The organism is Pseudomonas sp. SJZ078, assembly GCF_007828255.1.
Taxonomy (GTDB): Bacteria; Pseudomonadota; Gammaproteobacteria; order Pseudomonadales; family Pseudomonadaceae; genus Aquipseudomonas.
Genome location: NZ_VIUG01000001.1, coordinates 1 through 57,671, shown reverse-complemented (window position 1 = coordinate 57,671; position 57,671 = coordinate 1). Strand labels below are relative to the sequence as shown.

At 60.6% G+C, this 57,671-nt stretch carries 48 protein-coding genes, 2 tRNA genes and 1 pseudogene; 27 read left to right on the top strand and 24 right to left on the bottom strand.

The annotated features are described in order from the left end of the window. The first annotated feature begins 25 nt into the window (after positions 1-25). The 3 genes from FBY02_RS00255 to FBY02_RS00245 all read left to right on the top strand — a co-directional run bounded on the left by FBY02_RS00255 (position 26) and on the right by FBY02_RS00245 (position 1,210). A complete protein-coding gene (locus FBY02_RS00255) occupies positions 26-280 on the top strand; it encodes a DUF6555 family protein (protein WP_144921631.1) in 255 nt (84 codons plus the stop codon). A 156-nt stretch (positions 281-436) separates the two neighbouring features. After that, positions 437-667: a hypothetical protein gene (locus FBY02_RS00250; protein ID WP_144921627.1), complete on the top strand. Its 231-nt coding sequence runs from the start codon at positions 437-439 to the stop codon at positions 665-667. A 117-nt stretch (positions 668-784) separates the two neighbouring features. Beyond that, positions 785-1,210, top strand: a complete 426-nt coding sequence (locus FBY02_RS00245; RefSeq protein ID WP_144921624.1) for a hypothetical protein — start codon at positions 785-787, stop codon at positions 1,208-1,210. On the opposite strand, the gene FBY02_RS00240 is transcribed toward FBY02_RS00245, so the two are convergent. After that, positions 1,207-1,434, bottom strand: a complete 228-nt coding sequence (locus tag FBY02_RS00240; protein ID WP_144921621.1) for a PLD nuclease N-terminal domain-containing protein — start codon at positions 1,432-1,434, stop codon at positions 1,207-1,209. The two genes, FBY02_RS00245 and FBY02_RS00240, sit on opposite strands and share 4 nt — an antisense overlap. 104 nt (positions 1,435-1,538) lie before the next feature. Next, positions 1,539-1,724: a hypothetical protein gene (locus FBY02_RS00235; protein ID WP_144921618.1), complete on the bottom strand. Its 186-nt coding sequence runs from the start codon at positions 1,722-1,724 to the stop codon at positions 1,539-1,541. A 281-nt stretch (positions 1,725-2,005) separates the two neighbouring features. Here FBY02_RS00235 and FBY02_RS00230 point away from each other — a divergent pair, with 281 nt between their 5' ends. Next, positions 2,006-2,368: an NUDIX hydrolase gene (locus FBY02_RS00230; RefSeq protein WP_144921615.1), complete on the top strand. Its 363-nt coding sequence runs from the start codon at positions 2,006-2,008 to the stop codon at positions 2,366-2,368. An 81-nt stretch (positions 2,369-2,449) separates the two neighbouring features. Here the strand turns inward: FBY02_RS00230 and FBY02_RS00225 are convergent. Together FBY02_RS00225 and FBY02_RS00220 are read right to left on the bottom strand one after the other, a co-directional pair. Then, positions 2,450-2,536: transfer RNA gene (locus FBY02_RS00225), tRNA-Leu, on the bottom strand. Between the two features lie 195 nt (positions 2,537-2,731). Beyond that, a tRNA-Cys gene (locus FBY02_RS00220) sits at positions 2,732-2,805 on the bottom strand. Positions 2,806-3,134: 329 nt separating this feature from the next. Between FBY02_RS00220 and FBY02_RS00215 the strand changes: the two genes are divergently transcribed. The 3 genes from FBY02_RS00215 (at position 3,135) to FBY02_RS00205 (ending at position 6,079) form a co-directional block, all read left to right on the top strand. Further along, positions 3,135-3,965 carry an SRPBCC family protein gene (locus FBY02_RS00215; protein WP_178115344.1) on the top strand — a complete coding sequence of 277 codons (831 nt, stop codon included), beginning with the start codon at positions 3,135-3,137 and terminating at the stop codon, positions 3,963-3,965. Then, positions 3,965-5,137 (top strand): zinc-dependent alcohol dehydrogenase, encoded by a 1,173-nt coding sequence (locus FBY02_RS00210; protein ID WP_144921608.1) that lies wholly within the window; start codon positions 3,965-3,967, stop codon positions 5,135-5,137. The genes FBY02_RS00215 and FBY02_RS00210 overlap by 1 nt, the downstream gene beginning before the upstream one ends. Positions 5,138-5,299: 162 nt before the next feature. Continuing rightward, positions 5,300-6,079, top strand: a complete 780-nt coding sequence (locus FBY02_RS00205; protein WP_047698766.1) for a TSUP family transporter — start codon at positions 5,300-5,302, stop codon at positions 6,077-6,079. On the opposite strand, the gene nudC is transcribed toward FBY02_RS00205, so the two are convergent. The 8 genes from nudC to FBY02_RS00165 all read right to left on the bottom strand — a co-directional run bounded on the left by nudC (position 6,047) and on the right by FBY02_RS00165 (position 18,454). Then, positions 6,047-6,877: an NAD(+) diphosphatase gene (gene nudC, locus FBY02_RS00200; RefSeq protein WP_144921605.1), complete on the bottom strand. Its 831-nt coding sequence runs from the start codon at positions 6,875-6,877 to the stop codon at positions 6,047-6,049. The two genes, FBY02_RS00205 and nudC, sit on opposite strands and share 33 nt — an antisense overlap. A gap of 6 nt (positions 6,878-6,883) precedes the next feature. Further along, the gene (locus FBY02_RS00195; protein WP_144921602.1) at positions 6,884-7,696 is read right to left on the bottom strand and encodes a crotonase/enoyl-CoA hydratase family protein; all 813 of its coding nucleotides are present in this window, start codon (positions 7,694-7,696) and stop codon (positions 6,884-6,886) included. 192 nt (positions 7,697-7,888) lie between these two features. Further along, positions 7,889-9,364 (bottom strand): efflux transporter outer membrane subunit, encoded by a 1,476-nt coding sequence (locus tag FBY02_RS00190; RefSeq protein WP_144921599.1) that lies wholly within the window; start codon positions 9,362-9,364, stop codon positions 7,889-7,891. Beyond that, entirely contained in the window at positions 9,361-12,465 is a 3,105-nt protein-coding gene (locus tag FBY02_RS00185) for an efflux RND transporter permease subunit (RefSeq protein WP_144921596.1), read from the bottom strand. The genes FBY02_RS00190 and FBY02_RS00185 overlap by 4 nt, the downstream gene beginning before the upstream one ends. A gap of 103 nt (positions 12,466-12,568) precedes the next feature. Further along, positions 12,569-15,664, bottom strand: a complete 3,096-nt coding sequence (locus FBY02_RS00180; protein ID WP_144921593.1) for an MdtB/MuxB family multidrug efflux RND transporter permease subunit — start codon at positions 15,662-15,664, stop codon at positions 12,569-12,571. Further along, complete coding sequence (locus FBY02_RS00175; protein WP_144921590.1) at positions 15,661-16,977, bottom strand: MdtA/MuxA family multidrug efflux RND transporter periplasmic adaptor subunit; 1,317 nt, start codon at positions 16,975-16,977, stop codon at positions 15,661-15,663. Before FBY02_RS00175 ends, FBY02_RS00180 begins: the two co-directional genes overlap by 4 nt. 190 nt (positions 16,978-17,167) lie before the next feature. Beyond that, the gene (gene tpx, locus FBY02_RS00170) at positions 17,168-17,668 is read right to left on the bottom strand and encodes a thiol peroxidase (protein ID WP_024779993.1); all 501 of its coding nucleotides are present in this window, start codon (positions 17,666-17,668) and stop codon (positions 17,168-17,170) included. A 114-nt stretch (positions 17,669-17,782) separates the two neighbouring features. Then, the gene (locus FBY02_RS00165; protein WP_144921587.1) at positions 17,783-18,454 is read right to left on the bottom strand and encodes a DUF3313 domain-containing protein; all 672 of its coding nucleotides are present in this window, start codon (positions 18,452-18,454) and stop codon (positions 17,783-17,785) included. A gap of 245 nt (positions 18,455-18,699) precedes the next feature. On the opposite strand from FBY02_RS00165, the gene FBY02_RS00160 reads away from it, so the two are divergent. The 4 genes from FBY02_RS00160 to FBY02_RS00145 all read left to right on the top strand — a co-directional run bounded on the left by FBY02_RS00160 (position 18,700) and on the right by FBY02_RS00145 (position 23,057). Beyond that, positions 18,700-20,088 (top strand): hypothetical protein, encoded by a 1,389-nt coding sequence (locus FBY02_RS00160; protein WP_144921584.1) that lies wholly within the window; start codon positions 18,700-18,702, stop codon positions 20,086-20,088. Positions 20,089-20,158: 70 nt separating this feature from the next. Then, positions 20,159-21,082, top strand: a complete 924-nt coding sequence (locus FBY02_RS00155; protein WP_144921583.1) for a halovibrin HvnC — start codon at positions 20,159-20,161, stop codon at positions 21,080-21,082. Between the two features lie 110 nt (positions 21,083-21,192). Next, positions 21,193-22,152: a halovibrin HvnC gene (locus FBY02_RS00150; RefSeq protein WP_256662442.1), complete on the top strand. Its 960-nt coding sequence runs from the start codon at positions 21,193-21,195 to the stop codon at positions 22,150-22,152. Between the two features lie 212 nt (positions 22,153-22,364). Continuing rightward, a complete protein-coding gene (locus tag FBY02_RS00145) occupies positions 22,365-23,057 on the top strand; it encodes an aspartate/glutamate racemase family protein (protein ID WP_144921580.1) in 693 nt (230 codons plus the stop codon). A 39-nt stretch (positions 23,058-23,096) separates the two neighbouring features. On the opposite strand, the gene FBY02_RS00140 is transcribed toward FBY02_RS00145, so the two are convergent. The 8 genes from FBY02_RS00140 to FBY02_RS00105 form a co-directional block, all read right to left on the bottom strand. Further along, positions 23,097-23,594: a GNAT family N-acetyltransferase gene (locus tag FBY02_RS00140; protein WP_144921577.1), complete on the bottom strand. Its 498-nt coding sequence runs from the start codon at positions 23,592-23,594 to the stop codon at positions 23,097-23,099. A 210-nt stretch (positions 23,595-23,804) separates the two neighbouring features. Beyond that, complete coding sequence (locus FBY02_RS00135) at positions 23,805-24,602, bottom strand: transglutaminase family protein (RefSeq protein WP_144921574.1); 798 nt, start codon at positions 24,600-24,602, stop codon at positions 23,805-23,807. Continuing rightward, entirely contained in the window at positions 24,599-25,549 is a 951-nt protein-coding gene (locus FBY02_RS00130) for an alpha-E domain-containing protein (protein WP_144921570.1), read from the bottom strand. The genes FBY02_RS00135 and FBY02_RS00130 overlap by 4 nt, the downstream gene beginning before the upstream one ends. Positions 25,550-25,552: 3 nt before the next feature. Continuing rightward, positions 25,553-26,962 (bottom strand): circularly permuted type 2 ATP-grasp protein, encoded by a 1,410-nt coding sequence (locus tag FBY02_RS00125; RefSeq protein ID WP_144921567.1) that lies wholly within the window; start codon positions 26,960-26,962, stop codon positions 25,553-25,555. A 591-nt stretch (positions 26,963-27,553) separates the two neighbouring features. Beyond that, on the bottom strand, positions 27,554-28,585 hold the full coding sequence (locus tag FBY02_RS00120) for a glycine betaine ABC transporter substrate-binding protein (RefSeq protein WP_144921564.1): 1,032 nt from the start codon (positions 28,583-28,585) through the stop codon (positions 27,554-27,556). Between the two features lie 10 nt (positions 28,586-28,595). Next, positions 28,596-33,914 (bottom strand): type I polyketide synthase, encoded by a 5,319-nt coding sequence (locus FBY02_RS00115; protein WP_256662456.1) that lies wholly within the window; start codon positions 33,912-33,914, stop codon positions 28,596-28,598. An 88-nt stretch (positions 33,915-34,002) separates the two neighbouring features. Next, a complete protein-coding gene (locus FBY02_RS00110) occupies positions 34,003-37,029 on the bottom strand; it encodes an AMP-binding protein (protein ID WP_178115345.1) in 3,027 nt (1,008 codons plus the stop codon). Positions 37,030-37,164: 135 nt separating this feature from the next. Next, on the bottom strand, positions 37,165-38,025 hold the full coding sequence (locus FBY02_RS00105) for a DMT family transporter (protein WP_178111858.1): 861 nt from the start codon (positions 38,023-38,025) through the stop codon (positions 37,165-37,167). Between the two features lie 362 nt (positions 38,026-38,387). Here FBY02_RS00105 and FBY02_RS00100 point away from each other — a divergent pair, with 362 nt between their 5' ends. The 8 genes and pseudogenes from FBY02_RS00100 (at position 38,388) to FBY02_RS00065 (ending at position 44,243) form a co-directional block, all read left to right on the top strand. Further along, entirely contained in the window at positions 38,388-38,978 is a 591-nt protein-coding gene (locus FBY02_RS00100) for an amino acid synthesis family protein (RefSeq protein ID WP_144921553.1), read from the top strand. Between the two features lie 45 nt (positions 38,979-39,023). After that, positions 39,024-39,857: an alpha/beta fold hydrolase gene (locus FBY02_RS00095; RefSeq protein ID WP_144921550.1), complete on the top strand. Its 834-nt coding sequence runs from the start codon at positions 39,024-39,026 to the stop codon at positions 39,855-39,857. Then, a complete protein-coding gene (locus tag FBY02_RS00090) occupies positions 39,854-41,335 on the top strand; it encodes an aldehyde dehydrogenase (protein ID WP_144921547.1) in 1,482 nt (493 codons plus the stop codon). Before FBY02_RS00095 ends, FBY02_RS00090 begins: the two co-directional genes overlap by 4 nt. Positions 41,336-41,347: 12 nt before the next feature. Continuing rightward, complete coding sequence (locus FBY02_RS00085; protein WP_144921543.1) at positions 41,348-41,833, top strand: flavin reductase family protein; 486 nt, start codon at positions 41,348-41,350, stop codon at positions 41,831-41,833. A gap of 234 nt (positions 41,834-42,067) precedes the next feature. After that, a pseudogene (locus FBY02_RS00080) lies at positions 42,068-42,421 on the top strand (aldehyde dehydrogenase family protein); the annotation flags it as partial. Positions 42,422-42,454: 33 nt separating this feature from the next. Then, a complete protein-coding gene (locus tag FBY02_RS00075) occupies positions 42,455-42,844 on the top strand; it encodes a carboxymuconolactone decarboxylase family protein (RefSeq protein WP_144921541.1) in 390 nt (129 codons plus the stop codon). Positions 42,845-42,925: 81 nt separating this feature from the next. Further along, positions 42,926-43,678 (top strand): GntR family transcriptional regulator, encoded by a 753-nt coding sequence (locus tag FBY02_RS00070; RefSeq protein ID WP_047698815.1) that lies wholly within the window; start codon positions 42,926-42,928, stop codon positions 43,676-43,678. A 1-nt stretch (position 43,679) separates the two neighbouring features. Next, entirely contained in the window at positions 43,680-44,243 is a 564-nt protein-coding gene (locus FBY02_RS00065; protein ID WP_144921538.1) for an NUDIX hydrolase, read from the top strand. A 154-nt stretch (positions 44,244-44,397) separates the two neighbouring features. On the opposite strand, the gene FBY02_RS00060 is transcribed toward FBY02_RS00065, so the two are convergent. Beyond that, positions 44,398-44,694 carry a DUF1330 domain-containing protein gene (locus FBY02_RS00060; protein WP_144921534.1) on the bottom strand — a complete coding sequence of 99 codons (297 nt, stop codon included), beginning with the start codon at positions 44,692-44,694 and terminating at the stop codon, positions 44,398-44,400. Positions 44,695-44,777: 83 nt separating this feature from the next. Between FBY02_RS00060 and ribBA the strand changes: the two genes are divergently transcribed. From ribBA to FBY02_RS00025, 7 genes are all read left to right on the top strand, one after another. Then, on the top strand, positions 44,778-45,887 hold the full coding sequence (ribBA, locus tag FBY02_RS00055; RefSeq protein ID WP_144921531.1) for a bifunctional 3,4-dihydroxy-2-butanone-4-phosphate synthase/GTP cyclohydrolase II: 1,110 nt from the start codon (positions 44,778-44,780) through the stop codon (positions 45,885-45,887). Between the two features lie 276 nt (positions 45,888-46,163). Further along, positions 46,164-47,189, top strand: a complete 1,026-nt coding sequence (locus tag FBY02_RS00050; protein WP_144921528.1) for an ABC transporter substrate-binding protein — start codon at positions 46,164-46,166, stop codon at positions 47,187-47,189. Next, on the top strand, positions 47,186-48,112 hold the full coding sequence (locus FBY02_RS00045; protein WP_144921525.1) for an ABC transporter permease: 927 nt from the start codon (positions 47,186-47,188) through the stop codon (positions 48,110-48,112). The genes FBY02_RS00050 and FBY02_RS00045 overlap by 4 nt, the downstream gene beginning before the upstream one ends. A 6-nt stretch (positions 48,113-48,118) precedes the next feature. Continuing rightward, positions 48,119-48,928: an ABC transporter permease gene (locus FBY02_RS00040; protein ID WP_041022978.1), complete on the top strand. Its 810-nt coding sequence runs from the start codon at positions 48,119-48,121 to the stop codon at positions 48,926-48,928. Positions 48,929-48,945: 17 nt separating this feature from the next. Further along, the gene (locus tag FBY02_RS00035; RefSeq protein WP_144921522.1) at positions 48,946-50,097 is read left to right on the top strand and encodes an ABC transporter ATP-binding protein; all 1,152 of its coding nucleotides are present in this window, start codon (positions 48,946-48,948) and stop codon (positions 50,095-50,097) included. A 40-nt stretch (positions 50,098-50,137) separates the two neighbouring features. After that, positions 50,138-50,623, top strand: coding sequence for a flavin reductase family protein (locus FBY02_RS00030; protein WP_144921519.1), 486 nt, complete (start codon positions 50,138-50,140; stop codon positions 50,621-50,623). 30 nt (positions 50,624-50,653) lie between these two features. Continuing rightward, positions 50,654-51,697 carry an LLM class flavin-dependent oxidoreductase gene (locus FBY02_RS00025; RefSeq protein WP_144921516.1) on the top strand — a complete coding sequence of 348 codons (1,044 nt, stop codon included), beginning with the start codon at positions 50,654-50,656 and terminating at the stop codon, positions 51,695-51,697. 187 nt (positions 51,698-51,884) lie between these two features. Here FBY02_RS00025 and FBY02_RS00020 read toward each other — a convergent pair whose 3' ends face one another. Continuing rightward, positions 51,885-54,008: a TonB-dependent siderophore receptor gene (locus tag FBY02_RS00020; protein WP_144921513.1), complete on the bottom strand. Its 2,124-nt coding sequence runs from the start codon at positions 54,006-54,008 to the stop codon at positions 51,885-51,887. Between the two features lie 210 nt (positions 54,009-54,218). Here FBY02_RS00020 and FBY02_RS00015 point away from each other — a divergent pair, with 210 nt between their 5' ends. Then, complete coding sequence (locus FBY02_RS00015; RefSeq protein WP_144921510.1) at positions 54,219-56,015, top strand: methyl-accepting chemotaxis protein; 1,797 nt, start codon at positions 54,219-54,221, stop codon at positions 56,013-56,015. A 179-nt stretch (positions 56,016-56,194) separates the two neighbouring features. Here FBY02_RS00015 and FBY02_RS00010 read toward each other — a convergent pair whose 3' ends face one another. Continuing rightward, the gene (locus FBY02_RS00010) at positions 56,195-56,392 is read right to left on the bottom strand and encodes a YbdD/YjiX family protein (RefSeq protein WP_144921505.1); all 198 of its coding nucleotides are present in this window, start codon (positions 56,390-56,392) and stop codon (positions 56,195-56,197) included. A 16-nt stretch (positions 56,393-56,408) separates the two neighbouring features. Beyond that, positions 56,409-57,671: carbon starvation CstA family protein (locus FBY02_RS00005; RefSeq protein WP_306085244.1), on the bottom strand; the 1,263-nt coding region annotated here is incomplete at its 5' end.

The window sequence follows — 57,671 nt, the reverse complement described above, 5'->3', positions numbered from 1 at the left end:
GTATAGGACTAATTAGGGAGGATTTATGGGCGGGCCATCGCTTTACATCATCGACTACATGCTCCATGGCGAGCCCAAGTCATTCATCATTCGAGCCGAAGTGATGAATAACTCCGAAGCTTGGCATTGGGCCAGTTGCGACGCGGGTGTCGGGCGCATACCCAAATTCGGCAGGGAGAAGGTCAAGCGGGTTACCAAACCCCTTGCGGAGAAGTACGGCATCACCGACGTGCGCTGGCGGGCGAGCGTCGCACCCAGTTGGGTCAAGGAGTCAGGCTGATTCCATGACCTTCACTCATTCGGCGCGCCGGCCACTCGTCGAGCGCCGGATGCCCGGCAAACCCGCAATAACTCAACTACGCTTAAACGACCGGTACGACCCGCCCGTGGGGGGTCGTGCTGCCTCATCCTCATCAACCCTGAATGGAGGTGTGACATGTCCGAAAAAGAGTCCATCACCACCCTGCTTACCCTGCTGGAATCGCGTCAGACTCGCCTGACGGCGGCTTGCAAGGAAATTGCCGACTGGGTCGACCACAATGGCGGCCATCCGACCGCCGTACGCATCCGGGATCGCCTGAACGACATTGATAAAGACGTTCCGTCGATCCAGCATGCGCTGTCATCCCTCAAGCCCATAGAACGGCCGTTGCCCAAATTCCGCTAACGCCTGGCGTCAGCCGCGCGGCTCCTGAGTTCTACCGGCTGGAAAGCCGATGGAACGCGCACTCCTTTTGCGCCTCGATATTGATAGGTGCAGAAAAACGCGAAAAGGAGAGCCACCATGAATGCCAGAATCCTGTTGTTGATTGCCTGTGCAAGCCCCGCCACCGTCATGGCTCAGGGCTGCGACGTCATCACCCGGGCCCAGAGCCCGTCGGTTCCAGCCGTCGAAACCCATGCCTGCTATGAATACAAAGGCATGCCGGACGGAGCCGTCGGCTGGTCATGCAGTAACGAAAACCAAACGGCGCTCAGCACCCAGAAGAAGCCGGTTGACCGCTGCGCAGAGGGATATGTAGCGACCTGCCAGGCCAGACTCACCCAGGAAACCCTGGCGAACCCTCGCTCCACCAGCAAAGACAGCAGCGGTGGATCGGTCAACATTCCCGATCACGCGCAGATTACCTGGTACTACTATGGCGTCGAGCAAGTGCAGCAAGCGCAAAAAGACTGTGAAAGCACCGGCGGTCGCTGGAAGAACCGTTAGCCCTTGCTGTGCTCCGGCGACGACGGGCCTTCCTTGATTCCCCGAGGCCCGGCCACGCCCCAGATGATCAGCCCCAGCACAGGCAGAATGATCAGCAGCAAAGCCCACGCTGCCTTGGTCCCGGCCGACTTGTCACTGCGAAACACACTGACGATCGCCCACAGATCAACAAGCAATAGAAGCACCGCAACAGCGATCCAGAAATAACTGGCTAATTCAGACATGACCCAATCCTCGTTTTAATGGCCTGCGCGAATCAGCTACACAGGTCACTGTTGATTAGGCACAGGCACTTCGGGTCCGTTCAAAGAATCTGTCGTCGGCAGGTCTATGAACGCTCGTTCAAATAGCCGATCCATTGCTCATAGGCTTCGTGCTGGCGGCGCACAGCCTCTTCCCAAGCCGCCCCGGACATCTGATGGGCACAAATAAGCGTCATCATTTCCGATGTCGCTGAGTCGAGCTCCACCAGGAGCTCATGGGATTTGACTTTGAAATCTTCAACAGTAGTCATCTTTCCTCTCTCCCCGCTGCCCCAGGGGGCGGCCATCCACCCAACATGGATACCTTTTTTTGGATCTGATTCATTTTTGGCGATGGCCGGTCATGGAAGCAGCCAGCGCCAGCCTGCCCGCCAGATGAGTAAGCAAGGCACAAAATGAAGGCAGTCTTTCCCGCAGCGCTGCGGTCGAAAAGGTATGAGCCGAGGAGCGTTTCCTGGGAATGGCGATGACGCCAGGCGCGAATATTTCAGTTATATTTCATTTTAATGACAGTCACTGAACGAGCATCCCCATGAAAATTCGAGCGACCGTCATCTGTGAGGAAAATCGCCACATCTTGCTGGTACGCAAACCCAACAGCCGCTGGGCCTTGCCAGGCGGTACCATCGAGCGCGGCGAAAGCCATGCCGATGCAGCCCTCAGGGAACTTGCAGAAGAAACCGGACTGGGCGCCGAAAACCTGCTTTACCTGATGCGCGTCAGCGATGGCGACACCCTGCATCACGTATTCGAGGCTTCAGTCAGCGACATTGGTGCGGCCAGGCCACAGAATGAAATCAGCGATTGTCTCTGGTACCCGCTGGACACCATTGCGCAATTGCAGATGAAGAAAGGCATGCGGGAGATACTTGAGGCGTTCAGGCGGCGACTATGAGGGCCTTCGACGCCACTCGATAAACTGAGCGCAAACAAAAAGGGTTGCCTGAGATATCTCATGCAACCCTTTGCTTTTATATGGTGCCCGAAGCCGGAATCGAACCGGCACGCCCTTACGAGCGGGGGATTTTAAGTCCCATGCGTCTACCAGTTTCGCCATTCGGGCGGTAGCGCGGTCAAGCCTCTAGAAGCAGCGGATCAAAAGAACCGACAGCATCGAGGCCGGTGCAGCAGAGGGACGAAATATATACATCCCGCCCCGACGAAGCAAGGTTGCCCAGGTCCTTTTCAAGACAAAAGCTTCATTGCCCATAAAAGAAAAAAGCTCTGTAAATCATCGATCTACAGAGCTTTTTTATAGTGGAGGCCGAAGTCGGAATCGAACCGGCGTAGGTGGATTTGCAATCCACTGCATAACCATTTTGCTATTCGGCCTCAAAACGCCTGATGCAATCAAACCACATCAACCGTGTACTTACCTGGTCGGAAGAAAACCGCTGACTCAGCGCTATCTTCTTGAAAACATTGAAGTTTTTTACGCCCCAACGCATTCGATGGGCGCAATTATGTACTCATTTACCAAAGCTGACAACCCCTTGATTTCAAAAAAAAATCGTCCGGCTGGCGAGCCTTTCCCCTCTCGGTCCCGCAGGCCATGCATCCGGCAGAGAACCTCCTCATCGGAAACCCGAAATGTCGATGGAACAACCACAGGCGCGGCGGCTCATTCCTTATGTCGCCTTCGATTGATAAGGAAAAACATCATGACTGAACGTCCACCACTGGTCGCGAGCCGGGCTGCGGTGCCGAGTCCGTCGCGTCCCAATCTCGGTACACCGGAACGTGCGGTATCGCTGCTGGCCGGCACCCTGTTAATTGCCAACGGGTTGCGCCAGCGCGGACTCAGGGGTTGGCCGCAAGTCCTGCTGGGGGCTTGTGCGGCCTGGCGCGCTTACTCAGGCGTGTGCAGGGTCAAGCAAGCGCTGACCCACAGCCCGTTCGAGCGGGCTTTCGAGCAGAATCGGGGTTGGGATTCAAGCAAGGTGATCTCCCGCAGCATAACGGTCGGCAAACCCAGGGAGGAAGTCTTCGCGTTTTGCCGCAACCCGGCCAACCTGGGGGCCCTGGTGCCCTGGGTGGATACCATCGAACAGACCGGCGAGCGTACCTACCGTTGGGTGGCTCATGGGCCGAGGGACAAGACCTTGCACTGTGATCTCGAACAGAGTGAACCCAAGGAAGGCCGCAAGTTGCACTGGTTGGCCGCACCGGGCACCCGGTTCAAGCACGATATCCAGATGCATTTCAGCGATGCGCCGACGGGCCGGGGCACGCAGATCAAGATCATCGTTGCCTGCCAGCCCTCCTTCGGGGCTGCCGGCTACGCCTTGGCCGCAGCCATTTCCAAGTTCTCGGACAAAGCCTTGCTGTACCTGCTGCGCAGCATCAAACAACAACTGGAAACCGGCGAAGTGATGACCAACAGGATCCGCCCCCATGGCGAGAAGGATCTCCTGTTCATCCACCCGCCGAGCGCCGCCACCCCTGCATCGACCGATCCGTCATCCACGCCTCTCAACGGAGGAACTGCCTGATGCGCGCACTGACCTGGCAAGGCCCCAATAAACTGCAAGTCGAAACCGTTGATGATCCGTCCATTCTCAGTCCCCGGGATGCCATCGTACGGGTGAAGTTGTCGTCGGTATGCGGTTCGGACCTGCACCTGCTGGGCGGCTACGTGCCGACCATGCAAGCCGGTGACATCATCGGCCATGAGTTCATGGGCGAGGTGGTGGAAACCGGTTCGGCCATCACACAATTCAAGAAAGGCGACCGGGTCGTCACCGTGTCGATCCTCGGTTGCGGTGCGTGCGAGCACTGCCAGCGCGCGGACTTTTCCTGCTGCGACAACTCCAACCCCAACCCCAGCGCCACGGACATCGCCTACGGCCAGCCGGCGTGCGGCATCATCGGCTATAGCCACGCCTTCGGCGGCTTTGCCGGCAGCCACGCCACTTACATCCGCGTGCCCTTCGCCGATGTCAACCTGTTCACCATTCCTGAAGGCGTCAGCGACGAGCAGGCGGTATTCGTCTCTGACGCGGTGCCTACCGGTTTCTTTGCCGCCGACAACGCCAGTATCCAACCCGGTGACACCGTGGCGGTCTGGGGCTGTGGCGGCGTCGGCTTGATGGCGATTTCCAGCGCCTACCTGTTGGGGGCCGAACGGGTGATCGCCATCGACCGCTTCCCCGACCGCTTGCGCCTGGCCGAGGAAAAAGCCGGCGCGATTGCCCTCAACTACGAAACCGCCGACGTGCATGCCGCCCTGCTGGAGCTGACCGGCGGCCGCGGTCCGGATCGCTGCATCGACTGCGTGGGCATGGAAGCCCACGGCACCGAGGTCGATTATTACTACGACAAGACCAAGCAGATGATGCGCCTTCACACCGAGTGCGGGACGGTGCTGCGCCAGTCGATCCGAGCCTGTCGCAAGGGCGGCACGGTATCGGTAGTCGGGGTGTACGGCGGCCTGCTGGACAAGTTTCCGATGGGCGCCATCGTCAACAAGTCGCTGACCTTGCGCTCGGGCCAGCAACCGGGGCAGCGCTATGTGACGCGACTGTTCGACTACATCCGGAACGGCCAGTTAGATCCGTCCTACCTGCTGACTCATCCCATGGGGCTGGAACAGTCGGTCGAGGGTTATGCGATGTTCAAGGATAAACGCGAGAACTGCTTGCGGGCAGTGTTTCGGCCAGAGTGATTGAACTATGACGAGGGGGCAGTTGCACAACCCAAGAGAAGCAAGCCCCCTCGCCAGGGACTCCCCGACGCCCTCACACCAGAGTCGCAGCCCAGAGCCATTATGGGTAACATACCGGCCTTCCCCGCAGCCCTTCTGCGACCTGCCGAATAAGCCTTTCCCATGCCTTTTGAACTCAGCGTTGACCTCACTACCCTCGCCATTCTGACCGTTGTCGCATTCCTGGCCGGTTTCATCGATGCCATCGCCGGTGGCGGTGGTTTGCTGACTACCCCGGCGCTGTTGACCGCCGGCCTGCCGCCTCACCTGGTCCTGGGGACCAACAAGCTCAGCGCGACCTTCGGCTCGGCTACGGCCAGCTTCACTTTCTACAAGCGCAAGCTGTTCGATCCGAGGCAGTGGACCCATGCGTTGGTCGGCACGCTGGTCGGTGCCTTGAGCGGTGCCATCGTCGCCCATTACCTGCCCGCCGAATGGCTGAACAAGATGCTGCCGGTGATCGTCTTCGCCTGTGGCCTGTACCTGTTGTTCGGCGGCACGCCCAAGGCGCCATTGGACAGCGATGCGCCGATCAAGAAGACCTGGCAATCACCTCAGGGTTTCGCCCTGGGTTTCTATGACGGCGTGGCCGGCCCCGGCACGGGTGCGTTCTGGACTGTCAGCAGCCTGCTGCTCTACCCCATCGACCTCGTCAAGGCCAGCGGCGTGGCCCGCAGCATGAATTTCGTCAGCAACATCGCGGCGCTGGTGGTGTTCATGTTCTCGGGGCAAGTGGACTGGATTATCGGCCTTTGCATGGGCCTCTCGGTGATGATCGGGGCATTCTTCGGTGCCCGCACCGCCATCAGTGGCGGCGCGAAGTTCATCCGGCCGGTGTTCATTACCGTGGTGCTGGGCCTGACCGTACGCCTAGCCTGGCAGCACTGGTTCAACGTGGCCTAAGCGCCGAGCCACATAAAGGTCGATCAGGTAGCGCGCGATGGAGCGCGAAGCCGGCAACGGTGGCAAGTCGTGGACGCTGAACCACTGGGCGTCCTCGATTTCATCCTCCTGGCACACGATGTCGCCGTCGGCGTACTCGGCGTGGAAGCCCAGCATCATCGAATGGGGGAACGGCCAGCACTGGCTGCCCATGTACTGGATGTTCTTCACTTCGATGCTGACTTCCTCGCGCACTTCGCGAACCAGGCAATCCTCGGCCGACTCGCCCGGTTCGGCAAACCCGGCCAGGGTACTGTAGACCCCGGTGACGAAGCGGGGCGAACGGGCCAGCAGGACTTCATCGCCGCGGGTGATCAGCACGATCATGCTCGGTGAAAGCCGCGGGTAGTGCCGCAGGTCGCAGACATCGCAATACATCGCCCGCTCCAGCGGAATCTGGCCCATGCGCTTGCCGCAACTGCCGCAAAACCGGTGTTCACGGGCCCAGGTGCCGATCTGCGCCGCATAGCCCAGCACTTTGAACAGGGTGTGATCGTCCTCGAGCATGAAGGCCCGCAGGCCTTTCCAGTTGCAACCGGGCATGTCCTGCGAGGCGTGCAACTCGAGCAGATAGACCGGCTCGCCATCCAGGTGGCCGATGCCATGCTCGGCGAGGACCGACAGGTCCTGGCGCTTGAGCCATTCGCGGGGAAACAGCGCGCCGTTGTCATCGAACAGGAAGCCTTCCGGGCTGCGGGCCACGGCCCAGCCGCCTGGAAGATCGGTATCGAGTACTGCGGTGGTCCAGCGTGAAGTCATGGTCAGTCAATCCAGAAATTCGGGTTTCTGTTTGCTCATATGGGCGGTCATGGCCACGCGCAAGTCGGCCGATTGCAACATGGCGGCGTTCCAGGTAGCGACGTACTCCAGCCCGTCGTCGATGCGGTGGTCGCGCATGTAGCTGATCATTTCCTTGGTGCCGGCGATCGCGATCGGCGACTTGGCGGCGATTTCCCGGGCAATTCCCATGACGCCGTCGAGCAGGCTGGCGGTGTCGCTGTAGACGCGATTGACCAGGCCGATGCTGCGCGCTTCATCGGCACCGAATGTGCGCCCCGTATAAGCGAGTTCACGCAGCATGCCGTCCCCGATGATCCGGGGCAAGCGTTGCAATGTGCCAACATCGGCGGCCATGCCGATATCGATTTCCTTGATGGAAAACTGGGCGTCTTCGGCGGCGTAGCGCATGTCGCAGGCGCTGATCAGGTCGATGGCACCGCCCAGGCAATAGCCCTGGATCGCGGCCAGTACCGGCTTGCGGCAGTTGTCCACGGCATTGAACGACGCTTGCAATTGCAGGATCTTGCGCCGCAGCAGGCGGGCATTGCGGCCGACGTCCTTGCCCAGCTCATTGGCCACACCGGCCAGCATCATCAGGTCGATGCCAGAGGAAAAATGCTTGCCGGCGCCGCTCAGGACCACGACCCGCACTTCGTCAGTGTCGTCGATCCACTGGAATATCTCGACGATCTCGCTCCAGAACGCGGCATTCATCGCATTGATCTTGTCCGGGCGATTGATCTGCACATGGGCGATGTTGTCTGCAAGTTCAACGTTGAATGCTTGGTATTGCGACATGGCAGTGATCCTTTACCGGCTGAAAAGAGGCTTGAACTATAACAAGCGATTGCGACAGGTCGTAGGCAGTGCATCGGCCAAAAGCAGGACTCGCAAGTTGCGATTGTGGCGAGGGGATTTATCCCCGCTGGGCTGCGAAGCGGCCCCGGCGGGGATAAATCCCTTCGCCACAAAAAAGCCCTCCCAACGATTTTATTCGCCCGCCGCCACCTGCCCATCCCAGCCCCCACCCAGCGCCGCGATCAACTGCACACTGGCAATCAACCGACTCTGTTGCAGGCTCAGCACGCTACGCTCGTTGCTCAGGGCAGTGGCCTGGACAGTCACCACGTCGAGGTAGGCAATCAGCCCGGCCTTGTACTGGTTCTGGGTCAGGCGCAAGGATTCGCGCGCGGCGTCGAGGGCTTCCTGGCGCACGCGGGCTTCGTCTTCCAGTACCTTGAGCTGGATCATGTAGTTTTCCACCTCGCGAAACCCGTCGAGCACGGTCTGGCGATAAGTGGCGACAGTCTGGTCGTAGGCCGCGACGCTGCGGTCGACTTCCGCCGAACGTTGGCCGCCGTCGAACAAGGTCATGGCCAGTTGCGGCCCCACCGACCAGAAGCGATTCGGTACGCTGATCCAGTTGTCGTAGGTACTGCTGCTGTAGCCGCCGCTCAGGCTCAGGGTCAGGTCCGGGTAATAAGCCGCCTTGGCCACGCCGATATTGGCATTGGCGGCCATCACCGAGCGCTCCGCCGAGGCGATGTCCGGCCGGCGTTCGAGCAGCTGCGACGGCAGCGACACCGGGATCTGCGGCAATGACGGGATTTCCTGGGTTTCCGCCAGGTTGAACTCAGCCGGGGGCAAGCCCATCAGCACCGCGATGGCGTTTTCGAACTGGGCACGCTGCCAGATCAAATCGATCAGGTCGCCCTGGGTGGTCTTGAGCTGGTTTTGCGCCTGGGCCACCGCGTCCTTGCCGGACACCCCGGCGCGGTACTGGTTTTCGGTCATCTTCAGCGAACGCTGATAGTTCTCCAGAGTGGCCTGCAGCAGACGTTTCTGTTCGTCGATCACCCGCAATTGCAGGTAATTCTGCACCAGCTCTGATTGCTGGCTCAGGCGCATGGCGGCCAGGTCGGCGAAACTGGCCTGGGCACTGGCCTCATTGGCCTCCAGAGTGCGCCGCAGTTTGCCCCAGACGTCGGCTTCCCAACTGACTCCGGCCTGGGCGCTGTAGGTGTCGCGGATACCGCTGGCCGAACTGCTCAGGCTTGAACTGCTGCTACCGGTGCCCTGGCTGGAGCGGCTCTTGCCGACGGTCAGGTCCACCGAGGGGAAGAACGCCCCCCGGGCACTGCGCGCCAAGGCCTGGGCCTGACGGTACTGGGCTTCGGCCTGGGCCACGGTCTGGTTGGACGTGTTGAGCTTTTCCACCAGGCCATTGAGCTGCGCATCGCCGTACAGCTCCCACCAGGCACCACGGACCAGGGCGTCGCTGGGATTGGCCTGGCGCCAGCCCTGGGCTTCTTTGTACTGCGCCGGCGCGGCGGCCTGCGGACGTTGGTAATCCGGGCCGATGGCGCAGGCACTGAGCATCGCCACACACAGCACCAGGCTCAGCGCCCGCGAGCCACGGGCGGTCGCCAGCGGCGCGACAAGATTGAAGAACGAACGGTCGGTCATAGCGGAGTTTCCAGGGCAGCATCGGTGCGCACGCCGCGCCAGCGGTTGAAGCGATGGCGCAGCTTGTCGAGATAGAGGTAAACCACCGGTGTGGTGTAAAGCGTCAGGACCTGGCTGAACACCAGCCCGCCGATGATGGTCAGTCCCAGCGGCTGGCGCATCTCCGAACCTTCGGCGCCGCCGATCAACAGGGACACGGCACCGAGGATGGCCGCCAGGGTGGTCATCAGGATCGGCCGCAAGCGCAGCAGGCAGGCACTGCGGATCGACTCCAACGGTGCCTGCCCACCCCGCTCCAGTTGCAAGGCCAGGTCGATCATCAGGATCGCGTTTTTCTTCACCACGCCAATCAACAGGAACAGCCCCAGCAGGGAAATAAGGCTGAACTCCCCACCCAGCACGTAGATCGACAGCAGCGCGCCGACCCCGGCCGACGGCAAGGTGGACAGGATGGTCAGCGGATGGATGTAGCTTTCATACAGCACGCCCAATACCAGGTACACCGCCAGCAATGCCCCGAGGATCATGAACGGCTGGCTCTTCTGGGTCGCCGCGAAGGCGTCGGCGGTGCCGGCCATTTTCACGATCACATCCTCGGGCATGCCGAGCCTGGCAATGGTCCGTTCGATGGCGGCGGTGCCCTGCTCCACCGTCACCCCTTCGGCCATGTCGAAGGAGATGCTCTCGGAAGCGAACTGGCCTTCATGGCTGACCCGGTCGTCCTCCAGGCTGTTCTCATAATGGGCGATGGCCGACAGCGGCACCCGCGCACCGTCCGCGGTGATCACCTGCACCTGCTCCAGGGTATTGGGGTCGCGGGCGTATCTGGGATTGACCTCCATCACCACCTGATACTGGTTCAGGCTGTCATAGATAGTCGAGATCTGGCGCTGGCTGTAGGCGTTGTTCAGCACGGCGGTGACCATGTCCATGTCGATGCCCAGGCGCTTGGCCTGGTCGCGGTCCACCACCAGCGTCACCTGCTGCGCCCCGCCACCGTCACGGGCATCGATGGCGGTCAGCTCCGGCAAGGTCCTGAACGCCGCCACAAGCTTGGGATACCACTCACGCAGGGACGCCAGGTCGGCACTTTGCAGGATGTAGGAATATTGCGAGGTGGTCTGCTCGCGACCGCCACCGAATTGCAGGTCCTGGTCGGCCATCAACATCAATTGGGCGCCGGGCACCTTGGGCATTTCCTTGCGCAAGCGCTCGATGACCTTCTGCGCGGAAATGCTGCGCTCCTTGATGGGCTTGAGGCGCACCAGCATGAATGCATTGTTGGTACCGTTGTTGCCGCCAATGAAGCCCGCCACACTCTGCACCGCGTCGTCCTTGAGCACGGCACGGCGGAAGATCTCCATCTTCGGCTGCATCACGTTGAACGAAAGGCCGTCGTCACCGCGCACGAAACCGATCAACTGGCCGGTGTCCTGTTGCGGCATGAAAGTCTTCGGCACCACGACATACAACGCGACGTTGACTCCGATGGTCACCAACAGGCTCAGCAAGGTCAGGCGACGATGACGCAACACCCAATCCAGGCTGGTGGCATAACCGCGAACCATCCACTCGTTGATACGCCGGCTCTCCCGTTGCAGGCGGTTTTCCTGGCCTGGCTCATGGGGCTTGAGCCAGCGCGAGCAAAGCATCGGCGTGAGCGTCAAGGACACCACCAGCGAAACCACGATGGCCGCCGCCAGGGTGATGGAAAATTCGCGAAACAGGCTCTCGATGATGCCGCCCATGAACAGGATCGACAGGAACACCGCCACCAGCGAAGCGTTCATCGACAACAGGGTGAAACCCACCTCCTTGGCGCCGAGGTACGCGGCCTTCATCGGCGGCACACCTTCATCGATATGCCGGGAAATATTTTCCAGCACGACGATGGCGTCATCCACCACCAACCCGGTGGCGAGGATCAACGCCATCAACGACAGGTTGTTCAGGGAAAAACCGTAGAGGTACATCACCGCGAACGTGCCCACCAGCGACACCGGTACCGCCAGGGTCGGGATCAGCGAAGCGCGGAAGTTTCCGAGGAACAGGAACACCACCAGCACCACCAGGGCCACGGCGATCAGCAGGGTCATTTCCGCTTCGTGCAGGGTGGCCTTGATCACCGGCGAACGGTCCATGGCCAGGTTGAGCTTGACGCTGGCCGGCAGCACCGCCTGCAACGCCGGCAGTTGCGCCTTGATTTCGTTGACCGTCTCGATGATGTTGGCGCCGGCCTGGCGGTTGATCACCAGCAGCACCGCGGCATCGTCGTTGAAGAAGCCGCTGTTGTAGCGATCCTCGACGCTGTCGGCGACTTTCGCCACGTCCTTGAGGCGCAACACCGAGCCATCCTGGTAACGGATGATCAGCGTTTCGTAGTCCTTGGCCTTCTCCAACTGGTCGTTGGCCTGGACCTGCCACATGCGCCGGTCGTCCTCGACCGAACCCTTGGGCCGGCGTACGTTGCTGTTGGCGATTGCCTTGCGCACGTCATCCAGCGCCACGCCGTACTGGTTGAGCAACTGCGGTTCCAGTTCGATGCGCACCGCCGGCAGCGAACTGCCGCCGATCTGCACTTCGCCGACACCCGACACCTGGGACAGGCTCTGGGACAGGATGGTGGATGCCAGATCGTAGAGCTGGCCTTTCTCCAATACGTCCGAGGTCAGCGACAGCACCATGATCGGCGCCTGGGACGGGTTGACCTTCTTGTAGGTCGGCATGCTGCGCATACCGCTGGGCAACAGGTTGCGCGAGGCATTGATGGCCGCCTGCACTTCCCGCGCGGCACCGTTGATGTCGCGGTCCAGGTCGAATTGCAGGATCACCCGGGTCGAGCCCTGGCTGGAGCGGCTGCTCATGGTATTGACCCCGGCGATGGCACCGAAGGACCGCTCAAGGGGTGTCGCCACCGTCGAAGCCATCACCTCCGGGCTGGCCCCCGGCAAGTTGGCCTGGACCACGATCACCGGAAAATCCATCTGCGGCAGCGGCGAAACCGGCAACAAGCCGAAGCACACACCGCCGAGCAGCATGATGGCGAAGCTCAGGAGCATGGTGGCCACGGGACGCTTGATGAAGGGGCCGGAGAGGTTCATGGGCGATAGCTCCAAGCCGCAAGCTTCAAGCGGCGAGCTAAAGGCCTACGTCGACCCTGCTCTTCTCTTGCAGATTGCCGCTTGCCGCTTGCCGCTCGCGCCGTCATACCGACACCTCGCTAGTGTCGGTTCGAGTAAACCGCCGTCCCAACCGATCGAACGCCAGGTAGATAACCGGCGTGGTAAACAGCGTCAGCACCTGGCTCACCAGCAACCCGCCCACCATCACCAGCCCCAAGGGCTGGCGCAGTTCCGCGCCGGACCCGGTGGCGAGCATCAGCGGCACCGCGCCGAACAAGGCCGCCAGGGTGGTCATCAGAATCGGGCGGAAGCGCAGCAACGCCGCCTGGTAGATCGCCGTCTGCGGATCTACACCCTGGTTGCGCTCGGCATCGAGGGCGAAGTCGATCATCATGATCGCGTTCTTCTTGACGATGCCGATCAGCAGGATGATGCCGATGATCGCGATCATGCCCAGGTCGTTGCCGCTCAGGATCAACGCGAGCAAGGCACCGATGGCGGCCGAGGGCAAGGTCGAGAGGATCGTGATCGGGTGGATGTAGCTCTCGTACAGCACGCCCAGCACGATGTACATGGTCACCACCGCCGCCAGGATCAGCAGCAAGGTACTCGACAGCGAGGCCTGGAACGCCTGGGCCGCGCCCTGGAATTCGGTCTGCACGCCTACGGGCATGCCGATTTCGTGCTGGACCTTCTCGATCACCTCCACCCCATGCCCGAGGGCCACGCCCGGCGCAAGGTTGAAGGACATCATCACCGCCGGGAACTGGCCGATGTGGGCAATCGCCAACTGGGCCTGACGCTCCTCGACCCGGGCCAGGCTCGACAGCCGCACCTGTCCGCCATCGGTGGTCTTGACGTAAATCTGATCCAGGGCCTGGGGACCGATCCTCTCCCCGGACTGGGCCTGCAGCACCACCCGGTACTGGCTGGCCTGGGTGTAGATGGTGGAGATCTGCCGTTGGCCAAAAGCGTCATACAGCGCATCGGTGATGTTCGACACCGACACGCCCAGCCGTGAAGCGGCGTCACGGTCGATCACCAGATAGACCTGGAGCCCCTTGTCCTGCAGGTCCCTGGCGACGTCGGTCAGTTCCGGCTGGCGGGCCAGGGCCTCCACCAGGCGGCCGCTCCACAGGGTGAGCAATTCGGCGTCCGGCGACGATAGGCTGAACTGGTACTGAGTGCGACTGACCCGATCTTCGATGGTCAGGTCCTGCACCGGCTGCATGAACAGGCGGATGCCCACCAGGCGATCCAGTTGCGGCTGCAGGCGGGCAATGATCTCGCTGGCGCTGTCGTCCCGCTTGTTGTGGGGCTTGAGATTGATCAGCAGGCGGCCGCTGTTGAGGGTGGCGTTGTCGCCGTCCACGCCAATGTACGAAGACAGACTCTCCACCGCCGGATCGGCAAGGATCACCTTGGCCAGTGCTTGCTGGCGTTCGCTCATGGCCGCGAAGGAAATCGACTGCGGCGCCTCGGAAATGCCCTGGATCACCCCGGTGTCCTGTACCGGGAAAAACCCCTTGGGCACGGCCAGATACAACACCACCGTAAGCACGAGACTGCCGACCGCCACCAGTAGGGTCAGCGGCTGATGCCTGAGCACCCATTGCAGCTTGCGACCATAGGCGGCGATCAGCCAGTCGATCCACGCCCCGCTGGCGCGGTAGAAACGCCCCTGCTCATCCTCCTTTGGCTCACGCTTGAGCAAGCGCGCGCACATCATCGGGGTCAGGGTCAGGGACACCACCAGGGAAATCAGGATCGCCACGGCCAGGGTGATGGCGAACTCACGGAACAACCGCCCCACCACGTCGGCCATGAACAACAGCGGGATCAACACCGCAATCAGCGACAGGGTCAGGGAAACCAGCGTGAAACCGATCTGCTTCGCACCCTTGAGCGCCGCCTGCAACGGGCTGTCGCCCTCCTCGATGTAACGGGCGATGTTCTCCAACATGACGATGGCATCGTCCACCACGAAACCGGTGGCAATGGTCAGGGCCATCAATGTCAGGTTGTTGATGGAGAACCCCGCCAGGTACATCACGCCGAACGTACCGATCAACGACAGCGGCACGGCCACCGACGGGATGATGGTGGCGCTGAAACGGCGCAGGAACAGGAACGTCACCATGACCACCAGGGCAATGGCGATCAGCAATTCATGCTGCACGTCGGTGACCGAAGCGCGGATGGTCTGGGTGCGGTCGGTGAGCACGGTGACGTCCAGGCCGGCCGGCAGGTTGTCGGTGATGCTCGGCAACAGCGCCTTGATCCGGTCCACCACTTCAATGACGTTGGCCCCCGGCTGACGCTGGATGTTCAGCAGTACGGCCTGGTTCTCGTTGGCCCAGGCGGCCAGGCGCTCGTTCTCGGCGCCATCGACAATCTGTGCCACGTCCTTGAGCCGCAACGGTGCGCCGTTGGCGTAGGCCAGGATCAGCTCCGCGTAGTCCTTGGGCGAGGTCAACTGATCGTTGGCATCGAGCATCGATACCCGGGTCTCGCCGTCGAAGTTACCCTTGGGCTGATTGACGTTGGAAGCGCCGATCAGGGTGCGCACGTCCGCCAGATTGAGGCCGTTGGCCGCCAGGGCTTGGGGGTTGACCTTGATCCGTACCGCCTGGCGCTGGCCGCCGGCGATGGTGACCATGCCGACGCCGCTGATCTGAGCGATCTTCTGCGCCATGCGCGTATCGACCAGATCGTTGAGCTTGGGTAGCAGCATGGTCTTGGAGGTGATCGCCAGGGTCAGCACCGGGGTGTCGGCCGGGTTGACCTTGTTGTACACCGGCGGCGCCGGCAGGTCGGTCGGCAGCAGATTGGTGGCCGCGTTGATCGCCGCCTGCACCTGCTGCTCGGCGACATCCATGTTGATCTCGAGGTTGAAGCGCAGGGTAATCACCGAGGCGCCACCGGAGCTGGTGGAGGCCATCTGGGTCAGGCCGGGCATCTGCCCGAACTGCCGCTCCAGGGGCGCGGTCACGGCGCTGGTCATCACGTCGGGGCTCGCGCCCGGGTACAGGGTCATGACGCGGATGGTCGGATAGTCGACCTGGGGCAATGCCGACACCGGCAGCAGCCGATAGGCGATCAGGCCGGCCAGGACAATGGCCAACATGCTCAGGGTGGTGGCCACCGGACGCAGGATGAACAGCCGCGAGAGGTTCATGCGCTGCCCTTTTTCGCCTTGTCGGCCCCGGCCGGTTCAGCCGGGGCTGCCGCAGGCTTGCCTTGCAGGTGTTCGGTCGGCGTGGTCGGCACCTCCTGGCTGTCGTTGACCACCTCCACTTCGCTGCCTTCCTTCAAGCGGTCAGTGCCTTCGAGCACCACCCGGTCACCGGCGGCCAGTCCCTCCGTGACCACGGTATTTTCGCCGTCACTGGGGCCGATCTTGAGCGGTTTGATGGTGACCTTCTTGTCGCCCTCCAAGGCGTAGACGAAGGTGCCGTTGGTACCGAACTGAATGGCGGCGGTCGGCACCAGGACCACCCCCTTGAGCGTGTCGGCCAACAGGCGCACGTTGACGAACTGATTGGGGAACAGCGATTGCCCGCGGTTATCGTAGCGGGCCTTGAACTTCAGGGTGCCGGTGGTGATGTCGATCTGGTTGTCCAGGCTCTGCAGCACGCCGCTGGCCTGGAGTTTCACATCGCCACGGCCCCAGGCTTCGACGGGCAGCTTCGCGCCGCTGCGGTAGCGGGCGAGCACTGTGTCGAGGTTGTTTTCCGGGAGGGTGAACACGACGTTGATGGGCTGGGTCTGGGTGATGACCGCCAGGGCCGTGGTGTCGTTGGCCGCAACCAGGTTGCCGATGTCCAGTTGCCGCAAACCTACACGCCCGGAGATCGACGCACGTATCTTGGTGAACTCCAGGTTGAGCCTGGCGTCATTGACCGCCGCCTGGTTGGTCTTGACAGTACCTTGATACTGCCCCACCAGCGCGGCAGCGGTGTCGAGGGTTTGCTTGGCGATGCTGTCCTCGGCATACAGGCCGCGATAGCGTTCAAGATCGACCTGGGCGTTTTTCAACTGGGCCTGGTTCTGCAGCAACGTCCCCTCGGCCTGCAGCAAGGCATTCTGGTAGGGACGCGGATCGATCTCGGCCAGCAGGTCCCCGGCCTTCACCATCTGCCCTTCTTCGAAGGCGATCTTGACCAGCTCACCGCCCACCCGGCTGCGCACGTTGATGGTATTGAGCGCCGTGACCGTGCCCAATGCCTTGTAATACAACGGGAAATCCCCGGTGACGGCGGCAGCCACCCGAACCGGGATCGGCCCCGTCGCACCGCCAAACCCGGGCCGCATGCCGCCCGAACGCCCCATGTGCCCAGCGGCAGCCTTCTGCCCGGTAGTGGATTTGTGATCCGCGCCGGAGGGCCAGAATTTCCAGGCCAACACCGCGACGACCAGCACGATGAACAGGCTCAACAGCCAGCGACGGGAATTGCGGGGAGCAGAGGATTGCATGGAGTGATCAACCATTGGGCGCGTGGGCATCTTTTATGGAAGGCTGAACGATAAGCACTGGCGGGTATTTAGCAAAGCGCCTTTACCGGCAATTTACCTTGGGCTTACGTATCGCTTGGCAGGCTAAGCGTTTGAAGTACAAAAGAAAACGGCCTGGACAGGGCCAGGCCGTTAACAATTGTAATAAATACGCTATTCAGAGCACTTATTTCAGGACAGCGAGTGCAGCGTCGTAGTTTGGCTCTTCGGCGATTTCCTTGACCAGTTCGCTGTGCAGCACGGTGTCGTTTTCGTCCAGCACGACCACGGCACGGGCGGTCAGGCCCTTCAGCGGGCCGTCGGCAATGGCCACGCCGTAGTTCTGGATGAACTCGGCACCGCGCAGGGTGGAAAGGTTCTGAACGTTCTCCAGGCCTTCGGCGCCGCAGAAACGCGCCTGGGCGAACGGCAGGTCAGCGGAGATGCACAGCACGACAGTGTTGTTCAGCTCGTTGGCCTGGGCATTGAATTTGCGCACGGACGTGGCGCAGGTCGGGGTGTCGACGCTTGGGAAAATATTCAGCACCTTACGCTTGCCGGCGAAATCCTTAAGGGAAACGTCCGACAGATTGCCGGCAACCAGGGAAAAGGCTGGCGCCTTGGAACCGGCTTGCGGCAACTGGCCGTTGACTTGAACCGGGTTGCCTTTGAGGGTGACTTGAGCCATGAGCGGATTCCTTCTGACATGTTTGAAAAAGGTCGAGGCCGGAGTTAACCATGAAATGCCGCCGCGACCTATGGCTGGACATAAAAAGTCATGATGCCCGCTCCCACAAAGGCATTATTTCGCCTTGAGCTTGAGAAACGACTGGTGCAGATCCGCCGCCCACCCATCGATGACGCCCTTGACGTCATCGGGTTTCATCACCTGAGACTCGTTGGACAATGGCCTGCCCGTGCCCTTGCGCACCACCTGGGCGAGCACTGCGTTGTTACCTCCATCGAGGAACACCGCCTCGGTGCCCAGCGTGGTTTCCTGGTCGCGAATACCGCTGGCGGTACTGACGGCGGCCGCCACCAGTGCAATCGGCACCACCTCATAGGGCTTCAAGCCTTCGGTCTTGCTACTGACTGCGGTGATGGCCGCACGTATCACCAACACACCCGGTCCAGGCCCCGTCGCCAAGGGCAATGACTTTCCCGCCTCGCGCTTGAGCGCCTGATCGTAATAGCCCGTGATGCCGGACAGCGTCGCCTGGGGGATCTTCACGGTTGGCTGCGGCTTGGGATAGAGCTGTGTCGGTTCGATATACAGACGGGTGTAGTTGCCCAGGTCAATCTTCGGATCGAGCCAACGCATGACCTCGGCACCCGACGGTGATTTTTCCTCCTTGAGCCGGCTGTAATCACCCAGGAAACCGGAGTACTCATCCGGCTGGGTAGTCGTGCTGGAGCACCCGGTCAAAGCGGACGAGGTCATGCATACGGCGCCAATCAACGATGCGAACTTCATGCTGCCACTCCTGTAAGCCACACGAGACGGGGCTGGGCACTACAGGTATAGCCAATGAGCGGCTTTTTGCCTGCTCGGGCATCAGAGTACCGTTTTTTGGACGACCGAGAGAATTTGACGAACGGTGGGCTTTACACCCATCACCTGTCAGACCTGACAGTAGTCAATCATCCCTGCGAAGGGTTTGATAAAGCCAAGCGCCGATTCGATAGACACGACAATGATTGGCCACAGGAGCATATGGCATGACCACCAGCCAGAACACAGACAGTGACATCCAGGCCGTCGATCCGGTCCAGATCCCGGGCATGATATCGGTTGTGCATCCAGCGAACCCGGACGGCGGGCTTCCCCTCAGCCTCTTCGCCAATGGACTTCTTACACTTCGGGTCGATCCCTGGACGCAACAGAGTGGGGGTGATAACGCCCGTATCTTGCTGGGTGATTCCGATGTCCCCGTCTTGAACAAAACCATTGACGATAGTGAAAAAGACAGCCCCTTCAATATGTATCTCCAAGGCGATCTGCTGAGTCACGGCATCAATAAGATTCGCTTGAGTGTGCTGCGTATCAATCAGACGACACCTCAGACATCGGTGCCCTTGACCGTATTACTTCACCGGCCACGCCCTGGTGGTGAAGTATCCGGCCCCGGTGATAACCCGAACCTGACACTGACCCTGCCGGCCGACGTCATCGCCAACGGCGTGGACGCGGCAACGGCTGCCCAAGGGGTATCAGTGAAAATCAGTTATCCCTATATGCGTGCGGACGACGTCATTACCCTTGATCGTGACAGTCAGGAAACACGGCACACCGTAACCGCTTTCGAAGCCAGTGTCGGCAACGTGGACATCATCCTGAGGACCGCGGACTTCTGGCAGGACAATCCCAGGTTCGCCTTGCGGTACAGGGTGACGGATCTGCTCGGCAATACCAGCGGGCCACAAGCCATATGGTCACGCACGACCTACATTGACGTGCATGTTCGCCAACCGGCACTGGACCTGATAAGGCCCAAGGTACTGGAAGCCAGGGAGCTCAACGGCGAACGACTGAACTTCGAAATCGATTTCTACTCCGCCGACTTCGCCACCGTCGAAGTCAACTATACCGGCTCAGCCCGAGACCAGCAGGTCAAGGTGTACTGGATTGGGCGCAATTCGACTTATGGCAGTGAAATCCAGACGGTCTCTCAGGCCGGACAGACCCTGACCTTCCGGATTCCCAGGAACGAAGTGGTGGACTGCATCGGCACCGGAGCAGCCGTCATGTATACCGTCAGGCTGCCAGGGACGATTACGGATATACCTTCAGCCCGATTGAACCTCACCGTCACCGCACAAAAACACCGGCTGCCGGAACCCACGCTCGATAGCAGCAAAACCAATCTGCGGGCTTATCACCCCATGTTTTCTACTGCCCATACTGCAAGAGTGGCGCTGTTCGGCGTGACGGTCCGATACGGCCAGGAAATTCCCATTACACCGAACACCAGCCAAACCGACCTGCGGGTGGATCCTGCCTGGATCAGCGAAAACCGGGGACGTCCCATCATGATCAATTGGACGCTCAGAGAAACCGGTACGGGTACGCCGATTGTCTTTTCATGGTTTCTGAGATTGACCGCCTGACTCAGGCTTTCAACGTCACACCCGTTTTGGTACACCCGGACAGTGCAAGTCCATCGCAGGAGAACGTATCATGCGTAAACTACTGGGGCTGCTGTTAATCACGTTAGTGGTCGGTTGCGCACAGGTCGCGACGGAGCCGCCTGACGCCGTCGGCATCAATGGTGTCCAGGTACTCGATGGAACGGAAACCGCCAGTTTCCTGACCACGCTTTACCATCGCAAATTTCCCAACTGCAACAACTCCGACTCTCAACCCTCATTTCTCTGTTCGGGGGTCACCCTCAGAGTGACGGTGAAAGACCCCGAAGGAAAATACAAAGTCTGGGACCCAAGCCCAACGTCAATCACCAGTGGCGGAGTGTCCTTCTCCTATCTGCGGGCAGATGCCAATTTCGGGAGGTTGGCATGGGGGAACGGCGACGGTTATATCCTCTATCCCATCTTCAGCGCGCCGCCTGACAAGATTGACCTGGACTATCTGTGCTCATACCCGATGGATGCCTGGAGCTGGTACCGAACCCCTCCCTGCGGTGCTTCCGCGGACTATCCTGCGCTAAGCCGCCCCTGCCACGTGGCCGGAGTGACCACCGCGCAACAATGGCTGGGCGTGTGGACAATGCCGGGTGGCAATGAATACCTGCGCCAATGCGGATTCGATGTCAGTGATGATCGCAATCACCTGGCGGGACCCGCTTTTTACCAATCATTGCTGAGCAAATCCCTGGTAGGAGAAAGGGGATTCGCAGAGCATAACGAAATCATTATCAAGACCTGGACGCCGGGACGGCCGAACACTTTTCCCATCATGGCGTTTTTCTTTGTCGCTGGGGGCACCAACGCGGGGTTGGCCGATGCCCAATACAACCAACGCGACTTCTATAACTCCACCAATCCGAAAATCATAGTGCCGATCATTCGTTTGGTTCCTGCCACCAGTGCCACTGCAAGTGCGACGTTCACCTACGTCGCGGCAGATCAGGTGGTGAAACCTTAGCTTTAGCCGGACCCGCGCTCAGAGGATCCTTGCGCACCCGAAGCCTGCTAGCGGCTGTCAGTCCAAACTATGCCCCCCACTTACTCCACAACGGACCCAGTGGTAACGCCATGAATACGTTGATGCGGAAGTTCATCGGTCTGTTGTTAGTTGCTGTGGCAGTGGGTTGCACGCAACTCGGGACACAGCCGCCTGAAATCACCAACATCAATGGCAGCCAGGTGCTCAATGGACCGGAGACTGCAGCCTATCTGACGACACTCTATGGTCGTAATTTCGCCAACTGTCACCATTCAGAATCCCAACCGGCCTTCCTCTGCTCGGGCGTCGTTCATCGACTGACCATAAAAGACCCCGCCGAAAGATATAAAGTCTGGGACCCCAGCCCGATTTCGTTGGAAAATGGCGGCGTATCCTTTTCCTATATGCGGGCAGATACCAACTTCAGTCACTTTGGTGGGGCCTATCAAAACGGCTATATCGTGTATCCCGTTCTCGAGGCGCCGGCGGACAAAATCCATCTGCAATATATGTGTTCATACCCGATGGATGCCTGGACGCAAAGCCGCCTACAAGTGTGTGGACCGCATGCAAATTATCCTTATCACAGTAATTTGTGCCAATACCACAACGTGACCATCGCCGAGCAATGGGTGTACGTATGGACCTATCCTGATCCTAATGCCCAACACCCTATTCAACAGTGCGGATTCGACGTCAGCGATGGTCGCAACACCCTGGCCGGGCCTGCCTTCAGGGAATCATTGCGGGCCAGGGCGTTGTTAGCAGCGACTCATCCAAACTACGCCCAACAGGTGTTTCACGACCATAACGAAATGATTGTCAAAACCTGGACTCCGGGACAGCCCAACAGTTTACCGATCCTGGCATTCTTCTATATCGCAGGGTATAGCGAGGGACTGGCCGACGCCCAATACAACCAACGTGACTTCTACAACTCCACCCATCCGAAACTCGTGATACCGATCATTCGCCTGACACCCGCCACCAGTCTCAACGGCAGGGCTTCGTTCACCTATGTCGAAGCAGAACAGGTGGTGAAGCCATAATGCACACTGACAGGCATCGTCAATCTGTAGAAAGTGCTTTGCCGGGAAATCGAGGTACCTGCCTTTCTTCGCCTTTTCTATCGGATCTCACCGTGACACTTACCTGAAAGATGAGCGTTACAGTTGATTTTCCGCTGGCCCCCGCACTTGAACAATTGGAGACTCCAGGCAGGCCTGTCCCCTCGACACAGGCCATTGCCCGAGGACATCCAATGCGCACCATCGGCCTTATCGGCGGCATGAGCTGGGAATCCAGCGCCGAATACTATCGCTTGATCAATCAGCAGGTACGGGACCGGCTCGGGCCGTTGCGCTCGGCGCAACTGTTGATGCACAGCGTCGACTTCGGCCCGGTGGAACAGGCTCAGCATGCCGGGCGCTGGGACGATGCCGCAGCCATTCTGGTGGATGCCGCACGACGCCTTCAAGCCGGAGGCGCCGAGTGCGTGGTGCTGTGTACCAACACCATGCACAAGGTGGCGACGCAGATCCAGTCGGCCATCTCGATTCCTTTTCTGCACATCGCCGACCCCACCGGCCAGGCCGCCCTCGACGGGGGTACCATGACGGTCGGCCTGTTGGGCACGGCGTTCACCATGGAGCAGGATTTTCTCAAGGAGCGGCTGAGTGCCCAGGGGCTGACCGTGCTGGTACCCGACGCTGAAGAGCGCCAGGCGGTGCACCGCATCATTTATGACGAACTCTGCGTGGGCGTGATCAACCCGGCATCGCGCCAAGTCTACCAGCAGGTCATCGAATCTCTGACCCGCCGTGGCGCCCAGGCGATCATCCTGGGCTGCACGGAAATCGGCCTGCTGATCAAACCCGAGCACAGCGCCCTGCCCCTGCTCGACACTACCCATCTGCATGCGCGGGCAGCGGTGGCGTTTGCCTTGGAAGACTGATCGACAGCCCCTGAGGAGCGCAGCCTTGCTACGACCTGCTCAACGGAGCCGCGCCATGGCCAGGGTGTCGACCCAGCGCCCGTCACGCACGGCATAGTCACGCATCAGGCCCTCGGTTTCGAAGCCGAATTTACGATACAGCCCGACAGCGGCCTCGTTGTCGGCGTATACCGTCAGCTCCACCCGACGCAGGTTCATCCAGTTGTCCGCCACCTCCAACGCGGCGGCCAGCAGCATCGAGCCCACGCCCTTGCCTTGCCAGGCGACGGCAACGCCCATGCCAAGGCTGCCACAGTGAGCGCGACGGATGCGCGAGTACTGCTCCAGCCCCAGATTGCCAATGACCGTGCCCTGATGCAGCGCGACCAGTTTCACATGGCGCTCATCATCCATCGCCAGGCGCTTGCGCCACACCTCGGTGGACTGGAACGGCATCTGCAGCACCTGACGAGTCACCGCCGGGTCGTTGTAAAGCGCGGTGACTGCGTCGAGATGGGCTTCAGTGAAACGGGCAATGGTGATCGTGGGCTCTGACATACGACTCCTTCCTGGAAACGTGACATGGCCTTCGACTATAAACCGACGATCATCCGGTAGCGAATGTACAGACGCCTTCGCGGGCAAGCCCGCTCCCACATTTGACTTGGCTGTATGCAGCTTTTGCATACACCCTCAGACCCTGTGGGAGCGAGTCTGCTCCGGGCGGCGATCCGACGATGAGGTCTTCAGCGTCAGCGAATATCTCGCTTATTGATGTTGCACCTGCACCATCGAGTTCACCTGCACCCGCGCTTGCATCTGCTCTGCCCCGCCGCCCCGGCGCATGCCGCGTACCGGGCAGGCGTCGAGGTAGTCCAGGCCGACCGCCAGCTTCAGGTGCCGGTCTGGACGGATCAGGCGGTTGGTCACATCGAAGCTGTACCAGCCGTCGTCCAGCCAGGCTTCGGCCCAGGCATGGCTGGCCAGATGAGCCTCATCTTCGGTGTACAAGTAACCGGAGACATAACGCGCCGCAATACCCAGGCTGCGCGCGCAGGCCAGGAAGGCATGGGTATGATCCTGGCAGACGCCCGCACCGCCGGCAAACGCCTCGGCGGCGGTGCTGCTGACTGCGGTCGCGCCAGGGCTATAAGGCATGCGCGCCACGAGGCCTTCCATCAGATCGACCAGGGCTGCACGATCGCGTCGTCCCGCACATTGCGCCACGGCAAACGCACTGAGCGCGTCGTCCGCCTGAGTCAGGCGGCTGGTGCGCAGGAACGGCAGCGGCGACTGCGAATCTGGTTCCATCTCCACATCCTGATGGATTTCCACTTCGCCATAAGCGGTCAGCACCAAGGCGCCGTGGGGCTCGTCCATGGTCATGACATGCAGGATGTTGCCATACGGGTCGAGCTGGCTTCGCACCAGGCGCGGCAGTTCCAGATGCCATTGCAGGACGCGCTGGCGCTGGCTGTCCTTCGGGGTCAGGCGCAGGAACTGGATGCTGGTGCAGACTTCATCGGCATAGCGGTAGGTAGTGTCGTGGCGTATGGACAGTTTCATACGACCTCCAGATAGGACTCGTGAACGGTCTGGCCCAGATGACGGATCTGGTCGATGAGGTCGGTCAGCCAAAGGTGCAGGCCCGACGCCAGGATCTCGTCAATCCCGGAATAACGCAGGCGCGCATTCAGTTCCGCGGCCAGGCGCTGAGCCGGACGGCCGTTGTGGCCGGGCAGGCTGGCGAGGATCTGATCGAGTTCCTCGATGCAGGCATGCAATGAGCGCGGAACATCGGCGCGCAGCAGCAACATTTCCGAAACCTGCTCGGCATTCGGCGCATTACGGTAGATCTCGTTGAACGCCTCGAACGACGACAGCGCCCGCAGCAAAGCGCTCCACTGGTAATAGCCGCGCGCCGAGTCGTCGCTGACTTCTTCCGATTCCTCGCCAAACATTTCGTAGCGTGCATCCAACAGGCGCAGCGTGTTGTCCGCCCGCTCGATGAACGTCCCCAGGCGAATGAAGCAGTAGGCATCGTTGCGCATGATGGTGCCCGACGTCGCGCCGCGGAACAGATGCGAGCGCTCCTTGACCCATTCGCAGAAATGACTGATGCCATAGCGGCCCAAGCCGTTGCTGGCGATGTTGCGCATCTCCAGCCAAGTAGCGTTGATGTTTTCCCACATGTCGGCGGTGATGCGCCCGCGCACCGCATGGGCATTGGTCCGCGCCGCCCGCAGGCAGTTGTAGATACTGCCGGGATTGGTTTCGTCCAGGGCGAAGAAATGCAGCATGTGTTCGCTGTTGAGTTCGCCATAACGCGCGTTGTAATCGTCCAGCGTACCGGCCGCCAGCAGCGACATCGCCAGCTCGGCATGACCGTCGCTGCGCCCGGCCTGGGGCATCAGCGACAGCGAGTAACTGACTTCGAGCATGCGCGCCAGGTTCTCTGCGCGCTCCAGGTAGCGGGACATCCAGTAGAGGTCCGAAGCGGTTCTTGAAAGCATGTCTTAATCCTCCACTACCCAAGTGTCCTTGGTGCCGCCGCCCTGGGACGAGTTCACCACCAGCGAGCCTTCGCGAAGCGCCACACGGGTCAGGCCACCCGGCACGAGGCGGGTTTCCTTGCCCGACAGCACGAACGGCCGCAGGTCGATATGACGCGGCGCGATACCATTCTCGACAAAGGTCGGGCAGGTGGACAGGCTCAGGGTCGGTTGGGCGATATAGGCTTCGGGACGGGCCTTGAGTCGTGCGCGGAAGTCTTCGATTTCCGCCGCGGTGGCCGCCGGCCCCACCAGCATGCCGTAGCCGCCGGAACCCTGGGTTTCCTTGACCACCAGGTCGGGCAGGTTCGCCAGTACATGGGACAATTCCTGGGGCTTGCGACACTGCCAGGTAGGGACATTCTTCAGAATGGGTTCTTCGGTGAGATAGAAGCGGATCATCTCGTCGACATAAGGGTAGATCGACTTGTCATCGGCAACGCCGGTGCCGACCGCGTTCGCCAGCACCACATTACCGGCCCGGTAAACGGCGATCAGGCCCGGCACGCCCAGCATCGATTCGGGATTGAACGACAGCGGGTCGAGATAGGCATCGTCGAGACGCCGGTAGATCACATCCACCTGTTTGGGACCGGCGGTCGTGCGCATGTAGACATGGTCGTCGCGCACGAACAGGTCGGCGCCCTCCACCAGTTCCACGCCCATTTCCCGAGCCAGGAACGCATGTTCGAAGTAGGCGCTGTTGAAGCGGCCCGGAGTCAGGACCACGGCGGTGGGATTTTCCAGCGGGCTCGAACGCTTGAGAGTGTCGAGCAAAAGGTTCGGGTAATGATCGATGGGGGCTACCCGCTGAGCGGCGAAGAGCTCGGGGAACAGCCGCATCATCATCTTGCGGTCTTCGAGCATGTAGCTGACACCGCTGGGCGTGCGCAGATTGTCTTCCAGCACGTAGTAACTGCCATCACCGTCGCGAACCAGGTCGACACCGGCGATATGGGCGTAGATGCCCCGGTGCAGGTTCAGGCCCTGCATCGCAATCTGGTAACCCTCGTTGGCCAGCACTTGCTCGGCGGGGATGATGCCTTCCTTGAGGATGTGCTGTTGGTGATAGATGTCGGCCAGGAACATGTTCAGGGCCTGGACCCGCTGGATGCAGCCCTGCTCGACCTTCTGCCACTCACTGGCCTTGATGCTGCGGGGAATGATGTCGAAGGGAATCAACCGCTCGGTGCCCTGCTCGTCCCCATACAGGGTGAAGGTGATTCCGGCTCGATGGAACAGCAGGTCGGCTTCGCGTCGGCGTTGATCGAGCAGTTCGACCGGCGTGTCCGCCAGCCAACGGGCGAAGGCTTGGTAATGCGGGCGGCAGTCACCCTTGGCGTCATACATTTCATCAAAAAAAGCTCGGGGCATAGCCAACTCCCAGCCGCGTTCTACACGGCATTTCTTATTACTTCGTCATTCCAATGGTCCGGCCTTGCCTTGTGTTAATGAGCCCTGTTTTCTCTTGGCACCTCGATAGACATCCGTCTCTGCTGTGGCCTTTGCGTCTGGATGACGTGCGCCCCCTTGGTTAAATCCGCGTGATCAATCGCTCCCATAATTAATTGGCTTGAGCTCTGGAAGCGTAGCAAAGGCTATGCCTAAGCACGGAACAGCAAGAAACTGCTGGCGAAAACGGCGGAAAATTACGACCAGGCGAAATTCGATGTCTTTTTTGCGACAAGAACAGCCTCTATAGCTGAAACGTTTTATTTCAGCTTTCCCTGGAGGGCGCGGGAACGAGTCGAATAGGTGCACAAAGCCCGGTAACGGGGCGCGGATGCCCTGAAAGGGGGAAATTTTTACTCACTGCCCAGGCACAAACACGTATTGCCTAAACCTCAGGCGCAAAAAAAGGCATGCCGATTCGCCCGGCATGCCTTTTTCCGTCGCAACCTGCCCCGTGCCAACGGGTTTGAACTCCGGCGTACCGAAGCGGGATACGCGATGGATAACGTCTCGCTACAGTGTCTCGGAGACTTTCTTGAACACATCCTCAGGCACCCACCCTTTCCAATCGGCGGTGTGGTTACGCAAGTAATAGCGCGCCGTCTGCTCGGGAGTCTCCTTGTTGGAAACCATTCGGGTTGCCAGCGTCCGGATGGTGTCGGTTCCCACGAACATCGACTTCAGGAAAGGAAGGACGCCCGGATGCTCTTCAGCGAACTTGGCTGAGGTGTATTTATTCAGCGGGATATCTGCATAGGCACAGGCTTGTCGGCTCCCAACGCCTTCCTTGAATTGGGCGAGGCTTTGCTTGATCGCTTCCCAGCAAGCTTCGCTGTAGGCGGGCTCTTCCAGACGCGTGAGGGCCAGCTCGCCCATCAGGGGGCTCGGATCCCAGTAGTACGTCATGAAGGGCTGCCCTTTCTCGTAAGCGGAGATGATCGCGGCGTTGAGTGCCGACTCGGACTTGAGCTCCACAGGCGTGAACGTTTTATCGATCCCGTAGGTGGCCATTTTAATCAGATTGATTTCCCGGCACGCCCAACTGCTGATGCAGTTCAGCCAGGTCGGCTTGCCCGACCCCGATGCCTGCCTGAAGACCTCGGCATACCTGGGGAGATCGGCGACGCTTTTCAGATCGGGGGTCATCGGCTTGATTCCGCGCCCCGCATCGCCCTTGATCATGTAGGTAGGGACATAGAAAGCCTGGGTAAGACGTTCATACGTGGGGCCGAAATCGAGAATGGCTTTCTTCGCCGTCTGATCCTGGACCCACTGTGGCATCAGCGAGGTAAACACCTCCATATTGATATCGATGGCACCGGTCTCCATCGCATTCTGCATTTGTGCAATATCAAGGCTGACGGATTCCACTTTCATACCGTATCCATGTTTGAGGATGTACATGGCGATATGATTGTCGATCTGGATATTTTCCCAACCACCGTCGTAGAACCGGATCGGACGCGGGTCAGATGTCGCCAGAGCCCAGTGGGACGTCAGGCTCAGGATCAAGCACAGCACAGTACGCAAGAACATTGAAGGCATTTGGACTCTCCTATGGGTGAACGTTTTCTGCGGGGCGATGGGTCGCTGGGGTAGGTGAACCGGCAAGCGTTTCCACCACGATACTGGCGATCAGATCTCGCTGGCCTTCCACAAAGTAATGATCCCCGGCACAGAACACCGACCTGAACGCTTCGGTGGTATGTTCACGCCAGCCAGTGATGTGCACGCCTGTGGCGTAGGGATCGATCCGTCCGCCAATCGAGGTAATGGGCACCGCCAGCGGCGGATGGGCCCGGTATAGGTAGGTGTTATTGACTTCGTAGTCTGCCTTGATGATTGGAAGCATCAAGTCACGCATTTCGGCGTCATCGAACAACGCCTGATTGTTGGCAAAATTCATTTCCTTGAGCATGGCGATGAGCTCGCTGTCACCCTTTTGCGCGGACTCGCCATCCGATTCGTAATTGAACTGCAGGACATCCGAGGCGAATTGATGCTCGTTGTAGAAATGCGGTGCCCGGCTCCCGGCAAAAATCAGGTGTGAGGGGTACAGGTCGTGCTCTTTTACCAGGCGTTGAGCCACTTCAAACGCCTGGACACCACCCAGGCACAGACCAAGGAATGCGAACGGCCGGTCCAGGTAGGGCAGCAGATCCGGCGTCAGGTTTGTCACCAGCTCTTCCATGCGGGTGTACGACTTTTCCCCCAGGCGCGCATTGCGCCCGGGCAATTGCAACAGACAGAGCTCGATATGATCCGGTAGTCGATCTGCCCACCCCTTGAACACTGCCGGCCCGCCGCCCGCATAGGGAAAGCAGATCAAACGCAGCGTTGCCTGGGGTCGAGGGGCTGGAATAACCAGGCATCCGGAGGTCTGCTCCTCTTGCGGCCTGGGCGGGCCAGCCTTTGCCGGCTCGACCGGATTGCCCGGACTGGCCGCCTCGACATGTTCCAGTACGAAATCGCCGATATCGTTAAGCGTGGCACCGACGATAAGCCTGCCCAGGGGAAAATCGATGCCGAGTTTTTTCAGACTGTTGCGAAATTCAACGGTCATCAGCGAGTCGAACCCCATCATCGTGAGGGACTTATCCATGGGCGTTGCATCAGCGTCGAAGCCGCCTGCGACACGCGCAGCGACAGCCCTCAACCGACCCAGGATGAACGCCTGTCGCTGCTCGCCCTCCAGCGACGACACCGTGTCCAGGAACGGAACCGTATCGCCCTGCGCCGTCGTCTCGCCCGCTGGCTGCTGCGCATCAATCAGCGACAGGTAGGGCCAGTCGCTGGATTGCAAATGCGCCTTGTAGGGCTTCCAGTCGATTGGCGCGATCCCCATGACACCTTGTGCGAACAGGTTGTCCCACAATCTCTGCAAGCCGACTTGCGCGGATATGAAGTTGATGCCCAATGCCGACAGGCGCTTCTTGAAGACACTGTCGACCCGACTGGCCATGCCTTCGGAGGACCAGGGTCCCCAGGCGATGCTCAAACCGGGTAATCCCGAGCTGACGCGATTTTCCATGATGGCGTCCATCGCACTGTTGGCCGCGACATAGTTCGCCTGGCCTTTGAATCCCAACGATGCGCTGATCGAGGAAAATCCAATAAAAAAATCCAGCGGCTGATCACGGGTGACCCGATCGAGCACCTGGGTACCCTGCAGTTTTGGCAACAGGACATGTTCGAGGGACGACGCACTCAGTTTCGACAGGACAGCGTCTTCAACCGTCCCCGCCAATTGCAACACACCTCGTAGCGGCCATTGCAGAGCGCCGATGTACGACGTCAGGGCAACGGTGGCCTCATCCGTGGCGATATCCAGACGCAGATAATCGATGCTCACACCCTGGTGCCTGAAGTTGTCCAGTACGGTCGAGCCCGTTGCGTCCAGCGACTTACGCCCAACCACCGCCAAATGACGGGCGCCCTTCTCCACGAGCCAGGCAAGGACCTCGCGCCCTAGCCCACCGAACCCGCCGACAACCAGATAGGTCGCTTGCGCACTTAACGCCACGTGCGTCGACTTCACTCGGGAGGCTTCTACGAGCCTGGGTACATGGACGCCACCCTGACGAATAGCGAATTGATCCTCCTGGTCGTTCGCAAGCATCAATTGCGCGGCAAGCGACAGATCGACGTCCTCCAGGTCTGGCGGCAAGTCGATGAAACCGCCCCAGGCCGCGGGCTCTTCCTGGGCGATCACTTTGGCCAATCCCCAAAGCGGCGCTTGTGCAACATTGATCAACGAAGGAGCCGAACGTACGTTGACCGCTGCACGCGTCACGATCCAGAACCTGGCGATCTCTGACCGGGAGGCGCTCGCCAGTGCTTGCAGGGTCGCCACAACGCTGTACAGACCGGTCTCCAAGGGAGCGAAGCTTTCCCGTCCTGAAAGGCGATCCTGGGAGACTATCGGGTCGGTCCCGCCGAGGTGAACCACGCCTTTGATCGGGCACTGCGTAGAGACTGGCAGCGACTGGAACAACTCATGGAGATCCTCGGGGAAGCCAGTCCTGATGTGCCAGAGATGGGCGCTGACCCGGCGGCAGTCATCGGCGAACAGCGCATGAACCACCGGCCCGTCAGTATTCGGCAGGCCCTTGCCAATACCCTGGACCAGCTCACTGGAGCCACCGATAAACAGCCATATCCCGCCAGGACTCTGATCGTCAACGACCGGCGTACGACTGGGGCGCGGCACCCACTCCACCGTCGTCAGCCATTGCGACCTGGCTGGAACAGGACGCCCTAGCCAGTGGCAGGACCGCTGGAATGGGTAGTTCGGGACAGTGACGCGTGTCGACGTCGAACCGTTCAGAAGCGTATTCCAGTCCAGCTCGACCCCGGACTCGAACAGCTGTCCTGCGCTTTGCAGAAGCTGGTCCCGATCGGCGATCTTACTGCTCAGGCTGGTTATCCAGCTGACCTGGTCGGCGTCATCAGGTTGCAGGCACGCCGCTCCGATCGTTGACAGCACCGCCTTCGGCCCGATTTCGAGAAACGTGCGGCCACCGTTTTCGAATGCGGCTTGGATGCAGTCCATGAAACGTACTGGCTGGCGAACATGTTCCAGCCAGTACTCCGGCGTCATCAGGCGCTCTGCCGCAATCTTTGCGCTGACGTTGCTGATCAGCGGATAGCGCGGCGGCGACAGGCTGATACGTTTGAGAACGGAGGCAAAGGAGGCCAGCATCGGCTCCATCAGTGCAGAGTGAAACGCGTGAGAAACCTTCAGGCGCGTGAACTGGGTTTGCCGGGCATCGAGCACACGGTGGAGCCTGTCCAATTCATTCAACGCACCGGACACCACCACATTACCTGGGCCGTTGATGGCCGCGATGCTCAGGTCGATGGCATGTTCCGCCAGCAGTTGCTCCAACACTTCGCCCTTGAGTGTGATGGCTGACATTCCACCATCGCGCGGCAGTGCCTGCATAAGGCGACCCCGCTCGGCCACCAGGGTCATACCATCTTCCAGACTGAATACGCCTGCCACGCAGGCCGCCGAAAACTCACCCAGGCTATGTCCGAGCAGGATCTCGGGGACAACGCCAAGGCTCAGCCACACCTGGGCAAGGGAATACTCCAGCGCAAACAACGCAGGTTGTGCGTAGCGTGTCTGATCGATCAGCCCGGCATCATCCTGCGCGGAAGGGAAAAGGATCGTGAGCAGGGAGACGCCTATGCAATTGCGTGCAATCGTATCGCAGCGATCGAGAGACGCCCGGAACACCTCGTTATGCGCGTAGAGATCCTTGCCCATGCCCGGAAACTGAGCCCCTTGTCCGGTGAAGACAAACACCAGCCCAGGCTCCCTGGCAGGATCGACCCAGCGAATATCCTGGTCGCCTTGTTGAAGCCTGGCGAGCAGGGTTTCTGTCTGGCGGGCCGATGCGGCATAACGAAAAGGCAACTCCGCCCGCCCGACCCGAGCGCTGTAGCAGATGTCGCCCAGGGAGGGTGCTCCGGGACGTTCCAACCATTCCCGGTACCGGGAGATCTGCGCTTTCAGCGCACCGCGGTCCTTTGCGCAAAGCGCCAGGAGATAAGGACCGTCGGCCTCTTTCTCCTGACGGTCCGGCCGCGGCGGAGCCTCCTCGAGTACGACATGTGCGTTCGTCCCCCCTACGCCGAAAGAACTGACGCCTGCGCGGCGCGGCAGGTCAGTGGCCGGCCATGGAACGGTTCGAGCGCTGATGAAAAAAGGACTGCCGTCCAGATGAATGCCTTCATTGGCCTGGGTGAAATGCAGCGTAGCGGGAATCGTCCGGTGCTTGAGGGCCAACACGGTCTTGATAAAGCCTGCCACGCCTGCCGCGGCGATGAGATGACCAATGTTGGTCTTCACCGCCCCCAATGCACAGGTATTTGCCCCGGCACCGTGCTGCGTAAACACATCCCTCAACGCTTTGAACTCGATTGGATCACCCAAGGGGGTCCCCGTCCCGTGGGTTTCCACAAAACCGAGGGTCGCAGCGCTCACCTCGGCATTCGCCAGCGCTTGCTCAATGACTTGGGCTTGTCCCTGGGAGCTGGGAGCAGCAAAGCTAACCTTGTTGGAGCCGTCGTTATTGATGGCCGATCCCTTGATGACCGCCTGGATGGTATCGCCCGCCGCCAGGGCATCGGCAAGACGCTTGAGCGTGACCAGCCCGGCGCCGCTGCCAAAGATCGTTCCCTGCGCGGCAGCATCGAACGCCCGGCAATGCCCATCCGGCGACTGGATCATCCCCTCCTGGTAGACATAACCCACGGCATGCGGGACCAGCACGGTCACACCGCCGGCCAAAGCGACATCACACTCGCCCAGCAACAGGCTTTGGCACGCCATATGGATCGAGACCAGCGAGGTCGAGCACGCCGTCTGAATGTTCAGCGCCGGCCCTCGCAGCCCCAGTTTGTAGGCGATCCGCGTCGACAGATAATCCTTATCGTTGCCCAACAGATTCATGAAGCCTGCGCTGCTGTCCAGGAAACCGCCTTCGTCGCTCCCCTCTCCTAAAACCTGGTTATGAAGATAATCGTTATGGCCTGCACCGGCGAAAACACCGATGTTCAGTGCTTCACGATCCTTGCTCAAGCCCGCCGCATCCAACGCCTCCCAGGCGCATTCGAGCAGCAGTCGATGCTGGGGATCGGTAATCGCCGCTTCGCGGGCCGGCATCTCGAAGAAACCGGCATCGAACCGATCGACATTGTCCAGGCGGGCCGCCCTGGCAACATAGTCCTCCCGGCCAGCCTGTTCAGCGGTGACACCGGCCTCCAACAAGGCCCCCAGCGAAATGGCGTCGATGGATTCCCGTCCCGAGGCCAGGTTGTCCCAGAAGGCCTCAACGGTGTCGGCACCTGGAAATCGGCAAGCCATGGAAATGACGGCAATCTCGTTCCCGTGATAGTGGGTTTCGCTCATTCTCTTCTCTCCCGAATGTGAAAATGACTTGGCCGCGGGGCGCCTATAGTTGCTTCTGGCGTCTACGAGCCGCTGATCTGATGGCGGCGGTCCTGCGGTCCACACTGGAAGAAGGAGGCGGCTTCATCGACAAGGCCTCAGCCGATCCCAGCTTTTGGTTGATCAGGCGGGCTTGTGCGTCAAGGCTGTTTTCTTCGAACAGTTCGGTGACTTGAAGCTTCAAGCCGAAGGCATCGTTCAACGCACGGGTCAGCTTGACGATGAGCAGCGAGGATCCTCCCTGGGCAAAAAAACTCTGGGTCGGATGTATCGAGGCAATCAACAGGATGTCAGACCATATCTGCGTCAGGCGCTGCTTGACCGACAATGACTGATCGTTCGCAGGCCCGCGCCTGGATTGGGCGCCAGGTGCAAATCGCTCAAGGGCGGCGACATCCAACTTGCCGTTGAACGTCAGCGGCAAACGCTCCAGGAAAATGAAATGAGCGGGAATCATGTAGGCAGGCACGTGGGCTCGGAGCGATGCCTTGAGCTGCTCGATGACCTCCTGCCGCATGGCGGCATCCCCGATTTCCCGGACAGGAGGAACTTCAATCTGCATCCCGCCCGACGCAGGACGCGGCTCAAACGTAGGATCCAGGCTGTCACGAGGCCCCACGAAGATATCCATTGTTCCGGCGGGAAGGCTATCGCTCCAGCGGACCTTGGCCTGGCGCTGACGGCTTGCGGCCCATTGACGAATGTATTCGGGGTCGCAGGCCTCGCTCGGGTGGATCGCGGAACCGCCTTCGGCAAGCTGAAGGTCCAGGCTGAGTCTGGCGTTTGGAACGCCCGAAAGCATGAACGCCGAAGGGAGCGATGCCAGCCACTGATCCAGGTCTTGTCCGTGTGGATACTCATGACGATACGAATAGCGTGCAGCCGGCTCCAGAATCGCCCGGTCATCCCTGTCGAGCCGGAGGATGACGTCGTAACGGTAGCGGGTCATTTCATCCTTGCCCTGCCCCGTGCGCAATTCAGTCTCTACGTGGACGACTCGCTCCAGTGTGTAGGCCAGTTGCTTGATCTGCAGAGGATCCAGCCACAACTCCCCTTCTCCGACCACGGGAAGTGCACGCTGCAATTTTTCCCGTGTGCGGCTCGCGGCGGCGGACAAGAGCTGTTTCAGGGACGCGTAAGGCACATCACCGATGACAATCACGCCACCTTCGCGACACAGGTCGACAGCTTTCTCAAGGACACCGGCAAGGTAGGCCGTGTCCGGGAAGTACTGGATGACTGAATTCAGCAGAACAACGTCGAAAGGTGCCTCATCCAGCGTGTCCAGCTCATGGGCCGCCCTCTTCATCACCGCACGGGATGCATGGGGACCGGCGACCTGTTCCAGCCGCAGGCGCGCACGCTCGACCGCCGCCTCGCAGGCATCGCAACCGACGTAACGATGGAGGCCGTTTTCCAGCAGTACCACCCCCGTCATACCAATGCCACAGCCGATATCCAGTACCGAGTGGCCTGCGAACTCCAAGACCCGCGAAGCTGTCGCCTGCACCCATTCGCGCAAATCGCTGTCCGGGATCAACTCGCCTGAGAAACTTGAGGTGTAACCACTTTCGGCGCTGGCGACCTCGCTTTTCCCGGCCGACAGATAAGCGGCTTCCCACACATCGAGCCATACACCGGCCTGCTCATCGCGTTGGCTGGACGCCTGTTCATCCAGTACCACATAGGCTGCCAACCTGTGGTCATCAGGCGCATGTTCCACCAGCGTGACGACCGATTGACTGACCAGACCGGACTTGTGAAGGGCCGACTCGATTTCGCCGGGCTCGATACGATAGCCATTGAGTTTGAGTTGCCGGTCTTTGCGCCCGATGAAAACCAGCGAGTTATCAGGCCGTTGTCGAACCCGATCGCCGGTGTGGTAGATCACTGAAGCATCGCCTGTTTCAGCCACCTGAAACTTCTCCGCCGTCAGATCGTCCCGATTGAAATAACCCGCGCTGACCCCTGGCCCAGCGATCAGCAGTTCGGACTCCAGGGGGTCTTGCGACGCAGACAATCGAAAACGGGTACCGGGTAGAGGCTGGCCTATGGGGACGCTGGTCGCTGAACCGGTAAAGTCGCTGGCTTGCAGGCGATGGCAGAAAGACCAGATCGTTGTTTCTGTCGGTCCGTAGAGGTTCCAGGCCGCCCTCGCCGAGCGGAAGATTTTTTCGCCCAATTCAACGGGCAGCGTTTCACCGCCACACAGCGCTCCGACGGCACAGGTACGGGGCCACCCTGCCGCTATCAGCAGTCGCCAGGTAGCCGGGGTGGCTTGAAGCAGAGCCTTGTCGCAGTGGTCGAGCAAATCCGCGATCGCCTGGCCGTCCCGGCTCTGTTGCTCACTGGCCAGGTACAGCGTGCCACCTTGGGCAAGCGGCAGGAAAAACTCCAGGATGGAAATGTCGAAGCCATAGGTCGTGGTGGAAACGAGCGCTCCCCATGCCGGAAAATCGATCACCTCATTGATTGCGGATAAGAAATAGGCGAGGTTTTGTCGGCGAACCATCACCCCTTTGGGGAGCCCCGTTGAACCCGAAGTGAACAATATGTAGGCCAGCGAGAGATCATCGACAAGGGGTTCGAGGAGCAATGTCGAATCACACCAGTCCACCGCCTCGATATCCAGGCATGTGCCGATGGACCATTGTGAAAGATCAACCGACTGAGGTTTGATCACAGCGTCGAGATGGGCGAGCCTGGAGATCAGTTCATTACGCTGCGGTGGTGAATCCGGAGGGAGTGGAATAAAGATCGCGCCTATTGACAGAACCGCAGTCAAGGCGACGATCAGATCGGGCTCCCTGGGCAAGTGGATCCCGACCTTGCTTCCCACGCCAAGCCCCTTACTCAAGAGGTGCCTGGCGAGAGCCTTTCTTCGACCTGAAAGTTCGGCATAGGTGACTGGCTGACCTTGAAACACTATTGCGGTTCTTTCAGGATACTGATCTGCCCATTCATCGATTCTAGTGACAAGATCCAATGCAATGGGTGGAGCGTCGACCGGGCTTGTTTTCGGCTGCATCATTCCAAGAACTCCTTCTACCGTTATCGGCATACAGAATTAAGATGGGCATGCATGCAGTGCCGAATAACCAGCAAGGGTATTCGGCACAACAATATCAGTCACCCCTTCCTGAGGAGTGCCATAGTTAAAGGACGATCACTTATAACTAAGCAAGAACACCCCAACAAGAACGGTGCCTATTCCGACCTTTTGCCCCAGGGTGGTTATTTCCCTGTAAATAGCAATGGCCAATAACACTGTCACACCGGAGTACACCGAACTGATAGGCGTAACAAGCGAGAGTTCACCCACTTTGGAGGCAAAGATATAAAACACCCAACCCGCATTAACCAATACAGAATGCGCAAGAAAGTACCCTCCACGACGCCGGGTCAGATCACCTTGATTCAGCCGACCGTTTCTGCTCAACGCCAGTGCGGTGAAAAGAACAGCCTGGGTCAATGCGGAATAAAAGAAGGCATTGGTGACGTCGAGCGCCTTTGCGGAAAAGCCCAGGATGAAAAAGGCCACGCCAAAACCCACCATGGCCAGGATGGCTTGAAGAAAGCCTTGCGAGCCACCGCGCAACGATTGGAAGATGTTGCCGGAGGTCATGACAATACCGATGAAAATAATCGATACAGCGACCCAGGCAACCGGCGCCAGGCTTTCCCGAAGGAAAATAATGGAAAAGAAGATAGTGACGAGACTGTAAGTAGAGGCGATCGGCGAGACCAGGGATAGATTGCCGACTTCACAGCCACGCATGTAGAAGTAATACCCGGCCACATACGCGGCAGAACTGCCGGTAATGATCAACACAGCGTTTGTATCGAACCTGAGCTGATGGGAAGTGATCAGATACACCCCAAGGAGGAGTGCCACAGCAAAGGTGAACAAGTTGCGAACCAACATTGTTTTCGCGGTGCCTAATTGGCGAATCATAAGACTTTGAATAAAGTCCGAGATACCCCAACACAACATCACCATCAGCCCGCCAAACACTCCGCTATCCATGCAAAACAACTCCGTTATCCCAGACCGGCTATCTTGGCCGAGTCTTGCGCATCCCATCAGGCAACGCTGTGGAAGCGTATATTCGGATAACGGATTGTCAAATTTATCTGCTAGTTCAATTTGCGATTAGCTTATGCCTTTATTGCAACGGTAAAAGCGCCACGCCCCTGATTCCGTCAAACGCGGGCCCTCGACCTCTTTCGTTTCCGCCGCCACCCGACCACGCCCAAACCATGGGCAGCCCTGTCTGGCAAGCCTTCTGTCGTCCATCAGCGAACAAACTCAACGGACCACTTGCGCTTACAGTATTATGGTATACCATCATACGCATCAACTTCTCCCAACCTCCCATGGAGCAGCTCATGAGTTTCGAAATTCGCAAGATCGTCAGCTACGTCGAAGAAACCTTCATCGAGGGTGGCAAGGCCACTGATAAGCCGGTGACCATGGTCGGGCTGGCGGTCGTCATGAAAAACCCTTGGCTGGGCCGTGGCTTCGTTGAAGACCTGAAGCCGGAAATCCGTGCCAACTGTTCCGATCTTGGTGCGCTGATGGTCGAGCGCCTGGTGGGCACCATCGGCGGCGCAGAGAAGATCGAAGCCTATGGCAAGGCCGCTGTCGTCGGCGCCGACGGTGAAATCGAGCACGCCTCGGCCGTGATCCATACCCTGCGTTTCGGCAACCACTACCGCGAAGCGGTCAAGGCCAAGAGCTACCTGAGCTTCACCAACAAGCGCGGCGGCCCTGGTACCTCGATCCAGATCCCGATGATGCACAAGGACGACGAAGGCCTGCGGTCGCACTACATCACCCTGGAAATGCAGATCGAAGATGCACCGCGGGCCGACGAAATCGTCGTGGTACTGGGTTGCGCCGATGGCGGCCGCTTGCATCCACGCATCGGCAACCGCTACATCGATCTGGAAGAACTGGCCGCCGAGAAGGCGCAATAAACCAGCCCGGCCCTTACAACAAAAAAAGGCAAGCAGGAGCGCTCCATGATTCGGCTCACCGCTGAACTCACCCCGGCCGGCACCAGTTACCTGGCGACCGGCCAAGGCCAGCCCGTAGTCTTGATCCACGGTGTGGGCCTGAACAAAGAAATGTGGGGCGGTCAGGTCGTCGGCCTGGCCACGAAGTATCGCGTGATTGCCTACGACATGCTCGGCCATGGCGCCAGCCCACGCCCCGCCAACGGCACCGGTCTGCTCGGTTACGCCGACCAGTTGCTGGAACTGCTCGACCACCTGCAACTGCCTCAGGCCACGGTGATCGGTTTCTCCATGGGCGGCCTGGTGGCACGTGCTTTCGCCCTGCATTATCCGCAACGCCTGCAAAGCCTGGTGGTGCTTAACAGCGTGTTCAACCGCAGCCCCGAGCAACGCGCCGGAGTCATCGCCCGTACCGCCCAGGCAGCCGAGCATGGCCCGGACGCCAACGCCGAAGCCGCGCTGTCACGCTGGTTCAGCCGCGAGTACCAGGCGGCCAACCCGGCACAGATCGCGGCACTGCGCCAGACCCTGGCGAAGAACGATCCCCAGGGTTACCTGACCACCTATGAACTGTTCGCCACCCAGGACATGTACCGCGCCGACGACCTGGGCAGCATCCAGGCGCCCACGCTGATCGCCACCGGCGAGCTGGACCCGGGCTCGACCCCGGAGATGGCCGAACAACTGGCCGCGTGTATTCCCGGTGCCGCCGTTGCCGTGCTCGCCGAACAACGGCATATGATGCCGGTGGAGTCGCCGCGACTGGTCAACCAAATGCTGCTGGAGTTCCTCGACAAGGCGTACTCCCAACAACATCCAATTAAGGGGATCGTTGCATGACACTCGCACGTTTCCAGATGTGCATCGGCGGTGAATGGGTCGATGCCCTGTCCGGCAAGACCTTCCAAAGCCTGAACCCGGCCCTGGCCCAGGCCTGGGCCGAACTGCCCGATGCCGACGAAGCCGATGTCGAACGCGCCGTCCAGGCGGCGCAAACGGCATTCGACAGCCCTGCCTGGCGTGGCCTGACCGCCACCGCCCGTGGCAAATTGCTGCGCCGTCTCGGTGACCTGATCGCCGAAAACAAGGAGCAACTGGCCCAGCTGGAAAGCCGCGACAATGGCAAGCTGATCCGCGAAACCCGGGGCCAGGTCGGCTATCTGCCGGAGTTTTTCCACTACACCGCAGGCCTGGCCGACAAACTCGAAGGCGGCACCCTGCCCCTCGACAAGCCGGATATGTTCGCCTACACCGTGCACGAAGCCATGGGCGTGGTGGCGGCGATCATTCCCTGGAACAGCCCGCTGTATCTGACCGCGATCAAGCTCGCTCCGGCACTGGCGGCCGGCAACACCGTCGTGATCAAGCCGTCCGAACACGCGTCGGCGACCATCCTGGAGCTGGCTCGCCTGGCCCTGGAAGCCGGATTTCCAGCAGGTGTGGTCAACGTCGTGACCGGTTATGGCCCGAGTACCGGCGCCGCCCTCACTTGTCATCCGCTGATTCGCAAGATCGCCTTCACCGGTGGCGCCGCCACGGCTCGCCATGTGGTGCGCAGCAGCGCGGAGAACTTCGCCAAGCTGTCCCTGGAGCTGGGGGGCAAGTCGCCCAACATCATTTTCGCCGACGCCGACCTCGACAGCGCCATCAATGGTGCGATTGCCGGGATCTACGCGGCGTCGGGCCAGAGCTGCGTGTCCGGCTCGCGACTGTTGGTGCAGGACGCGATCTACGATGAGTTCGTCTCGCGCCTGGAAGAACGCGCCAAGCGCATCCGCATCGGCAACCCGCAGGACGACAGCAGCGAAATGGGCCCGATGGCCACCGCTCAGCAATTGGCCGTGGTCGAAGGTCTGGTCGCCGACGCCATCGCCGAGGGTGCGCGGCTGCGCCTCGGAGGCAAGCGTCCACAAAACCTGGGTGAAGGCTGGTTCTATGAGCCAACCCTGTTCGAATGCGACCGCAATTCGATGAAGATCATGCAGGAAGAAGTCTTCGGCCCGGTAGCGTCGGTGATTCGCTTCAAGGACGAAGCCGAAGCGCTGGCCATCGCCAACGACTCGCAGTTCGGCCTCGCCGCCGGCATCTGGACCCGCGACCTCGGCCGCGCCCATCGCCTGGCCCGGGACGTGCGTTCAGGCATCATCTGGGTCAATACCTACCGTGCCGTCTCGGCCATGGCGCCTATCGGCGGCTTCAGGAACAGCGGCTACGGACGTGAAAGCGGTATCGATTCGGTGCTGGCCTACACCGAACTGAAAACGGTGTGGATCAACCTCTCTCAGGCTCCCATGCCTGACCCCTTCGTGATGCGCTAGGAGACGGCCGCCATGATCGAACCCGGCATTTACAAAGAAGTCATGGGCTCGTTCCCCTCCGGCGTCACAGTGGTCACCACCCTGGACCCGGACGGGAACATTGTCGGCATCACCGCCAGCGCGTTCAGCGCGTTGTCGATCGACCCGGCGCTGGTGCTGTTCTGCCCCAATTACGCCTCCGACACCTACCCGATCCTGCGGGACAGCAAGCAGTTCGCGATTCACCTGCTGTCCGCCGACCAGACCGCCGAGGCCTACGCCTTCGCCGGTAAAGGCAAGGACAAGGCCAACGGCATCGACTGGCACCTGAGCGCCCTCGGCAACCCGATCCTGGCCAAGGCCACGGCAATCATCGAGTGCGAACTGTGGCGCGAATACGACGGCGGCGACCACGCGATCATCGTCGGCGCGGTGAAGCACCTGATCCTGCCTGAGCAGCCGGTTACGCCGATGATCTACCACAAGGGCAAACTGGGCGCCCTGCCCGCGCTGGGCTGAACGGCGCAAGGAGAACCTGAGCCGGACACTGTTGTGGCGAGGGGATTTATCCCCGCTGGGGCGCGAAGCGGCCCCAAAAGCTGTCAACTCAATCAACCTGACACACCGAGGTGGCAGGTCTTAGGGCTGCTCCGCAGCCCAGCGGGGATAAATCCCCTCGCCGCAGGGGCCAGAAGTGACTTTTCTATCTTTATTTCAGGAGCCGGCATGAGTCCAGCAGCCTCGCAACTGTACGGCTTCGAGGCGGGCGTCAGCCAGGGTCCGCTGGTCAACGAACGGGCCGTCGCCAAGGTCGAGGACCATGTCCAGGACGCCCTCGCCCACGGTGCCCGGGTGCTCTGCGGCGGCGAACGCCATGCCTTGGGTCACGGCTTCTTCCAGCCGACGGTACTGGCCGGCGTCACGACGCAGATGAAAGTCGCCCGGGAAGAAACCTTCGGGCCGCTGGCAGCGGTCTTTCGCTTCGGCAGCGAGGCACAGGCCGTGGAGATGGCCAACGACACCGATTCCGGGCTCGCCGCCTATTGCTACACCCGCGACCTGGGCCGGGCCTGGCGCATGAGCGAGGCGCTGGAATACACCCTGATGGACGGGCTCTGAGCCCCGCGGGAGACACGGAAAATGAGCAACGACAAATACGCGAAAGGCTTGAAGATCCGCACCCAGGTGCTGGGCGAAGCCTATGTGAAACGCTCCATCGAAAACGCCGACGACTTCACCCGGCCATTGCAGGAAATGGTCACCGAATACTGCTGGGGTCACGTCTGGGGCCGCGAGGGTTTGTCGCTCAAGGAACGCAGCATGATAAACTTGGCCATGATTTCGGCCCTCAATCGGCCTCATGAGCTCAAACTGCATGTACGCGGTGCCTTGCGCAATGGCCTGAGTCGTGAACAAATACGCGAAATCCTGCTTCAGGTCGGTATCTATTGCGGTGTACCCGCAGCCGTCGACAGTTTCCGGCTCGCCCGTGAAGCCTTCGCTGACGCCGATGCCGAGGCCTCCAGTTAACCTTGGCTGGTTTTGCAAAGAGCACGTGACGATGATCGACGTGCTCTTTTTGCATGGACAGCCACCTAAAGAGCAACGCCCATGAAACGCCTGCCACTCGACGACAGCTTCAAGGTCAATCGCAACCCCGTTACCCTGCGCGAGATTGTGCTGGATAAGCTGCGAAGCGCCATCATGAACTTCCAGCTCCTGCCGGGAGATCGTCTGGTCGAGCGCGATCTGTGCGATCGCCTGGGCGTGAGCCGCACGTCGGTGCGCGAAGCCTTGCGTCACCTGGAGTCCGAAGGCCTGGTGGAATTCGCCGATGCCAAGGGCCCACGGGTCGCGATCATTACCCTGGACGATGCCGGTGACATCTATGAGCTGCGTTGCGTGCTGGAAGGGCTGATCGTCCAGTTGTTCACCCTGCGCGCCAGCGCCAAGGACATCAAGGCCCTCGAAAAGGCCCTGAAGGAAAACCGCGAGGCCCTCAAGGACGGCGAACTGCAACAGGTGCTGGATTCGGTACAGGGTTTCTACGATGTGCTGCTCGAAGGCTCCGGCAACCATGTGGCCGCCACCCAGTTACGCCAATTGCAGGCGCGCATCAGCTACCTGCGAGCCACATCGGTGTCCCAGGAAAACCGCCGCGGCGCCAGCAACCAGGAAATGGAACGCATCGTCGAGGCCATCAAGAGCGGCGATCCGCTGGCCGCCCACCAGGCTTCGGTGGACCACGTACGGGCCGCGGCCAAGGTTGCGCTGGAATACCTCAAGCGCAAGCAGGAAGAGACCGGCGATATTCCTGAAATCACGGTCCCCATCGCCCTGAAAGAACCTCGTATAGGACACTGACATGTTCAGCCCGAGCTTTTGTCCAAAGTGTGGCGGCAGCGACCTGAGTCAACGCCTGCCGGCGGGCGATACCCATGAGCGGCTGATGTGTGGCGGCTGCGGCTACATCCACTATGTCAACCCGAAGATCATTGCCGGCTGCATCATCGAGCAGGACGGCAAATACCTGTTGTGCCAGCGCGCCATCCCCCCACGCCCGGGCACCTGGACCCTGCCTGCCGGCTTCATGGAAGGCAACGAGACCACCGAGCAGGCGGCGTTGCGGGAAGTCTGGGAGGAAACCGGCGTGCGCGCGGACATCGTCTCGCCCTACTCGATCTTCAGCGTGCCGAAGATCAGCGAGGTGTACATCATCTTCCGCGCCGTCGCGCTGGAAATCACCGGCCAGTTCGGCCCGGAAACCCTTGCCTGCCAGTTCTTCGCACCGCAAGACATTCCCTGGGACAGCATCTACTACCCGGCCATCCGCCAGATCCTCGAACGTTATATCGAGGAGCGCCAGGCCGGGGTCTACGGCATCTACATCGGCAACGACGACAGCGGCAAGATCCACTTCATCCGTTGACCCCTTTTGTGGGAGCGGGCTCGCTCGCGAAAGCGCAGTGTCTGTCATGTAGATGTTGTATGTGCCGCCGTCTTCGCGGGCAAGCCCGCTCCCACAGGGTTGGATGCCGTACACAAACCCTGCCCACACCACAAAGTGAAGCCGACACCGGCGCCTACAAGGGCGCCACCCCCTCGACGATGACCACCTCGGCCCGGGCCACATCCTTGCGGTGGCGCTTGGCCTCCTGGTACTGCTCCGAGTGATAACAGGCCAGCGCCTGCTCGTAGGAATCGAATTCGATGACCACGCTGCGCTGCGGCGTGGCCCTGCCCTCCATTGCCTCGCTACGCCCGCCCCGGGCCAGCATCCGTCCTCCGTACAAGGCAAACGCCGCCGGAGCCCGTTGGGTGTATTGGCTATATTGATCAGGGTCGGTGACATCCACATGGGCAATCCAGTACGCCTTCATAGTGACCTCTCGGGTTGATTTGTATTATGGTATACCACAAGCGGTTTCCTTCATGCATCCCATCCTGACAAAGAGATCCCCACATGGCCTTTAACAGTATTCAAGAAATCATCGAAGACTACCGCCAGGGCAAGATGGTGTTGCTGGTGGACGATGAAGACCGGGAAAACGAAGGTGATCTGCTGCTGGCCGCCGATTGCTGCAACGCCCAGGCCATCAGCTTCATGGCCCGGGAAGCCCGCGGGCTGATCTGCCTGACCTTGACCGACGAACACTGCCAGCGCCTGGGGCTCGAACAGATGGTGCCGAGCAATGGCAGCGTGTTCAGCACAGCGTTCACCGTGTCCATCGAGGCCGCCACCGGCGTGACCACCGGCATTTCCGCCGCCGACCGGGCGCGCACCGTGGCCGCGGCGGTCGCCGCCGATGCCGGCCCCACCGATATCGTCCAGCCGGGGCATATCTTCCCGCTACGCGCCCGGGAAGGGGGTGTCCTGACCCGGGCCGGGCATACCGAAGCCGGCTGCGACCTGGCGCGCCTGGCCGGTTTCACGCCGGCATCGGTGATCGTCGAAGTCATGAACGACGACGGCACCATGGCCCGCCGCCCGGACCTGGAAGTATTCGCCCGCAAGCACGGGATCAAGATCGGCACCATCGCCGACCTGATCCACTATCGCTTGAGCACCGAACACACCGTGGTACGCATCGGCGAACGGGAACTGCCCACCGTGCACGGCACCTTCCGGCTGTTCACCTTTGAAGACCGCATCGAGGGTGGCGTGCACATGGCGATGGTCATGGGCAACATCCGCCGGGAAGAACCCACCCTGGTACGAGTCCATGCCATCGACCCGCTACGGGACCTGGTGGGCGCCGAATACAATGGCCCGTCCAACTGGACACTCTGGGCGGCCTTGCAACGGGTCGCCGAAGAGGGCTGCGGCGTGGTGGTCGTCCTGGCCAACCACGAATCCTCACAAGCGCTGCTCGAACGCGTGCCACAACTCACCCAGCCACCACGCCAGTTCAGCCGTTCCCGGTCACGCATCTATTCAGAAGTCGGTACCGGGGCGCAGATTCTCCAGGACCTGGGCGTCGGCAAGCTGCGCCACCTGGGACCGCCGCTCAAGTATGCCGGTTTGACCGGATACGACCTGGAGGTGGTGGAGAGCATTCCGTTTACCGGATAACTCCGAGATCCCACAGGGCCGGAGGCCGCCTGGAAAAAAATCATAAGAGAAAAATCTGCCTTGGACAGATAGCCGGTACGGCAAAATGCTTGCAGAAAGTTTGGAATACCATAATATGATATTCCATAGACCGAACGCGCCAGCCAAGTGCGCCCGGCAGGGAAAGCATAGCCATCCAGCCCTTGGCCCGGTCCTGCAAAGCCAGATGGACCTATAGCTCCCGATAAGCGGGCACACACAAGCCCGCTCAATAAACACAACAATGAGGGCGTGAAAATGGTGTTGAAGAAAAGTGCGGTTGCCGTTCTTTTTGCTGGCTTGCTGGGTGTTACCAGCCAAGCGGCGATGGCTGCCGAAAGTGTCAACTTCGTCAGCTGGGGTGGTACGACCCAGGATGCACAGAAGCAGGCCTGGGCCGACCCGTTCAGCAAGAGCACCGGCATCACCGTGGTCCAGGATGGCCCCACTGACTACGGCAAGCTCAAGGCCATGGTCGAAAGTGGCAACGTGCAGTGGGACGTGGTTGACGTCGAGGCTGACTTTGCCTTGCGCGCCGCTGCCGAAGGCCTGCTCGAACCACTGGACTTCTCGGTCATCCAGCGCGACAAGATCGATCCACGCTTCGTTTCCGATCACGGCGTAGGCTCCTTCTACTTCTCCTTCGTCCTCGGCTACAACGAAGGCAAGCTCGGCGCCGGCAAGCCCCAGGACTGGTCCGCGTTGTTCGACACCAAGACCTACCCCGGCAAACGCGCCCTGTACAAATGGCCGAGCCCCGGCGTGCTTGAACTGGCCCTGCTGGCCGACGGCGTCCCTCAGGACAAGCTCTATCCCCTGGACCTGGATCGCGCCTTCAAGAAACTCGACACCATCAAGAAAGACATCGTCTGGTGGGGCGGCGGCGCCCAGTCCCAGCAACTGCTCGCGTCCGGTGAAGCCAGCCTCGGCCAGTTCTGGAACGGTCGCATCTACGCACTGCAACAGGACGGCGCGCCGGTGGGCGTGAGCTGGAAACAGAACCTGGTCATGGCCGACATCCTGGTGGTACCGAAGGGCTCGAAGAACAAGGCCGCCGCCATGAAGTTCCTGGCCAACTCCAGCAGCGCCAAGGGCCAGGCCGACTTCTCCAACCTGACCGCTTATGCCCCGGTCAACGTCGATAGCGTCGCACGCCTGGATTCGGTGCTCGCCCCCAACCTGCCGACCGCCTATGCCAAGGATCAGATCACGCTTGATTTCGCGTACTGGGCCAAGAACGGTCAGGACATCGCGACACGGTGGAACGAATGGCTGGTCAAATGAAAATGTCGGCAACGACAACCCGACACACCGGGAGCGCCGCTGGCGCTGCTGGTGTGGCAACCGCTAAGGCAGCGACGACCCCATCGCTGTCCCAGCGCTGGCGCGGGGCCGGCAACCTGGCTCCCGCCCTGCTGTTCCTTGGCCTGTTCTTCCTGGCGCCGTTGATCGGCCTGCTCCTGCGTGGCGTGCTGGAACCGGTTCCCGGGTTGGGTAACTACGAGCAACTGTTCGCCAACTCGGCTTATACCCGAGTGCTGCTCAATACCTTTTCGGTGGCCGGCCTGGTGACGCTGTTCAGCCTGCTGCTGGGTTTCCCCCTGGCCTGGGCCATCACCCTGGTGCCGCGGGGCTGGGGTCGCTGGATCCTCAACATCGTGTTGCTGTCGATGTGGACCAGCCTGCTGGCCCGGACCTACTCCTGGCTGGTGCTGTTGCAGGCTTCCGGGGTGATCAACAAGACGCTGATGGCCCTGGGGATCATCGACCAGCCGCTGGAGATGGTGCACAACCTCACCGGCGTGGTGATCGGCATGAGCTACATCATGATCCCGTTCATCGTCCTGCCGTTGCAGGCGACCATGCAGGCCATCGACCCGATGATCCTGCAGGCCGGCTCCATCTGCGGTGCCAGCCCCTGGACCAACTTCTTCCGGGTGTTCCTGCCGCTGTGCCGGCCGGGGCTGTTTTCCGGTGGCCTGATGGTGTTCGTGATGTCCCTGGGTTACTACGTCACTCCGGCACTGCTCGGCGGTGCGCAGAACATGATGCTGCCCGAGTTCATCATCCAGCAGGTGCAGTCGTTCCTCAATTGGGGCCTGGCGAGCGCCGGTGCCGCATTGCTGATCGTCATCACGCTGGTGCTGTTCTACTTCTACCTGAAGCTTCAGCCGGAATCCCCGGTTGGCGCCAGTAACGCGAGGTAAATGGTCATGCTCCTGACTCCCAATGCCATGAGCCGGCGCATGCGCTTCGGTCTGTACTTCACGACCGGGTTGATCGGGCTGTTCCTGCTGCTGCCAATCGTATTCATCGTGCTGCTGTCGTTCGGCTCGTCCCAGTGGCTGGTCTTCCCCCCACCGGGCTGGACGTTCAAATGGTACGGCCAGTTCTTTTCCAACCCCGATTGGATGAGCGCCGCGCTGGCCAGTCTCAAGGTCGCGGTACTGACCACGATCTGCGCCGTGGCCCTGGGCCTGCCCACCGCGTTTGCCCTGGTGCGCGGCCGGTTTCCGGGACGGGAAATGCTCTATGGCCTGTTCACCCTGCCAATGATCGTGCCGCTGGTGATCATCGCCGTGGCGGTGTATGCGCTGTTCCTCAAGCTGGGCTACACCGGCACGATGTTCGCGTTCGTGGTCAGTCACGTCATTGTCGCGTTGCCGTTCACCATCATCTCAATCATCAACTCGTTGAAACTGTTCGACCAGTCCATCGAAGACGCCGCCGTGATCTGCGGCGCGTCACGCCTGCAAGCAGTGTTCAAGGTCACCTTCCCGGCCATCCGCCCGGGGATGATCGCCGGCGCCTTGTTCGCGTTTCTGGTGTCGTGGGACGAGGTGGTGCTGAGCGTGATGATGGCCAGCCCGACCCTGCAAACCCTGCCTGTAAAGATGTGGACCACCCTGCGCCAGGACCTGACGCCTGTGATCGCCGTCGCTTCGACGCTGCTGATCGGCCTCTCGGTATTGGTGATGGTGATCGCCGCCGCCCTGCGCCGGCGCAATGAAATCAGCGCCTGAGCGCCTAGGAGAACACAATGAGTGCCGTCAAAGACCCCGCACAACAGAACAACAAGACCCTGGTCAGCCTGCGCAACCTGAACAAGCACTACGGCGACTTTGCCGCCGTCGACGATATCGCCCTGGAGATCCGGGACGGTGAGTTTCTGACTTTCCTCGGCTCCAGCGGCTCGGGCAAGAGCACCACGCTGTCGATGCTGGCCGGCTTTGAAACCCCCAGCAGCGGCGAGATCCTGGTGGACGGCAAATCCCTGGTCAACGTCCCGCCGCACAAGCGCGACATTGGCATGGTGTTCCAGCGCTACTCGCTGTTCCCGCACCTGTCGGTACGCGACAACATTGCCTTCCCCCTGGCGATCCGCAAACTGGCGCCGGCCGAGCGCGACCGTCGAGTCGATGCCATGCTCAAGCTGGTACAACTGGAGCAGTTCGCCCATCGCCGCCCTTCGCAACTCTCCGGCGGCCAGCAACAACGCGTAGCGATTGCCCGGGCGCTGGTCTACGAACCACGCATCCTGCTGATGGACGAACCCCTCGGTGCTCTGGATAAAAAGCTCCGCGAAGACCTGCAGGATGAACTGCGCCAACTGCATCGACGCCTGGGCATCACCATCGTCTACGTGACCCACGACCAGGAAGAAGCCATGCGCCTGTCCCAGCGCATCGCGATTTTCAGCCACGGCAAGATCGTCGGCCTGGGCACCGGCTACGACCTTTACCAGAACCCGCCGAATGCCTTTGTCGCGTCGTTCCTCGGCAACTCGAACTTCCTCAAGCTCAAGGCCCAGGGCAACGCGGTGGCGACTTTCGAAGGTCAGTCGCTGTCGATCCGCCTGACCGCCGGGCTGCAAACCGACCAGGACGTGCTGCTGATGGTCCGCCCGGAAAAAGCCCTGGCCCTGAGCACCGAACAGGCTGCTCAAGAGTCCCTGGCGGCGGGCTGGAATGAAGTTTCGGCCAAGGTCGTCGAAGTGCTGTTCCTCGGCGAAAGCCAGACCTGCAGCGTGGTGACCTCCGGCGGCACCGCCATGACCGTCAAGGCCCTCTCCGCCGCCGGCATGCCGCTCAAGGCCGGCGATCCGGTGCGTGTGCGCTGGGCCACCGCCGATGCCTGTGTCTACACCCAATGGGCCGAAAGCGACCTGAACAAAGCCGCCGGTGCTCATTGATGACACGGCGTCGTTACCGTATGCGTGCGAGGACTACTAAATGATTGATGCCAACGTTTACAAACAAGTCATGGGTTCGTTCCCGTCCGGCGTGACGGTCATCACCACCCTTAATGACGACGGCCAGATCGTCGGCCTCACCGCCAGCGCCTTCAGCTCGTTGTCGATGGACCCGGCCCTGGTGCTGTTCTGCCCCAACTACAGTTCCGATTCCTACCCGGTCCTGATCAGGAACAAGCGCTTCGCCATCCATCTGCTCTCCGGTGGGCAACAGAACGAAGCCTATGCCTTCGCCCGCAAAGGCAAGGACAAGGCCCACGGCATCGAATGGACCCTGAGTGAGCTGGGCAACCCCTTGCTGGGCAATGCCACCGCCATCATCGAATGCGAACTGTGGCGAGAATACGAAGGCGGCGACCACGCCATCATGGTCGGCGCCGTGAAGAACCTGATCGTGCCGCAACACACCCAAGGCCCACTGGTTTATTGCCATGGAAAGATGGGCGCCCTGCCCGCCCTCGCCTGAACCGATCGTCAATCATCAAGAGATAGCGCCATGAAATTTTCATTGTTCGTACACATGGAGCGCTGGGACGAAAGCGTCAGCCATCGCCAGCTGTTCGAAGACCTGACCGAGCTGACCCTGATGGCCGAGGCCGGTGGTTTCAGCACGGTCTGGATCGGTGAACACCACGCCATGGAATACACCATCTCGCCAAGCCCGATGCCGCTGCTGGCCTACCTGGCGGCCAAGACCACCACCATTCACCTGGGCGCCGGCACTATCATCGCGCCGTTCTGGCACCCGCTGCGGGCGGCTGGTGAATGCGCATTGCTGGACGTGATCAGCAACGGTCGCATGGAAGTCGGCCTGGCGCGTGGCGCTTACCAAGTCGAATTCGACCGCATGGCCGGTGGCATGCCAGCGGCGTCCGGCGGCCAGGCGCTGCGTGAAATGGTTCCGGCGGTACGGGCATTGTGGCAAGGCGACTATGCCCACGACGGCGACATCTGGAAATTCCCGACCTCCACCAGCGTGCCCAAGCCGATCCAGAAACCGAACCCACCGATGTGGATCGCTGCCCGCGACCCGGACTCGCACAACTTCGCAGTCGCCAACGGCTGTAACGTCATGGTGACGCCGTTGATGAAGGGCGACGAAGAAGTCCTCGACCTGAAGAACAAGTTCCAGAATGCACTGGACAACAACCCCGACGTACCACGCCCGCAATTGATGGTGCTGCGTCACACCCACGTGCACTCGGCGGATAACCCCGAAGGCTGGAAAGTCGGGGCCAAGGCGATCGCGAAGTTCTACCGCACCTTCGATGCCTGGTTCGGCAACAAGGAAACCCCGGTCAACGGTTTCCTGGCGCCAAGCCCGGAAGAAAAGTTCGCCGGTCGCCCGGAGTTCGAACTGGAAAGCCTGCACAAGACCGCCATGATCGGTACCCCGGAAGAAATCATCCCGCGCATCAAGTACTACCAGGAACTGGGCGTCGACGAGTTCAGCTTCTGGTGCGACAACAGCCTGCCTCACTCGGAGAAGAAGAAATCCCTTGAGCTGTTCATCAAACATGTGGTGCCGGCGTTTCGCTGAGCGCGCAGTACGGTTGGACCGCTATCGCGAGCAGGCTCGCTCCCACAGGGGGACCGTGGTGAACACAGGTTAAATGCACGCCTGTAACTCATGTGGGAGCGAGCCTGCTCGCGAAGGCGTCCTGAAGCAAAAGACGAAGCAAAAAAATGCCCGGACTCAACGGTCCGGGCATTTTTGCTTTCAAGAATCAGAACGTCACGCTGGCACTCAGGCGCGCAGTACGTGGTTCCCCGACGGCGACTTGCAACTGGCTGCCGGTGGAGGACGGGTAGTACTGCTTGTCGAACAGGTTATCGACGTTCAGTTGCAGCGACGTCTTGTACCCCAGCACCGGCGACTCCCAACGCAGGAAGGCGTCGGCCACGGTATAGCTGCTCAGCCAGAAATCGTTGGCGTTGTTGGCCGCGCGCTCGCCGACGTAGCGTGCGCCGGCACCGGCATGCCAGGCGCCGAATTCGGCCGGAACGTTGAGGTGGTGCGACAGGTACAGGCTGGCGGTGTGCTTAGGCGCGTCCGACAGGCGATGGCCTTCGTTCTTCGGATCATCCAGTATTTCCGTATGGGTGTAGGCGTAGGTGCCGATCAGGTCCCAGCGTTCGGCCAGACGTCCGGTGACGTCGAGCTCCAGGCCTTGGGAGCCGACTTTGCCGGCGGCTTCTGCAATGGTTTTCCCACCCACTACGGCATTGGTTACCACATTCTTTTTTTCGATATCGAACAAGGCGAGATTGATATTCAGCCCAGGCAGAGGATCATATTTGGCACCGATTTCATAACTGCGCCCTTCCTCCGGCTTGAAAGTGCTGAGGTTGTCATCGACGGTATCGTTGGGCTTGAACGAACGGCTGTAATTCCCGTACAGGGACAAAGTTTCATCCGCTTTGTAGACCAGCCCCAGAAACGGAACAAAGGCATCGCCGTTATCGTCGCGAACAGGCACTCGCTTGATCATGCCCGTCTCACTGAACTGGTCGTAATGCTGATAGCGTCCTCCAAACACCAGAATCCAACGATCGTCCAGGTGCCAGTTGTCTTTAAGGTAAACGGAGCTGGAAGTCAGTTTGTTACTCAAGTTGCTTTGCGCAGCATTTATCTTGCCTGGCTCTGCCAGACCACCATAAACCGGCGCGGTGATATCGAACCCTCCTTGTGCAGTGCCACGGTAGGTCTTGCCACGGTATTGATCGGACACCTGATTATCGACACCGATCAGCAGATCATGACGCTGACCGAACAGCTCCTGCTTACCCATGAAATCCCAACTGGCGTAACGCGTTTCATCGTCGTAGTGCGCACCATTGGCGGCACGCTGAAACTTACCGGCATTTGACAGGCTCGGCTGCGCAATCGAAAGACTGTACCGATCATTGTTCCAGCCATAAGTCACCCGAGTCTTCCACGCCTCGCTCAACTCATACTCGAAACGCGCCGTCGCCGTCTCACGAATCCCGACGCTCTTGGCCCAGCGCTCATCGAGGCGCTTGTCATAATCGATATCCGCCGGATGCCCGTCGGTAAACACCGTCCCCCGGTCGAACGGGTTGGAATATTCGTTGTACTCATAACTCAGGCTCAACGAGGCCCGCTCACCCGTCCAAGCCAGGGACGGCGCCACCAACGTGCTCTCATTCACGCCATAGTTGCGCCAGTAATCTTCATGACCACGCTCGGCAATCAGCCGATACGCCAGCCCGGTATCCCCTAGCGGCCCGGTGGTGTCCACGCCCAGGGTGCCGCCGCCTTCGCTGTAGGCCGAGCCGCTCAGCGTGGTGCTCTGGGTGTATTCGGGCTTTTTGCTGATGACGTTGATCAGACCACCAGGCTCCAGCGCGCCATACAACATCGAGGCCGGACCCTTGAGCACTTCGACCCGCTCGGTGGTGGCGCTGAAGTTGTGTCCCAGGTTCGAACGCACGCCGTCGCGCAGGATCGAGCCATCGTCGTTGGTGCCAAAACCACGCTTGATCAGCGAGTCCCGCGAGCCCCCCAGGGTATTGCCCTGGCTGACGCCGCTGACGAACTTCATCGCATCGCCAAGTGAGCGCACCTGATAATCGTCCAGTGTCTGCTGGGTCACCACATTGATTGATTGCGCCTCTTCCTTGATCGGTACATCGTTTTTGCTTGCCGTGCTGGCTTGCGATGCCGTGTAGCCCTCATCTTGAGTGACGCGACTGCCCTGGATGTCCGTGGTGGGCAGTTCGATTACATCCTGGGCCCACAACGGGCTGGCGATGAAGCAGCAGGACAAGGTCGGCAATACACACTTGATGAAGACGTTGCGATTCGCAGGAGGGGTGAAACGATTCAAGACACGCACTCACAGGGGATGTTAATGCGAGCAAATATACTTTGAGAATTATTCCCAGTAAACACTTGTGGGAGCGGGCTTGCCCGCTCCCACAAGGCTCTATCGACTCGTGCAAAGTGATATCAAATAGCTCCAATCCGGCTAAAGCTTTCACCCCTGCGGTCGACTGTTAGCCATCAAGTAGATATTTTTCTGCCCAGGAGCTATGGCATGCAGACGTTGAAGGCTTTGTACGAGTCCATCGAAATGCACTTTTTCGATACGCTCACCAAGAAACTCTCAAGCCTTTTCCTGCTGGTCGCCGTCAGCGGCTTGCTGTACTGGGTGGCCCTCAGCGCCCGTACCGACATTGTGGCGCAGTTGCACAACGCGCAGCTCGACGCCGCCCTGCTGGGGCAGATCGAGGGCCGCCTCGACAGCCTGACCCAGGCCCTGTTGTTCGGTGCGCTCTTGACGCTGTGCATGATCAGCTTCATGGTCTGGTACTTTCGCCACCTCATCGTGCGCCCCGTCACCGCCATGACCCGTGCACTGGAGGAGATCGCCAACGGCGAAGGCGACCTGTCCAGGGACCTGCCGTTGGTGACCCATGACGAAATCCGCGTGTTGGCCGGCACCTGCAACCGTTTCCTGGCCAAGCAACGGGAAATCATCAGCAACGTCCAGGCACTCACCGTGCACATCGCCGTGGAGTCGGCGCGCTCGCTCAAGAACATCAGCGACTCCAGCGACAGCGCCACCCACCAGGCGCGCTTCGCCAAGGAAGTCATGGAGCAGAGCAACTCCGCCGTGGAGCGCATCGAAGAGGTCTCACGCCAGACCCAGGGCATCTCCAGCACCACCGCGCAGAACCTGAGCATGGCCCGGGATTCCTATGCCGAGCTGCTGGAAGTGACCGGCAACATCGGCGAGATCGCCGGCAGCCTCAATGAGTTCGCGACGCTGGTGAGCGCCTTGAATCAGCGTTCATCGAGCATCAAGTCCATCGTTGGCTTGATCCAGCAGATCTCTGCCCAGACCAACCTGTTGGCCCTCAACGCCGCCATCGAAGCCGCCCGTGCCGGCGAGAGCGGCCGGGGCTTCGCCGTGGTGGCCGATGAGGTGCGGACCCTGGCGCAGAATGTCAGCCGGGCCACGGACGACATCTCGCGCAACATCGACGCCATGCTCGAGGAAGTCGGCTCCACCCACGAGCAGACCACCCAGATCAGCCACAGCGCCCGGGAAACCCAAAAAGTCGTGGAGCGTGCTTCCGGCCATTTCGAGAGCATGATCGTCGACTTCGAATCCACCAACGGCAAGCTGGCCGACATCGCCGGGCACATCCAGCAGTTCGCCGATGCCAACACCGGCATCAACGAACGGGTCACCCAGATCCATGCCGACAGCCAGTCGATCGACCAGCGCATGCAGCATTCGGCAACCGCTACCCGTGATCTGTCCGGTGTCGCTGAAAAGGTGCAGGCGCTGCTGGGCCGGTTCGTGCTCGGCCACGGCAAGCTGGATGCGGCCATCACCCGTGCCAGTCAGTGCCGCGACACCCTCCAGGTACGCCTGGAGGCATTGCACCGCGAGGGACTCAACCTGTTCGACCAGAATTACCAGTTGGTTCCGGGCACCGATCCCAAGCAGTACATGACCGGCTACACCGAACGCTTTGCCCAGGTCTGCCAGGAAGCCTGCGACGCCCTCACCCGCAGCACACCGGGCGGCAAGGTCTCGTTCATCGTCGACACCAAGGGCTACTGCCCGGTGAACAACAGCTGGGTGTCGAAACCACCCACCGGCGACCGCGCCGTTGACCTGCCGGTATGCCGCAACAAACGGATCTTCAACGACCCCATCGGCCTGCGCGCGGCGGGCAACGTCCAGCGCTTCCTGCTCCAGACCTACCTGCGCGATACCGGGGAAATCATGACCGAGATCGACGTACCGTTCTTCTTCGACGGCCGCCACTGGGGCAACCTGCGGGTGGGGTTCGACGCGGCGGTGTTGCTGGCGGAGTGAGCCTGCTCCGGGCGGCGATCCGACGATAGCGGTGGATCAGCCGACATCTTCATCACTGACCCGACGCCTTCGCGGGCAAGCCCGCTCCCACAGGGAATCGGTGGTAGACACAAAACCTGAGGCTGCCCAAAAACAACTGTGGGAGCAAAGCTTGCTCCCACAGGGGTGTTACAAGGCCTTCAGCAGCACTTCGGCCCACCCTTGCCACCGTAACGGGCCTCCTGGCGTTCGCGGAAGAACGTCTCGTAGTCCATCAGCGGTTTGTCCGGGTGCTTGGTTTGCATGTGCTCGACGTAGTTGTCGTAGTCGGGCATGCCGACCATCAGGCGGGCGGCCTGACCGAGGTATTTACCGAGGCGACTCAAGTCATTGAACATCGTTGCAATCCTCGTTTCAGGCGTCCGGCAGGGCCTGGAATGGCGCTTCTTTATCCGTGCGCTCTTTCGTACCCCAGGCGGCGACGCCGACCTTGAGCGCGTAGAACAGGATACTGAGCACCACGAACAGGAACAGTACCGTCAGCGTGGCATTGGTGTAGGCATTGAACACCACGTGCTGCATCTGCTCGATGCTCTTGGCCGGGGCCAGGATCTGGCCGGCCGCCAGGGCTTCGTTGTATTTGCGCGCCAGGGCCAGGAAGCCGATCGCTGGGTTCGCGTCGAACAGCTTGATCAGGCCCGCCGTGGTGGTGCAGATCAGCAGCCAGGCCGCCGGTAGCAGCGTGACCCAGATGTAGCGCTGGCGCTTCATCTTGATCAGCACCACGGTGCCGAGCATCAGGGCGATACCGGCCAGCATCTGGTTGGAAATGCCGAACAGCGGCCACAAGGTGTTGATGCCGCCCAGCGGATCGATCACGCCCTGGTACAGCAGATAGCCCCACAGTGCCACGCAACCGGCGGTGGCGATCAGGTTGGCGGTCCAGGATTCGGTGCGCTTGAGCGATGGCACGAACGAGCCCAGCAGGTCCTGCAGCATGAACCGCCCGGCACGGGTGCCGGCGTCCACCGCGGTGAGGATGAACAGCGCTTCGAACAGGATCGCGAAGTGGTACCAGAATGCCATGGTGTTCTCACCCGGCAGCACCGAGTGCAGGATCTGCGCAATACCGACCGCCAGGGTCGGCGCACCGCCGGCACGGGCCAGGACGGTGGTTTCGCCGATGTCCCGGGCCACCGCCTGCAGCGCGTCCGGGGTAATGGCAAAGCCCCAGCCGCTGATGGTCTGGGCCACGGCCACGACGTCACCGCCGACCACCGCCGCCGGGCTGTTCATGGCGAAGTACACGCCCGGCTCGATCACCGACGCGGCGACCATGGCCATGATCGCCACGAAGGACTCCATCAGCATGCCGCCGTAGCCGATGTAGCGGGCGTTGGTTTCGTTGTCCAGCAGCTTGGGCGTGGTGCCCGAGGAGATCAGCGCATGGAAGCCCGAGACCGCGCCGCAGGCGATGGTGATGAACAGGAACGGGAACAGCCCGCCCTTCCACACCGGGCCCAGGCCGTTGGTGAACTGGGTCAGCGCCGGCATTTTCAGCTCGGGCATGGTGATCAGGATACCGATCGCCAGGGCGACGATGGTGCCGATCTTGAGGAAGGTCGACAGGTAGTCCCGCGGGGCCAGGATCAGCCACACCGGCAGCACCGCCGCGAC

Excerpts from the sequence above, each read along its gene's own strand:
- FBY02_RS00255 (WP_144921631.1), top strand. The coding sequence starts at position 26 with ATGGGCGGGCCATCGCTTTACATCATCGACTACATGCTCCATGGCGAG.
- FBY02_RS00250 (WP_144921627.1), top strand. The coding sequence starts at position 437 with ATGTCCGAAAAAGAGTCCATCACCACCCTGCTTACCCTGCTGGAATCG.
- FBY02_RS00245 (WP_144921624.1), top strand. The coding sequence starts at position 785 with ATGAATGCCAGAATCCTGTTGTTGATTGCCTGTGCAAGCCCCGCCACC.
- FBY02_RS00240 (WP_144921621.1), bottom strand. The coding sequence starts at position 1,434 with ATGTCTGAATTAGCCAGTTATTTCTGGATCGCTGTTGCGGTGCTTCTA.
- FBY02_RS00235 (WP_144921618.1), bottom strand. The coding sequence starts at position 1,724 with ATGACTACTGTTGAAGATTTCAAAGTCAAATCCCATGAGCTCCTGGTG.
- FBY02_RS00230 (WP_144921615.1), top strand. The coding sequence starts at position 2,006 with ATGAAAATTCGAGCGACCGTCATCTGTGAGGAAAATCGCCACATCTTG.
- FBY02_RS00215 (WP_178115344.1), top strand. The coding sequence starts at position 3,135 with ATGACTGAACGTCCACCACTGGTCGCGAGCCGGGCTGCGGTGCCGAGT.
- FBY02_RS00210 (WP_144921608.1), top strand. The coding sequence starts at position 3,965 with ATGCGCGCACTGACCTGGCAAGGCCCCAATAAACTGCAAGTCGAAACC.
- FBY02_RS00205 (WP_047698766.1), top strand. The coding sequence starts at position 5,300 with ATGCCTTTTGAACTCAGCGTTGACCTCACTACCCTCGCCATTCTGACC.
- nudC (WP_144921605.1), bottom strand. The coding sequence starts at position 6,877 with ATGACTTCACGCTGGACCACCGCAGTACTCGATACCGATCTTCCAGGC.
- FBY02_RS00195 (WP_144921602.1), bottom strand. The coding sequence starts at position 7,696 with ATGTCGCAATACCAAGCATTCAACGTTGAACTTGCAGACAACATCGCC.
- FBY02_RS00190 (WP_144921599.1), bottom strand. The coding sequence starts at position 9,364 with ATGACCGACCGTTCGTTCTTCAATCTTGTCGCGCCGCTGGCGACCGCC.
- FBY02_RS00185 (WP_144921596.1), bottom strand. The coding sequence starts at position 12,465 with ATGAACCTCTCCGGCCCCTTCATCAAGCGTCCCGTGGCCACCATGCTC.
- FBY02_RS00180 (WP_144921593.1), bottom strand. The coding sequence starts at position 15,664 with ATGAACCTCTCGCGGCTGTTCATCCTGCGTCCGGTGGCCACCACCCTG.
- FBY02_RS00175 (WP_144921590.1), bottom strand. The coding sequence starts at position 16,977 with ATGGTTGATCACTCCATGCAATCCTCTGCTCCCCGCAATTCCCGTCGC.
- tpx (WP_024779993.1), bottom strand. The coding sequence starts at position 17,668 with ATGGCTCAAGTCACCCTCAAAGGCAACCCGGTTCAAGTCAACGGCCAG.
- FBY02_RS00165 (WP_144921587.1), bottom strand. The coding sequence starts at position 18,454 with ATGAAGTTCGCATCGTTGATTGGCGCCGTATGCATGACCTCGTCCGCT.
- FBY02_RS00160 (WP_144921584.1), top strand. The coding sequence starts at position 18,700 with ATGACCACCAGCCAGAACACAGACAGTGACATCCAGGCCGTCGATCCG.
- FBY02_RS00155 (WP_144921583.1), top strand. The coding sequence starts at position 20,159 with ATGCGTAAACTACTGGGGCTGCTGTTAATCACGTTAGTGGTCGGTTGC.
- FBY02_RS00150 (WP_256662442.1), top strand. The coding sequence starts at position 21,193 with ATGAATACGTTGATGCGGAAGTTCATCGGTCTGTTGTTAGTTGCTGTG.
- FBY02_RS00145 (WP_144921580.1), top strand. The coding sequence starts at position 22,365 with ATGCGCACCATCGGCCTTATCGGCGGCATGAGCTGGGAATCCAGCGCC.
- FBY02_RS00140 (WP_144921577.1), bottom strand. The coding sequence starts at position 23,594 with ATGTCAGAGCCCACGATCACCATTGCCCGTTTCACTGAAGCCCATCTC.
- FBY02_RS00135 (WP_144921574.1), bottom strand. The coding sequence starts at position 24,602 with ATGAAACTGTCCATACGCCACGACACTACCTACCGCTATGCCGATGAA.
- FBY02_RS00130 (WP_144921570.1), bottom strand. The coding sequence starts at position 25,549 with ATGCTTTCAAGAACCGCTTCGGACCTCTACTGGATGTCCCGCTACCTG.
- FBY02_RS00125 (WP_144921567.1), bottom strand. The coding sequence starts at position 26,962 with ATGCCCCGAGCTTTTTTTGATGAAATGTATGACGCCAAGGGTGACTGC.
- FBY02_RS00120 (WP_144921564.1), bottom strand. The coding sequence starts at position 28,585 with ATGCCTTCAATGTTCTTGCGTACTGTGCTGTGCTTGATCCTGAGCCTG.
- FBY02_RS00115 (WP_256662456.1), bottom strand. The coding sequence starts at position 33,914 with ATGGCTTGCCGATTTCCAGGTGCCGACACCGTTGAGGCCTTCTGGGAC.
- FBY02_RS00110 (WP_178115345.1), bottom strand. The coding sequence starts at position 37,029 with ATGATGCAGCCGAAAACAAGCCCGGTCGACGCTCCACCCATTGCATTG.
- FBY02_RS00105 (WP_178111858.1), bottom strand. The coding sequence starts at position 38,025 with ATGGATAGCGGAGTGTTTGGCGGGCTGATGGTGATGTTGTGTTGGGGT.
- FBY02_RS00100 (WP_144921553.1), top strand. The coding sequence starts at position 38,388 with ATGAGTTTCGAAATTCGCAAGATCGTCAGCTACGTCGAAGAAACCTTC.
- FBY02_RS00095 (WP_144921550.1), top strand. The coding sequence starts at position 39,024 with ATGATTCGGCTCACCGCTGAACTCACCCCGGCCGGCACCAGTTACCTG.
- FBY02_RS00090 (WP_144921547.1), top strand. The coding sequence starts at position 39,854 with ATGACACTCGCACGTTTCCAGATGTGCATCGGCGGTGAATGGGTCGAT.
- FBY02_RS00085 (WP_144921543.1), top strand. The coding sequence starts at position 41,348 with ATGATCGAACCCGGCATTTACAAAGAAGTCATGGGCTCGTTCCCCTCC.
- FBY02_RS00075 (WP_144921541.1), top strand. The coding sequence starts at position 42,455 with ATGAGCAACGACAAATACGCGAAAGGCTTGAAGATCCGCACCCAGGTG.
- FBY02_RS00070 (WP_047698815.1), top strand. The coding sequence starts at position 42,926 with ATGAAACGCCTGCCACTCGACGACAGCTTCAAGGTCAATCGCAACCCC.
- FBY02_RS00065 (WP_144921538.1), top strand. The coding sequence starts at position 43,680 with ATGTTCAGCCCGAGCTTTTGTCCAAAGTGTGGCGGCAGCGACCTGAGT.
- FBY02_RS00060 (WP_144921534.1), bottom strand. The coding sequence starts at position 44,694 with ATGAAGGCGTACTGGATTGCCCATGTGGATGTCACCGACCCTGATCAA.
- ribBA (WP_144921531.1), top strand. The coding sequence starts at position 44,778 with ATGGCCTTTAACAGTATTCAAGAAATCATCGAAGACTACCGCCAGGGC.
- FBY02_RS00050 (WP_144921528.1), top strand. The coding sequence starts at position 46,164 with ATGGTGTTGAAGAAAAGTGCGGTTGCCGTTCTTTTTGCTGGCTTGCTG.
- FBY02_RS00045 (WP_144921525.1), top strand. The coding sequence starts at position 47,186 with ATGAAAATGTCGGCAACGACAACCCGACACACCGGGAGCGCCGCTGGC.
- FBY02_RS00040 (WP_041022978.1), top strand. The coding sequence starts at position 48,119 with ATGCTCCTGACTCCCAATGCCATGAGCCGGCGCATGCGCTTCGGTCTG.
- FBY02_RS00035 (WP_144921522.1), top strand. The coding sequence starts at position 48,946 with ATGAGTGCCGTCAAAGACCCCGCACAACAGAACAACAAGACCCTGGTC.
- FBY02_RS00030 (WP_144921519.1), top strand. The coding sequence starts at position 50,138 with ATGATTGATGCCAACGTTTACAAACAAGTCATGGGTTCGTTCCCGTCC.
- FBY02_RS00025 (WP_144921516.1), top strand. The coding sequence starts at position 50,654 with ATGAAATTTTCATTGTTCGTACACATGGAGCGCTGGGACGAAAGCGTC.
- FBY02_RS00015 (WP_144921510.1), top strand. The coding sequence starts at position 54,219 with ATGCAGACGTTGAAGGCTTTGTACGAGTCCATCGAAATGCACTTTTTC.
- FBY02_RS00010 (WP_144921505.1), bottom strand. The coding sequence starts at position 56,392 with ATGTTCAATGACTTGAGTCGCCTCGGTAAATACCTCGGTCAGGCCGCC.